General features: G+C 72.9%; 44 protein-coding genes. 25 read left to right on the top strand and 19 right to left on the bottom strand.

The window, feature by feature from the left end; all coding sequences use genetic code 11:
- From VGL20_21775 to VGL20_21790, 4 genes are all read left to right on the top strand, one after another.
- The coding region (locus tag VGL20_21775) for a hypothetical protein (protein ID HEY2706321.1) at positions 1-1,487 on the top strand (1,487 nt) is incomplete at its 5' end.
- Complete coding sequence (locus tag VGL20_21780; protein HEY2706322.1) at positions 1,484-2,374, top strand: ABC transporter ATP-binding protein; 891 nt, start codon at positions 1,484-1,486, stop codon at positions 2,372-2,374. The genes VGL20_21775 and VGL20_21780, both read left to right, overlap by 4 nt.
- Positions 2,371-3,600: an ABC transporter permease gene (locus VGL20_21785; GenBank protein ID HEY2706323.1), complete on the top strand. Its 1,230-nt coding sequence runs from the start codon at positions 2,371-2,373 to the stop codon at positions 3,598-3,600. Before VGL20_21780 ends, VGL20_21785 begins: the two co-directional genes overlap by 4 nt.
- On the top strand, positions 3,597-4,283 hold the full coding sequence (locus VGL20_21790; GenBank protein ID HEY2706324.1) for a hypothetical protein: 687 nt from the start codon (positions 3,597-3,599) through the stop codon (positions 4,281-4,283). The genes VGL20_21785 and VGL20_21790 overlap by 4 nt, the downstream gene beginning before the upstream one ends.
- 7 nt (positions 4,284-4,290) lie before the next feature.
- Here VGL20_21790 and VGL20_21795 read toward each other — a convergent pair whose 3' ends face one another.
- Positions 4,291-5,028: a hypothetical protein gene (locus tag VGL20_21795; protein HEY2706325.1), complete on the bottom strand. Its 738-nt coding sequence runs from the start codon at positions 5,026-5,028 to the stop codon at positions 4,291-4,293.
- Between the two features lie 327 nt (positions 5,029-5,355).
- Between VGL20_21795 and VGL20_21800 the strand changes: the two genes are divergently transcribed.
- Positions 5,356-6,384, top strand: a complete 1,029-nt coding sequence (locus tag VGL20_21800; GenBank protein ID HEY2706326.1) for a CHAP domain-containing protein — start codon at positions 5,356-5,358, stop codon at positions 6,382-6,384.
- Positions 6,385-6,390: 6 nt separating this feature from the next.
- On the opposite strand, the gene VGL20_21805 is transcribed toward VGL20_21800, so the two are convergent.
- Positions 6,391-7,161: an LLM class F420-dependent oxidoreductase gene (locus VGL20_21805; GenBank protein HEY2706327.1), complete on the bottom strand. Its 771-nt coding sequence runs from the start codon at positions 7,159-7,161 to the stop codon at positions 6,391-6,393.
- A gap of 58 nt (positions 7,162-7,219) precedes the next feature.
- On the opposite strand from VGL20_21805, the gene VGL20_21810 reads away from it, so the two are divergent.
- On the top strand, positions 7,220-8,125 hold the full coding sequence (locus VGL20_21810) for a dienelactone hydrolase family protein (GenBank protein ID HEY2706328.1): 906 nt from the start codon (positions 7,220-7,222) through the stop codon (positions 8,123-8,125).
- On the opposite strand, the gene VGL20_21815 is transcribed toward VGL20_21810, so the two are convergent.
- Positions 8,086-8,373 (bottom strand): hypothetical protein, encoded by a 288-nt coding sequence (locus tag VGL20_21815; protein HEY2706329.1) that lies wholly within the window; start codon positions 8,371-8,373, stop codon positions 8,086-8,088. The genes VGL20_21810 and VGL20_21815 overlap by 40 nt on opposite strands.
- 215 nt (positions 8,374-8,588) lie before the next feature.
- Here VGL20_21815 and VGL20_21820 point away from each other — a divergent pair, with 215 nt between their 5' ends.
- On the top strand, positions 8,589-9,353 hold the full coding sequence (locus tag VGL20_21820) for a PhoU domain-containing protein (protein HEY2706330.1): 765 nt from the start codon (positions 8,589-8,591) through the stop codon (positions 9,351-9,353).
- Between the two features lie 32 nt (positions 9,354-9,385).
- Positions 9,386-10,153 (top strand): MerR family transcriptional regulator, encoded by a 768-nt coding sequence (locus VGL20_21825; protein ID HEY2706331.1) that lies wholly within the window; start codon positions 9,386-9,388, stop codon positions 10,151-10,153.
- A gap of 158 nt (positions 10,154-10,311) precedes the next feature.
- On the opposite strand, the gene VGL20_21830 is transcribed toward VGL20_21825, so the two are convergent.
- Together VGL20_21830 and VGL20_21835 are read right to left on the bottom strand one after the other, a co-directional pair.
- The gene (locus VGL20_21830; protein HEY2706332.1) at positions 10,312-10,779 is read right to left on the bottom strand and encodes a phosphoglycerate mutase family protein; all 468 of its coding nucleotides are present in this window, start codon (positions 10,777-10,779) and stop codon (positions 10,312-10,314) included.
- 66 nt (positions 10,780-10,845) lie between these two features.
- A complete protein-coding gene (locus VGL20_21835; GenBank protein ID HEY2706333.1) occupies positions 10,846-13,191 on the bottom strand; it encodes an HAD-IB family hydrolase in 2,346 nt (781 codons plus the stop codon).
- 209 nt (positions 13,192-13,400) lie between these two features.
- On the opposite strand from VGL20_21835, the gene VGL20_21840 reads away from it, so the two are divergent.
- Positions 13,401-14,864 (top strand): CehA/McbA family metallohydrolase, encoded by a 1,464-nt coding sequence (locus tag VGL20_21840; protein ID HEY2706334.1) that lies wholly within the window; start codon positions 13,401-13,403, stop codon positions 14,862-14,864.
- Between the two features lie 7 nt (positions 14,865-14,871).
- Here the strand turns inward: VGL20_21840 and VGL20_21845 are convergent, their stop codons facing one another.
- The 4 genes from VGL20_21845 to acpA all read right to left on the bottom strand — a co-directional run bounded on the left by VGL20_21845 (position 14,872) and on the right by acpA (position 19,303).
- Positions 14,872-16,077, bottom strand: a complete 1,206-nt coding sequence (locus tag VGL20_21845) for a CHAD domain-containing protein (GenBank protein ID HEY2706335.1) — start codon at positions 16,075-16,077, stop codon at positions 14,872-14,874.
- Positions 16,078-16,174: 97 nt separating this feature from the next.
- Positions 16,175-16,522, bottom strand: a complete 348-nt coding sequence (locus VGL20_21850; protein ID HEY2706336.1) for a hypothetical protein — start codon at positions 16,520-16,522, stop codon at positions 16,175-16,177.
- Positions 16,523-16,862: 340 nt separating this feature from the next.
- Complete coding sequence (locus tag VGL20_21855; GenBank protein ID HEY2706337.1) at positions 16,863-17,750, bottom strand: substrate-binding domain-containing protein; 888 nt, start codon at positions 17,748-17,750, stop codon at positions 16,863-16,865.
- Between the two features lie 149 nt (positions 17,751-17,899).
- Positions 17,900-19,303 (bottom strand): acid phosphatase, encoded by a 1,404-nt coding sequence (acpA, locus tag VGL20_21860; GenBank protein ID HEY2706338.1) that lies wholly within the window; start codon positions 19,301-19,303, stop codon positions 17,900-17,902.
- 431 nt (positions 19,304-19,734) lie between these two features.
- On the opposite strand from acpA, the gene VGL20_21865 reads away from it, so the two are divergent.
- Together VGL20_21865 and VGL20_21870 are read left to right on the top strand one after the other, a co-directional pair.
- Positions 19,735-20,475: a DUF4214 domain-containing protein gene (locus tag VGL20_21865; protein ID HEY2706339.1), complete on the top strand. Its 741-nt coding sequence runs from the start codon at positions 19,735-19,737 to the stop codon at positions 20,473-20,475.
- A gap of 314 nt (positions 20,476-20,789) precedes the next feature.
- Positions 20,790-22,181 (top strand): hypothetical protein, encoded by a 1,392-nt coding sequence (locus tag VGL20_21870; protein HEY2706340.1) that lies wholly within the window; start codon positions 20,790-20,792, stop codon positions 22,179-22,181.
- A gap of 198 nt (positions 22,182-22,379) precedes the next feature.
- On the opposite strand, the gene VGL20_21875 is transcribed toward VGL20_21870, so the two are convergent.
- Together VGL20_21875 and VGL20_21880 are read right to left on the bottom strand one after the other, a co-directional pair.
- The gene (locus tag VGL20_21875; GenBank protein HEY2706341.1) at positions 22,380-24,008 is read right to left on the bottom strand and encodes a hypothetical protein; all 1,629 of its coding nucleotides are present in this window, start codon (positions 24,006-24,008) and stop codon (positions 22,380-22,382) included.
- Positions 24,009-24,122: 114 nt separating this feature from the next.
- Positions 24,123-25,460, bottom strand: a complete 1,338-nt coding sequence (locus VGL20_21880; GenBank protein ID HEY2706342.1) for a hypothetical protein — start codon at positions 25,458-25,460, stop codon at positions 24,123-24,125.
- Positions 25,461-25,908: 448 nt separating this feature from the next.
- Here VGL20_21880 and pstC point away from each other — a divergent pair, with 448 nt between their 5' ends.
- The 5 genes from pstC to VGL20_21905 all read left to right on the top strand — a co-directional run bounded on the left by pstC (position 25,909) and on the right by VGL20_21905 (position 30,497).
- A complete protein-coding gene (gene pstC, locus VGL20_21885) occupies positions 25,909-26,913 on the top strand; it encodes a phosphate ABC transporter permease subunit PstC (protein ID HEY2706343.1) in 1,005 nt (334 codons plus the stop codon).
- The gene (gene pstA, locus VGL20_21890; GenBank protein HEY2706344.1) at positions 26,910-27,788 is read left to right on the top strand and encodes a phosphate ABC transporter permease PstA; all 879 of its coding nucleotides are present in this window, start codon (positions 26,910-26,912) and stop codon (positions 27,786-27,788) included. Before pstC ends, pstA begins: the two co-directional genes overlap by 4 nt.
- A 33-nt stretch (positions 27,789-27,821) precedes the next feature.
- Positions 27,822-28,637 (top strand): phosphate ABC transporter ATP-binding protein PstB, encoded by an 816-nt coding sequence (pstB, locus tag VGL20_21895; protein ID HEY2706345.1) that lies wholly within the window; start codon positions 27,822-27,824, stop codon positions 28,635-28,637.
- On the top strand, positions 28,634-29,308 hold the full coding sequence (gene phoU, locus VGL20_21900; GenBank protein ID HEY2706346.1) for a phosphate signaling complex protein PhoU: 675 nt from the start codon (positions 28,634-28,636) through the stop codon (positions 29,306-29,308). The genes pstB and phoU overlap by 4 nt, the downstream gene beginning before the upstream one ends.
- Positions 29,309-29,603: 295 nt before the next feature.
- A complete protein-coding gene (locus VGL20_21905) occupies positions 29,604-30,497 on the top strand; it encodes a phosphate ABC transporter substrate-binding protein (protein HEY2706347.1) in 894 nt (297 codons plus the stop codon).
- Positions 30,498-30,519: 22 nt separating this feature from the next.
- Here VGL20_21905 and VGL20_21910 read toward each other — a convergent pair whose 3' ends face one another.
- The 3 genes from VGL20_21910 to VGL20_21920 form a co-directional block, all read right to left on the bottom strand.
- The gene (locus tag VGL20_21910; GenBank protein ID HEY2706348.1) at positions 30,520-30,813 is read right to left on the bottom strand and encodes a DUF3562 domain-containing protein; all 294 of its coding nucleotides are present in this window, start codon (positions 30,811-30,813) and stop codon (positions 30,520-30,522) included.
- A 161-nt stretch (positions 30,814-30,974) separates the two neighbouring features.
- Complete coding sequence (locus tag VGL20_21915; protein HEY2706349.1) at positions 30,975-32,051, bottom strand: glycerophosphodiester phosphodiesterase; 1,077 nt, start codon at positions 32,049-32,051, stop codon at positions 30,975-30,977.
- A gap of 95 nt (positions 32,052-32,146) precedes the next feature.
- Positions 32,147-32,851 carry a response regulator transcription factor gene (locus tag VGL20_21920; GenBank protein ID HEY2706350.1) on the bottom strand — a complete coding sequence of 235 codons (705 nt, stop codon included), beginning with the start codon at positions 32,849-32,851 and terminating at the stop codon, positions 32,147-32,149.
- 157 nt (positions 32,852-33,008) lie between these two features.
- Here VGL20_21920 and VGL20_21925 point away from each other — a divergent pair, with 157 nt between their 5' ends.
- Complete coding sequence (locus tag VGL20_21925; protein ID HEY2706351.1) at positions 33,009-34,121, top strand: ATP-binding protein; 1,113 nt, start codon at positions 33,009-33,011, stop codon at positions 34,119-34,121.
- Here VGL20_21925 and VGL20_21930 read toward each other — a convergent pair.
- Complete coding sequence (locus tag VGL20_21930; GenBank protein HEY2706352.1) at positions 34,078-34,845, bottom strand: response regulator transcription factor; 768 nt, start codon at positions 34,843-34,845, stop codon at positions 34,078-34,080. The two genes, VGL20_21925 and VGL20_21930, sit on opposite strands and share 44 nt — an antisense overlap.
- A gap of 563 nt (positions 34,846-35,408) precedes the next feature.
- On the opposite strand from VGL20_21930, the gene VGL20_21935 reads away from it, so the two are divergent.
- The 3 genes from VGL20_21935 (at position 35,409) to VGL20_21945 (ending at position 39,566) form a co-directional block, all read left to right on the top strand.
- Positions 35,409-35,864: a hypothetical protein gene (locus VGL20_21935; protein ID HEY2706353.1), complete on the top strand. Its 456-nt coding sequence runs from the start codon at positions 35,409-35,411 to the stop codon at positions 35,862-35,864.
- Between the two features lie 112 nt (positions 35,865-35,976).
- A complete protein-coding gene (gene ppk1, locus VGL20_21940; protein ID HEY2706354.1) occupies positions 35,977-38,064 on the top strand; it encodes a polyphosphate kinase 1 in 2,088 nt (695 codons plus the stop codon).
- A complete protein-coding gene (locus VGL20_21945) occupies positions 38,061-39,566 on the top strand; it encodes a CYTH and CHAD domain-containing protein (protein HEY2706355.1) in 1,506 nt (501 codons plus the stop codon). Before ppk1 ends, VGL20_21945 begins: the two co-directional genes overlap by 4 nt.
- 25 nt (positions 39,567-39,591) lie before the next feature.
- On the opposite strand, the gene VGL20_21950 is transcribed toward VGL20_21945, so the two are convergent.
- From VGL20_21950 to VGL20_21960, 3 genes are all read right to left on the bottom strand, one after another.
- Positions 39,592-40,026, bottom strand: coding sequence for an NUDIX hydrolase (locus VGL20_21950; protein HEY2706356.1), 435 nt, complete (start codon positions 40,024-40,026; stop codon positions 39,592-39,594).
- A gap of 174 nt (positions 40,027-40,200) precedes the next feature.
- Complete coding sequence (locus tag VGL20_21955) at positions 40,201-40,572, bottom strand: hypothetical protein (GenBank protein ID HEY2706357.1); 372 nt, start codon at positions 40,570-40,572, stop codon at positions 40,201-40,203.
- 223 nt (positions 40,573-40,795) lie between these two features.
- On the bottom strand, positions 40,796-41,494 hold the full coding sequence (locus VGL20_21960; protein ID HEY2706358.1) for a hypothetical protein: 699 nt from the start codon (positions 41,492-41,494) through the stop codon (positions 40,796-40,798).
- A 255-nt stretch (positions 41,495-41,749) separates the two neighbouring features.
- On the opposite strand from VGL20_21960, the gene VGL20_21965 reads away from it, so the two are divergent.
- The 5 genes from VGL20_21965 to VGL20_21985 all read left to right on the top strand — a co-directional run bounded on the left by VGL20_21965 (position 41,750) and on the right by VGL20_21985 (position 46,546).
- A complete protein-coding gene (locus VGL20_21965) occupies positions 41,750-43,372 on the top strand; it encodes a radical SAM protein (protein ID HEY2706359.1) in 1,623 nt (540 codons plus the stop codon).
- Positions 43,372-44,178: a methyltransferase domain-containing protein gene (locus tag VGL20_21970; GenBank protein ID HEY2706360.1), complete on the top strand. Its 807-nt coding sequence runs from the start codon at positions 43,372-43,374 to the stop codon at positions 44,176-44,178. The genes VGL20_21965 and VGL20_21970 overlap by 1 nt, the downstream gene beginning before the upstream one ends.
- 124 nt (positions 44,179-44,302) lie before the next feature.
- Positions 44,303-44,779, top strand: coding sequence for a transcription elongation factor GreA (gene greA, locus VGL20_21975; protein ID HEY2706361.1), 477 nt, complete (start codon positions 44,303-44,305; stop codon positions 44,777-44,779).
- A 2-nt stretch (positions 44,780-44,781) separates the two neighbouring features.
- Positions 44,782-45,126, top strand: a complete 345-nt coding sequence (locus VGL20_21980) for a VOC family protein (protein ID HEY2706362.1) — start codon at positions 44,782-44,784, stop codon at positions 45,124-45,126.
- A gap of 55 nt (positions 45,127-45,181) precedes the next feature.
- Positions 45,182-46,546, top strand: coding sequence for a TrpB-like pyridoxal phosphate-dependent enzyme (locus VGL20_21985; protein ID HEY2706363.1), 1,365 nt, complete (start codon positions 45,182-45,184; stop codon positions 46,544-46,546).
- Between the two features lie 7 nt (positions 46,547-46,553).
- Here the strand turns inward: VGL20_21985 and VGL20_21990 are convergent, their stop codons facing one another.
- Positions 46,554-47,273: a Crp/Fnr family transcriptional regulator gene (locus tag VGL20_21990; GenBank protein HEY2706364.1), complete on the bottom strand. Its 720-nt coding sequence runs from the start codon at positions 47,271-47,273 to the stop codon at positions 46,554-46,556.
- Between the last annotated feature and the right edge of the window lie 363 nt (positions 47,274-47,636).

Consider the following 47,636-nt stretch of genomic DNA (forward strand, 5'->3'; position numbering starts at 1 on the left):
AGCGCAACCTCAGCGCCCAGCAGCAGGTCGACCAGGCGGCGATCAACGCCGACCAGGCGACGGTGAACTTCCAGCAGAACGTGGTGAACCAGGACCAGAGCAACCCGGCAACCGACACAGCGGCGGACAACAACGAGGCGACGGCGTGCGCGGGCATGCCCCCGGCTCCCGTAACGGTAGCCTGTACCAACGCCCAGAACGCCGACGAGTCGGCGGACGCGAGCGAGATCCCGAATCAGCAGGCGCAGCTCCAGCACGACCAGGCCCAGCTCCAGATCGACCAGGCGAACCTCCAGGGCGCCCAGGCGAAGGCCCGGCAGAACCAGATCCTCGGCCAGGGCCAGGTCCTGACCGCCCAGGCCACGCTGAACGCCGCGCGCAACGAGGGCAACGCCGCCATCCAGCAGGCGCAGGCCTCGCTCGCCCAGGCCCAGGCCAACGCCCAGCACGACGTCGACATCGCCCAGGGCAACCTCAACAACGGCCTGGTCCAGCTCCAGAACGCGAAGACCTCCTTCGCCTCCGCCCAGCAGACCAACGCCAACGCCATCTCCCAGGAGCAGATCCGGGCGAACCAGGCGGTGCACCAGGCCCAGTCGCAGCTCGACCAGGCCAGCAGCAGCCTCCAGGGCCTGCTCGCCCAGCTGTCCGCCCTCGAGAGCGGCCAGATCCCCCAGCAGGTGGTGCAGGACGCCGCCCAGGTCACCGCCGACCAGCAGGCGGTCACCGCCGCCGAGAACACGGTCGCCGGCACCTCGCTGGTGGCACCGGTCGCCGGCCTCATCGAGCAGGTGAACATCGCCCAGGGGCAGGCGATCGGCGGCGGCGGCGGCAACGCCAACGCGACCGGCAGCGGCACCGGCGCCGGCGCGCTGGCGGCGAGCGCGGCGAGCGGTGGCCCCACCGCCTTCAACAACGCCGCCCAGAACGTCACCCACGCGATCGTGCTGATCACCCCCACCGCCTTCCAGGTCAGCGGACCGGTGAGTGACGCGCAGCTGCCCCAGGTGCGGCCCGCCGACGCGGTCTACGTGGTCCCCGCCGGCGGCGGCAACCAGCTCCAGGGCCATGTCGTCGGGGTGGCGCCGGCGGCGCTGACCGCCTCGGGCGTCGCCACCTTCACGGTCACCGCGGTGGTCGACAGCGTCAGCAGCAGCATCCACCCGGGCAGCACCGCCCAGATGAGCATCGTGGTCCAGCGCGAGGTCGACGTCCTCACCGTGCCGAGCAGCGCGGTGCACACCGTCGGCTCCTCCAGCTATGTGCTGGTGCCGCGCAACGGCCAGTCGGTGACCGTGCCGGTCACCATCGGCGCCAGCGATCCGCAGCGCACCCAGATCACCTCCGGGCTCCACCCCGGCGACGTGGTCGTCCTCGCCGAGATCGGCGTCAAGCCACCCTCCGGCGCCGCGCCGAGCGGCGGGGCCGCACCCGGTGGCGGCGGCGGTGGCAACCGTGCCGGCGGAGGTGGCGCTCGCACCGGATGAGCGACGAGGATGCGGTCCTGACCCTCGAGGGTGTCAGCAAGACCTACGGCGCCGGCGACACCGCGGTGCACGCGCTGCGCTCGGTGTCGCTGGTGGTGCGCCGCGGCGAGTTCGTGGCGGTGATGGGGCCGTCGGGCTCGGGCAAGTCGACGCTGATGAACATCCTCGGGTGCCTCGACGTCCCCAGCTCGGGCCGCTACCTCTTCTCCGGCCAGGACGTCGGACGGATGAGCGACAACGACCTCGCCCGGGTGCGCAACGAGCGCATCGGCTTCGTCTTCCAGCAGTTCCACCTGCTCAAGCGGATGAGCGCCTGGCGCAACGTCGAGCTGCCCCTCCTCTACCGGCGCATCCACGGCCGCCGCGACCGGGCCATGCACGCGCTCGCGATGGTGGGGCTGCAGGACCGCGTCGAGCACGATCCCAACGAGCTCTCCGGCGGCCAGCAGCAGCGCGTCGCCATCGCCCGCGCCCTGGTCACCGACCCCGAGCTGCTGCTCGCCGACGAGCCCACCGGCAACCTCGACAGCGCGTCGACGGCGGAGATCCTTGGGATCCTCACGACCCTGCACCGGAGCGGCCGCACCATCGTGCTGATCACCCACGATCCCGACATCGCCGCCACCGCCCAGCGGGTGGTGACCATCCGTGACGGCGAGCTGACCGAGGGGGTGCACGTGGCGACCACCCTCACCGGCCGCGCCATCGCCCCCGGCGGCGCGGCCGCGCCGAGACGGCGCACCCGGCGCAGCCCGGCGGCCACCGACGCCCCGCCGCCGGCCGCGTCCGACACCCCGGCACCACGGCGCCGCCGGCCCCCGGCCCCGCCCGCCGGCGGGGGCCCGTCCGCACCCACCCCCCGGGCTCGCCGGAGGACCGCGGGATGAGCCTGTTCGAGACCCTGGCCACCGGCCTGCGCGCGGTCACCGCCCAGCGGATGCGGTCGCTGCTCACCGCCCTCGGCATCCTCATCGGCGTCGCCGCGGTGATCCTCACCGTCGGCATCGGCCTGGGGGCGCGCCAGAGCATCACCGGCCGGATCACCGCGCTCGGGACGAACCTGATCACCGTGGTCCCGGGCAGCACCACCACCGGTGGGGTGCGCTCCGGCCTCGGTGCCGCCAGCACCCTCACCGTCGCCGACGCCCAGGCGCTGAACGACCCTGCGGTCGCGCCCGACGTCATCGCCGTCGCCCCGGTGGTGCAGCGCAGCGTGTCGATGATCGCCGGGGCGCAGAACTGGACCGCGCTGGTGACCGGGTCGACCACGGGCTGGGCGACCGCCAGCAACCGCACCGTCGACACCGGCACGTTCTTCACCGACGACGACGTCTCGAGCCGCGCCCAGGTCGCGGTTCTGGGGTCGACCACCGCCCAGCGGCTCTTCCCCGGCGGCACCGCGGTGGGGGCGACGGTGAGCATCGGCCGGCTGCCGTTCAAGGTGATCGGCATCCTCAACACCGTGGGCGGGCAGGGCTTCAACAACCCCGACGACCAGGCGGTGGTGCCGCTGACCACCGCCCAGGCCGAGCTGATCACCGGCGGGTCGATGACCACGGTGCAGCGCATCCTGGCGAGCGCGCCCACCCGCGAGGCGATCGGCACCGCCTACCAGGAGATCAACAACCTCCTGATGCAGACCCACCACATCGGCGACCCGAGCACCGCCGACTTCTCCATCACGACCCAGGAGACGATCCTCAGCACCGTCGACTCGGTCACCGGCGCGCTCACCGCGCTGCTCGCCGGGGTCGCCGGCATCTCCCTGCTGGTCGGCGGTATCGGGGTGATGAACATCATGCTGGTGTCGGTCACCGAGCGCATCGCCGAGATCGGCCTCCGCAAGGCGCTGGGGGCCCGGCGCGGCGACATCCTGCGCCAGTTCCTCATCGAGTCGGCCGCGCTCAGCGCGATGGGCGGCGTCCTCGGCGTGGGCCTGGGCCTGCTCTGCACCTTCCTGCTGACCAGGTTCACCCCGCTGCCCACGCTCTTCTCGCCCTCCGCCGCCGCCGGCGGGGTGATCATCTCCGCCATGCTGGGCGTCGGCTTCGGCGTCTTCCCCGCGGTCCGGGCCGCGCGCCTGGCACCCATCGAGGCGCTGCGCACCGCATGAGGATCCGACACGTCGCTCCGTGGCTGCTCACCCTGGCCGCCCTCTCGGGCTGTGGCACCGCCACCACCCCGGTCACCTCGGCCCCCACGCCCACCCCCGGGCCGCGCACCGTCGTGGCCGGGGAGATCGTGGCGATCAAGGGCAACACCGCCACGGTGACGACCTACGGCGGCACCGACCCCGGCGTCGACTCCAAGTTCAGCGTCGACGCGACCACCACGGTCTCCGAGCAGATCAGCGCCGACATCGGCCTGCTGGTGCCGGGCACCTGCGCCTTCGCCACCGGTGACCGCGACGTCCGCGGCTACGTGGTGGCGGTGCGGGTGGTGGCCACCGCCCACGGGGCCGCCGGCTGCGTCCGGCCCGGGGTGGGGCGCGCCGGCTCGCGCCCCGGGGCCCGCGGCACCCAGACCACGGTCGGCGGCCTGATCACCGGGGTCGAGGCGGGGGTGTTCGCGATCCGCGCCGACGACGGCACCGTCGACCACTTCACCGCCGGCGCGGTGACCCCGGTGACCCGCTACGCCCAGGCCAGCCTGGACTCGGTCCACACCGGCGCCTGCGTGATCGCCCGCGGGCTGCTCGTCGCGGGCGGCGTGCTCCGCGCCCGCAGCGTCGCGGTGATCCCCGCCGCCATCACCGGCTGCGGGGCCGGCGCCGCGTCGGTCGCCGCCGGGCCGTAGCCCCCGCTCAGCCCGCCGCCGGCGGCGGCGAGTAGATGTACTGCTGGAAGGCGTTCAGCTGCGGCGGCACCGTGGCACTGGTGGTCGGTGTGCCCTGCACCGTGGGGATGATCGAGGGCACGGTGGCGTCGACCGAGCTGTCGACCAGCTGCCAGTCGTCGCGGGTGCGCCGGACGGTCACCAGCACCGTGCCCCAGACCGTCGTCGGCGCCACCACCCCCTGCTCGGCGAGCACCGTGCAGGTGTAGATCCGCACCCTGGCGTTGGCGGCGTCGTAGCTCATCACCTGGGTGGTCAGCGGGAAGGTGAGCACCTCGGTGGGGATGCCCTTCGAGGCCGCGGTCACCATCTGGAAGCGCTGCTCGAGGACGTTGCTGGCCACCTGGAACTTGGCGAGCATCACGTCGGTCTTGTCCGGCGCCGCCACCGCGGTGACCGCCTTGCGGAGGTCGTCGGGGTGGAGCAGCAGGTTGCCGAAGAGGTACTGCTGGTAGGCGGTGGCGGCGGCGATGGCGCCGTCCCTGGTCGCCGCGTAGCCCACCGGCACCCCGGCCACGAAGATGGTCGGCCCCGAGCGGGGGGGCACCGAGGGGCCCGGGGTGGCGGTCGGGGCCGGCCGGATGGCGGCGCCCGGGGCGGTGCCACGGCCGACGGCGAAGCCGAGGGCCACCGAGGCGGCCGCGAGCCCCACCGCCGCCGCCACCGTGCCGGCGACCCGGAGCGTGGCCGACGACCCCTCCGACATGGACGCACCCTCCAGCGGCGCGAGCGGTGACCCGGGCCGAACGCCCGTTCACTCCCCGGCACCCTACCACCTCGATGCGGCGCGCGTGCGCGGGCGGCGATCGCGCCGGGTCGCGAAAGTGACAACAATCGACAAAACCTGACCGCGCTGCGGTCGCGCTGAACGCTTCGCACACCAGGCACGCTTCAGAGTGTTCAGGCGTATCTGCAGAACTCGGCAGTATTCGGCGAGCACCCAACACGGACCCCCAACCCGGTGGTTACCCTTCGCGCGGTTCGCGGGTGGCACAGGGGAGGAACGAACGTGCGGAGGGGAGACCGCTTCGGCTTGATCGCGGCCATCGCGGCAACCGTTCTCGCCGGCCTCCTCCTCGGCACCTCGGCCTCCGCCGCCTCCCCTCCCCCCGGCGCGGCCGCGCGCCGCGCCGAGCTGGTCCAGCAGCTCTCCAGCCTGGAGGGCCCGCGCGCCGACGCACGCCGGGAGCTGCTCGCCATCGAGCAGCAGCTGGCGAGCACCCAGCGCCGGCTGCTGGAGGCGCGCCGCCACCTCGCCGCCATCGACTCCCGGCTGCTCGACCTCTCCCGGCACATCGCCGACAACGAGCACGCCCTCGGGCTCGCCCGGCAGCAGCTGGGTGCCCTGCTGCGCTCGACCTACGAGCTCAGCGGCAACGACGGCTTCGCCGGCGCGATCCTCTCCAGCGAGAGCTTCAACGAGGCGATGGACCGGGTGCGCGGCGCCCAGCACGTCACCGACCAGGTCCAGCGGCTCAGCCGCACCGTCGCCGCCAGCGAGGCCGCCCTCCTGCGTGAGCGCAGCGACCTCCGCGATCAGTTCGCTCGCGCCGAGCAGCTGGAGTCGCAGCTCGGCAGCGACACCAACCGCATGGTGGTGCTCGTCGCCGGCCGCGCCGCCACCCTCCGCGACCTCGACGGCCCGGCCCGTGAGATCGCCCGCCGCATCGCCGACCTCGACCAGCAGCTCGCCGGCCCGCCGCCGTCACTGCGCGGCGGCTGCGGCAACCACTTCGCCTACGGCCAGTGCACCTACTACGTCGCCAGCCGCCGCTGCATCCCCTGGTTCGGCAACGCCTGGGAGTGGTGGCACAACGCCGCGGTGCTCGGATACCCCGAGGGCCACGACCCGAAGCTGGGGGCGATCGCCGTCTGGGGGCGCCGCGGCAACGGCGCCAGCAGCGTCGGGCACGTCGCCCTGGTCGAGGCCGTCGGCCCCACCGACGACGTGCCCGCGGGCCACTTCAAGATCTCGGAGATGAACCACAGCGGCTGGAACCGCGTGAACTACCGAGTGGTCCAGAACGACGCGGTGCTCGGCTTCATCTACCTCCCGGTCTGACCGGGGTCAGGAGCCCTCGGCGCGGCCGATCAGCCGTTGCAGCGGCGCCATGTCGAAGGGCTGCATGCCCCGGAGGATGAGGTGCTGCGCCCCCGCGGCGACGAGCGCGTCGAGGTCGCCGTCGACCGTGTCGGGGCCGATCGACATGGTGCGCTCGATCTCGCCGGGATCGCGGCCCAGCTTCCCGCACCACTCGTCGAGGATGGCGTTCTTGCGCGCGTACTGGTCGGCCGGCTCGAAGAAGTTCCACATGTCCGCGTGGCGGGCGACCAGGCGCAGGGTCACCCTCTCGCCGCCGCCTCCGATCATGATCGGGACCCGGTGGGGCGGCGGCGGGGAGAGCTTCTCCAGCCGGGCCCGCATCCGCGGCAGGTCGAGGCCGAGCCGGCGCAGCCGCGACGGCGCGTCGCCGAACTCGTAGCCGTACTCCTGGTAGTCGCGCTCGAACCAGCCGGCGCCGACCCCGAGGATGCAGCGGCCGCCGGAGAGCTGGTCGACGGTCCCCGCCATGTAGGCGAGCAGCTCCGGGTTGCGGTAGCTGTTCGAGCTGACCAGGGCGCCGATCTCGGCGCGGCGGGTCTCGACCGCCATCGCCGCCAGCAGCGTCCAGCACTCGTGGTGGGCGCCGTCGGGCGGTCCGTAGAGCGGGTACATGTGGTCCCACACCCAGACGGTGTCGGCGCCGAGCTCGTCGGCGGTCCGGTATGCGGTGCGGATCTGCTCGACGGTGCAGTGCTGGGGATGGATCTGGTAGCCGACCCGGAAGCGACGTGCCATGGATCACAACAGTACCGATCCGCGACCTGCGGGCGGCGGCGGCGGTAGCATCCGGGGAGTGGACGTCCGGGGGTACCTCGCCGAGGAGATCGTCCTCGACCACGCCGACGGCCTGCTCAGCCGCCGCGACGCGCTCCGCAGCCTGATGCTCATGGGCTTCAGCGTGGCCGCCGCCTCCAGCCTGCTCGCCGCCTGTGGCAGCGGCGGTCCGGCCACCGGGCCGAGCGCGCGGACCGCGCCGGCGACGCCCCCGCCCACGGCCACGCCACACGGCCCCGGGTCGGTGCCGCCGCCACAGGCGATCACCTTCCCCGGCCCCTCGGGGACCCTCCAGGGCGCCTGGGCGCCGGCCGCCTCGTCGCGCGGCGCCGTCCTCGTCATCCACCAGAACACCGGGCTCACCGACCAGATCCGGACCGTGGCCGCCCGGCTCGCCGCCGACGGGTTCTCCGCCCTCGCCCCCGACCTGCTCTCCGAGGAGGGGGGCACCGCCTCGCTCGGCGAGCCCGCCAAGGCGACCGCGGCGCTCGCCAAGGTGCCGCCCGAGCGCTTCGTCGCCGACATGCGCGCCGGGCTCGACGAGCTCGCCCGCCGCGAGCCCAGGGCGAAGCTGGCCGCGATCGGGTTCTGCTTCGGCGGCGGCCAGGTGTGGAGCCTGCTCGCCGCCGGCGAGGCGCGGCTGGCGGCGGCGGTGCCGTTCTACGGCCCCTGCCCCGCGACCCCGGACTTCAGCGGCTCACGCGGCGCCGCCGTGCTCGCCATCTACGCCGGTCTCGACGACCGGGTGCTGGCCACCCGCGACCGCTGCGTGAGCGCGCTCCAGGCCGCGGGCATCACCCACGAGGTCCGGGTCTTCCCCGGGGTGAACCACGCGTTCTTCGACGACTCCGGGCCCCGCTACGACGCCACCGCGGCGGCCGAGGCCTACAGGGCCACCCTCGACTGGCTGGGACGCCAGGCCTGAGCGCGGCGGCGGGGCAGCGGCACGGTGTGGCCAGCGGAGATCGCGACCAGCCGGCGCTGCGCCAGCCGCTCGGCGTCCCGCACCCGCTGCTCGGTGACGATCGCGTCGCCTCCGACCCGCTGGTAGCTGTCGAACAGGCAGCGCACCACCACCTCGGGGCGGTGGTGCTCGAGGTGCCGCACGATCAGCACCGCGGCGACGTCGTGGAGGGACGCCGGGAGGGGGTCGTCACCCGCATTCGCTTCCATCGTCTCAAGTCTCGCCGGAACCGGCCATGCCGGGACGAAGCACCGGTTAAGGAATGGCGGAGAGCGAGGTCGGATCCGCCGGACGCACCAGACGTCCACCGCTTGATCGCCGCCCGATAACCGTCCCGCAAGCCGGGGCTCCCCGACCCTGCGCAACCATGCGGAGGGGCCGAGGTGCCGACCTTGGGTCGGCGGCCGCCGGAGGAACGCGGGCGATGAGCGGACGCATCGGCATTCTGCCGTCTCCGGGACCGCATCCCGAGACGCGGGCGATACCGGTGGGCCGGGCCGGCGTCCATCCCGTCCCCGCGCCGCTGGAGCGCGAGCTCGCCGGCATCCGGCAGCTGGTGGTCCTGATGGGCGAGGAGGCCGACCGGGCGATCACCCGCTCGGTGTGCGGCCTCGTCGACGGTGACGTCGACGTCTGCACCAACGTGGTCGAGCAGCGGGCGCGGCTGCACTCGCTGCAGCGCGAGCTCGGCCAGCTCTGCCACGCCACCGTGCTCGACCGCGACCCCGCCGCCGCCCGGGTGCGCGAGGCGGTGGCGCTGCTGCACATGGCCGCCGAGCTCGGCCGCATCGGCGACCACTGCGCCCGGATCGCGCGCATCGGCGACGAGCTGTCCCGGCTGCCCGAGTCCGGCGGGGACGTCGGCCTCACCCGGATGGCGGAGTTCTGCAGCGAGGAGGTGCGCGAGGTGCTCGCCGCGGTGGGCGACCGCGACCTCCTCCGAGCCCGCGGGCGGACGCTGCGCGACGACCGCCTCGAGCGCCTCAGCCGCCGGCTCCTCGAGGAGCTCGCCGCCCGGGTGCGCACCGAGCCGGTCTCCGCCGCACGCGCCGGCGGCGTGCTCGCCGTCGCCCGGCTCCTGGAGCGCATCGCCGACCGCGTCGTGACCATCGCCGAGGACCTGGTGCTCGTCGACGGCGGCGCGCTGGAGCTGACCGGCCTGCCCGCGGAGGCCGCGACGGGCCGCTGACAACGCCACCCAGGTCAGGAGCCTCTCCGCCCATGGACATGCGCCGCGACCCGAAGACCGCCCCTCCGCTGCCCTGGCGGGTGGGCGAGCTCGCCCGCCGCAGCGGGCTGTCGGTGCGCACCCTGCACCACTGGGGCGACCTCGGTCTGCTGGTGCCCTCGCACCGCAGCGCCGCCGGTCACCGTCTCTACACCGCCGGCGACATCGCCCAGCTGCAGCAGATCGTGGCGCTGCGGGGGCTGGGCCTGGCGCTCACCGAGGTGCGCGACCTGCTCGCCGACCCGCGCACCACACCGCGCGGCGTCATCCAGCGCCGGCTCGTCCGCGCCCGCGCCCAGCTCGAGCTCGAGCAGCTGCTCTGCACCCAGCTCGAGCGCGCCGCCGCGGCGGTCGACTCGGGCGCGCCGGAGCCCCCGGTGGACGAGCTGATCAACACCATCGAGGTCATGACCATGATCGACCGCCACTACTCCCCCGAGCAGCGCGAGCAGCTGATCCGCCGGCGCGAGCTGCTCGGTGAGCGGCGCATCCAGGACGCGCAGGCGGAGTGGGCGGAGCTGATCGACGAGGTGCGCTCCGCGATGGCCCGCGGCACCGACCCGCAGAGCAGCACCGGGCAGCGGCTGGCGCAGCGCTGGAACGGCCTGGTGGGCGAGTTCACCGGCGGTGACCCCGGCATCGAGCGCTCGCTGCGCAGCATCTACCAGGAGGAGCCGCAGCCCACGGTCGCCTCCATCGGCGTCGACCACCGCGACCTCTACCGCTTCATCGCGCGCGCCTCCTCGGTTCCCGCGGAGTAATCCGCACGGTCGGTCGGAACCTGATTGCGTGAAACACCGTTGTGTCAGCAGGCGTCCCTGACGGTCGACGCCATCAGCGCTGACGTTCCCCCCTCTCGGGGGCCGGCCTCCGGGCCGGCCCCTTCGGGGAGCGGGCCCGGCGTGAGGACGGCCGGGGCTCAGGCCGGAGGCGGCAGGTAGCGGGCGGCGACGACCTCACCGTGGACCACGTCGAGCACCCAGGTCGAGCCCTTGGCGAGGCCCCCGTCGACGGCGACGCCGCGATGGTGCATCCACTCGACGAACTCCTGGATGACGTCGCCGTGGCTGCAGAGCGCGGCGCTCCCGACCTCGGCGAGCAGCCGCCGCAGCGGGCCGATCCCGGCGCCCTCGGCGAGGTCGTCGGTGGGCTCGACCCGCAGGCCGCGGGCGGCGGCCAGCGGCTCGACGGTCTGGATGCAGCGGACGTACGGGCTGGAGAGGATCCGCTCCACGGGCTGGTCACGCAGCTGCTCGACCAGCGCCTCGGCCTGGCGCCGGCCGGACCTGGTCAGCGGGCGCAGGCGGTCGTCGCCCTCCCAGCGCTGGCGGTCACCGGCCTTGGCGTGGCGGATCAGCAGGATGCGGGCGCGGCCGTCGATGGTCACCGGCCGAGTGTGGCGGGTACGCTGGCGCGATGGCCAGTCCCACCGAGGGCGAGCCGCTGACCAGACCTACGAGGCGACCAGCGAGGGCACCAGCCCGAGCTGGTCGAGCAGGTCGAGGCGGTCGAGGATCAGCCGCTGCCGCGCCACCTTGCCGCGCTCGACGGTGATGACATTGATGTACTCCGCCTGCACCCGGCGGCCGGTCGGCGAGATATCGCCCATCGGCGTCCGGAACACCCCGCGGTGGGTGCCGGTGAAGCTCCCCTCCTCGATCACCGTCGAGCCGTCGACGTGGAGGCTGTGGGCGGTCACCCGGCAGTCGGGGAAGGCGTTCCACCAGGTGGCGTAGTAGGCGCGGTTCTCGTCGACGCCGTGGTACACCGCGTTGGCGAAGGTGATGCACTCGATGTCGTCGGCCATGAGCCCGGCGACCACCGGCCAGTCCTTCGCGTTGAAGGCGGCGTTGAGGCGCTCGGCGACGTCCGTGGGTGTGGGCATGGGGGTGGTGCCTCCGGGCTGTGCCCTGGTCGCCGCCGGCTCGACGGTGCGCAGGCGCGGTGGGGCCGCGGTGGTGGCGGGCCCCGTCTCCACGAGGTCGAAGCGGCGCACCTCCCAGCGGCGGCGGCGTGCCTCGGCGCGCAACCGTGAGTCCGGGTTGACGCACACCGCCCGGCCGACCAGTCGCAGCATCCCCAGGTCGGAGCTGCTGTCCGAGTACGCGGTCGAGCTCGCCAGGTCGATACCGTGGCAGCGGGCCAGCTCCTGGATGGCGTCGACCTTGCCCTCGCCGTGGCAGACGCGGAGCAGGCGACCGGTGTAGCGGCCCCGCGCCGCCTCCGCCCGGGTGCCGGCGTAGCCGTCGACCTGGAGCAGGGTGGCGAGCTCGCCGACCAGCTCCTCGGGCGCGGCCGAGACCAGGAAGACGAGGTCGCCGGCGCGCCGGTGGGCCTCGATGGCGACCCGGGCGCCGGGATGCACCCGGGGCAGGACGTGGGTTGCGAGGGCGCGGCGCCCGACCCGTCGCACCTCCGCCACCTCGACGCCGGCGATCACCGACGCGGCCCGGCGCGTCGAGCGTCCCAGCCGGCGGTCGGAGCTGCCCCGGGCCGAGAACCACAGCTGGTGCACGCCGGCGCGGATCACGCTGCGCAGCGAGATGATCCCCGCGCGCCAGGCCGGGCGGGCGAGGGCGAGGAAGCAGGACCCGCTCACCACGGTGCGGTCGACGTCGAAGAACGCGGCGGCGCGGCCGGTGGCCCGGGACGGTGCCGGCGAGGCCAGCACCACCACCTGCGGGACCGGCCGGGTCGAGGCCTCGATCAGCTCCTCGTAGCGCTCCAGGAGGGTGTCGAACACCACCGCCCAGTCGCGGCCCTCGACGGCGCGGCGGGCCGCGGCGCCGAGCCTGCGGCACCGCTCCGGGTCGCTCGCCAGACCGGCGACGGCGCGGGGCAGGCCGAGTCCCGGGGCCTCGACGAGCACGCCGGTGGCGCCGTCGTCGACCAGCTCGGCGACCCCGCCGGCGCGGACCCCGACCACGGGCACCCCCGAGGCCATCGCCTCCTGCACCACCTGCCCGAAGGTCTCGGTGGTGGACGGGAAGGCGAAGAGGTCCGCGGCGGAGTAGACGTCGGCGAGGTCGTCGCCCTCGAGCGCGCCGGCGAGCGCGAGGTTGGGCGGCGCGGCCCCGGCGAGCAGCTCGCGGCAGGGTCCGTCGCCGACCAGGAGGACGCGCAGCCCCGGCTCGCGCATCGCCAGGTCGACGAGGCGGTCGAGCCGCTTCTCCCGCGCCAGGCGGGCGACGCAGAGCACCCGCGGACCCTCGCCCGCGGGCCAGCGTGCCGCCGCCGCCGCGGCGCCGCTGCGGCCGGGACGGAAGCGCGCGATGTCGACGCCGCGACCGCTGACCCCGACCCGCTCGAAGCCGCGGCGGCGCAGCTCTGCGGCCATCACCTCGGTGGGGGCGAAGGTCGCGGCGCAGCGGTTGTGGAAGTCGCGCTCGACCCGCCGCACCGCGGCGGCGAGCAGGGCGCCGCCGTAGTCCTGCGCATAGGCGACCAGGTCGGTCTGGTAGTGCGCGGCGACGGGAATGCGGGCGCGGCGGGCGACGTACCGCCCGTACACGCCGAGCGCTGCGGGCGACGCGAGGTGCACGATGTCGGGCGCGAAGCGGTGCAGCGTCCGCCGCATCCCCGGCGCCACCGGCGCGACGGTGAGCCCCGGATAGAGCAGACCGCTGACCCCCATCACCCGCACCACGGAGTGGCCCGCATACTCGAACGGGCCGTCGCCGGGTGCGTAGACCAGCGCCTCGTGACCGCGTCGCTGGAGATGCTCCAGGAAGGCCGTCACCGTGCGGGTGACGCCGTTCACCTGAGGGAGAAAGCTCTCGGTGACGATCGCCAGACGCATCGGAACCCATATTCGCGCGACTCCCACCACCGCGCGATGAAGAGCTCAGGATCATCCGGCCATCGCCCGATGAGCAGCGGTTATGGAACGGTGAGGAGCCGCGCCCGGACGCACCAGATGCTGTCCAGCGGTTAACCGGCCGCCAGGGGGAACGTCCGTATGCTCGTTTTGACAGGAACCTGCGCCGAGTTGAGAGGCGATACACCGAGATGGCCGACACGACCTCCTCCATCGCGCCGATGACACCATTGCCCGCCGACGGCATGGTCGCCGGCACTCCGGGGGCGCGGCTCGACGTCAGCGCCACCACCACCATCCGTGGCGGGCGCTTCGCCGCCGGCTGTCTCGACGACTACACGTACCTCCCCCTGGTCGTGCCCCCGGGCGTCGGCGAGCTGCAGATCGCGTGCGACTACGGTCCCGGCAACGGGAACTTCCTCAACATCGGCATCTTCGGCCCCGAGGGCTTCGAGCTCGGCAACGACGCCGGCTTCCGCGGCTGGAGCCACGGCGGCCGCCCCGGGCGCCGCCGCTTCGTGATCTCGGAGTCGCGGGCCACCCCCGGATACCTTCCCGGCCCGATCAGCCCGGGCACGTGGCACATCGCCCTCAATCCCCACAACATCGGCGACCAGGGACTCGACTGGACGCTGGTCGTGACCATGCTCAGCCTTCCCCCGGGACGCAGGTTCGTGCCACGGCTGGCAGCATCACTGGTCAACGAGACCCCGGGCTGGTATCGCGGCGACCTGCACCTGCACACCGAGCACTCCGACGGTGAGCAGACGCCCGCGGACGTGAGCGCCCGCGCCGTGCTCGGTGGGCTCGACTTCATCGTGCCCACGGACCACAACACCATCTCGGCCCAGCAGCACTGGGGCGAGGTCGAACGCCCCGGTCTGCTGGTGCTCTGCGGCGAGGAGGTCACCACGCCGGCGGGACACTGGGGCGCCATCGGCGTCGGCCCCGGCGTGTGGATCGACTTTCGCTACCGGCCCGGCGACAACCAGCTGCGCCGCTTCGTCGACCGGGTGCGCGGCGCCGGCGGCATCGCCATCGCCAACCACCCCCAGCGCCGCTCCCACAAGGGCTGCGGCTGGGACTTCGACGCCTCCGAGATGGACGCGGTCGAGGTGTGGAACGGCGCCTGGGCGGCGAGCGACGACGAGGCGGTGCGGTTGTGGGACGGGCTGCTCCGGACCGGGCGCCGCCTGGTCGCGGTCGGCGGCAGCGACTCGCACAACCAGGACCAGCCCATCGGTCACCCCCAGACCGTGGTCGGCGCCGCCGGGCTCAACCGCGACGCCGTGGTCGCGGCGCTGCGCTCCGGGCACGCCTACGTCGCCGCCGACAGCCGGGTCAACCTCGACCTCGGCGTCGAGAGCGACGGCGCCGCGGCGGGCATGGGCGGCCGCCTGGTCGCCCGCGCCGACCAGACCGTCGCCGTGACCCTGCGGGTGAGCGGCGCGCTGGGCAGCCGGGTCACCCTGCACACCGACCTGGGCATCGTCCACGAGGTGGTCCTCGCCCAGCCGGTGGCCGCGGTGCTCTGGGAGACGGTGAGCGACGCCACCCGGTACGTGCGCGCCGAGGTCCGCAGCCTGCGGGGCGAGATGCTGGCGCTCAGCAACCCGGTCTGGATCGAGACCGCCTGCGGCGGAGACGCAGCCTAGCCGGAGGTCACATCCAGGAGCGCAGCCGCCGCCTGCGGGCGCGCTTCCAGGCCGCGGGCCAGTCCGCCCGGGCGCTCGCTGCGCGCGCCTGCTCGACCCCCCAGAGCTGCCCGGCGACGAACGCCGCCTCGCCACCGCCGGTGGCCTGCACCCGCAGCCGCTCGGCGGCGACCACGGCGTCGTGGTGGGTGCCGAGGACCTCCTGGACGCCGGCCACGGCCTTCGCGAAGGCGCTGGCCCGCTTCCCGAGCACCGGGGCGCCCGCCTCGGCGGCGTAGCGGGCCCGCTTGGCGCGGATGCGGAGCCGGTGCAGCTCGACGTCGGTGGCGCCGTCGCGCCGGAGCCGCCGGGCGTCGCGGCGCAGCTTCCGCCATGGCCGCCGCACCAGCCCGGGGAGCACCCCGCCGGCGGGCTGATCGGCCTCGGGCAGCAGCATCGGGCTGTACGAGGCCTCGACGAGGCGCTCGAGCAGCTCCAGGTAGCGGGGCGAGCGCATCGCCTCGACCAGCTGCTCACGCGCCCGCAGGATCTCCGCACGGAAGCCCGCGGCCAGCTCGGCGCCCCGCTCCAGGTCGGCCTCGGGCAGAGCTGCCACCACCCGCTCCATCTCCTCGGCGAGCACCTCGGCGTCGCGCACCCGGCCCAGCTCGCCGCCGATCCAGCGCAGCTCCTCCCCCAGGGGGTCGCTCCAGCCGGCGATCAGGAGCGGTGCGAAGGTGCGCAGGTCGGAGCGGAGCCGGCGCACCGCAACCCGGGCCTGGTGCACCGCCTCGGGGTCGCCGCCGAGGCGCACCCCGGCGTCGTGTCCGACGAGGCGGAGCGTGGCCGTGGCGATGGAGCGACGCACCACCGCGGCGGCGGTCGACCGGCGTCCCACCTCCTCCACCTCGACCTCGGGCGGCGGCGCCTCGCCACGCTCGAGCCGCGGCAGCAGCTCGGCGGTGCGCGCGTAGGCGGCGACGAGATCGCGGGCCACGTCGGGGACGGCGTCGCCGTCTCCCTCCACCCGGCGCAGCCGGTCCGCCGGCCCCTCGCCCTCAGCGGGCAGCTCCACCGTCCAGCCCTCGCCCTCCTGGTGCGAGAGCCGGACCCCCCAGCGCGCCAGCCGGAGGTCGGGCGTGTCCCAGACCACCGGGGTGACCACGCGGTCCGGGCTCGGGGGGGCGCTCAGCATGACCGCCGGCGCCGCTCCAGCGGTGATCGTCTCCTGCATCGCCCACCCTCCCGGCGGCGGGCCGGTCCCGCCACCCCAACGCACCCGAATAGGTGACAGCGATGCTACCAGATGATCACCGGTCGTTGCCCGTGACTTAACCGGTCTTGCGCAGCTCCGCAGGGTCCTCGAGGTGCTCGCCGAGGGGACCCTGGCACATCGACCACCACCCCACCGCGGGGGCCGGGAGGTCGTCGTCGCCGCTGGTGGCGGGGGCCCGGCCGAGCAGGTCGGCGGCGGCGCCGGCGGAGCGGAGCTGGTGGGCCCGCGCCACCACCCGGGCGACCCCGTGGAGGATCCGGGCGTCGTCGCCCAGCTCCTGGAGGAGGCGGACCGCCAGCTCGTCGACGGTGAGCGCGCCGCCCCGCCCGAGCAGCTCCACCGCTCCCTGCCGTGCCGCGAGCAGCGGCCCGTACATGGGGAGGATGCGTGCCGGTTCGTTCATCGTCGTCTCTCCCGGTTGCCAGGTGCCAGGTGCATGCCCTCAGCCTAGCCATGGGCGCACCTCGGGACATTGGGCAGCCGGTTAACATCTGGGCGCCGGCCGGTTGTGCACTGCGTCGTGGCATCGCGGCCTGAGGCCGGCGCGGACGGCACTGGTGGAACCTGCCCGCGAGAGCGCGGCGGCGCCGGTTTTCGCCGCGCTCGTCAGCAACCTGAGACTGGGCGGTGCGCACAGGATGCGCGATCGCGGCCTCGAGAGCCCCCGAACGCTGCGACCGGCGGGATCCCCCCACGCCCGGCGCGGTGCGCGGGCGTGGGGGGCGCCGGTCTCTCCGCGGAGACTACTTGTCGGCAGCCGACTGCCGGTTGGTGGTGCTCAGGGGAAGGAACCCGGCGGAGGTGACGCCGGAGCTCTGATAACCGGGGGCGAGAATGAAATTGATGTAGTCATTCGCAAGCGGCGGCGGAGCCGGGCTCTTCCGCGTGTACATGTGCTCATGGGAGAAGAAGTTGTAGGCGCCGGAGGCGACGCTGGGCCCGTCCGGGGTCGCGCCGTTCAGCTTCACCGCGGTGACGTTGGACGCACCGGCGAGCGAGGCGGTTCCGACGTAGGAGACCGCGCCCGGCTGGCTGGAGACCGCCTGCATGACCAGCTGGGTCGAGTCCTCCTGGGCCGCGGGGGTGGTCGACTCGGGCACGCTGCCCATCACGCACTTGTCGAAGCTGAAGCGGGTGCCCGATCCGGGCTTGCGCTCGATCAGGGTGATCGCCACGCTCTTGCCGCCGACCTGGCTCCAGTTGTTGACCTTCCCGGAGAAGACGTCCTGGACCTGCTGGGTGCTCAGGTTGCCGACGCCGGCGCCGGTGTTGGCCACCACGGCGAAGACCACGATCGCCACCTGGTGATCCTGGAGGTTGGCGCCGTTGACGCCCGGGGCCGCGGTGGCGGGCACGTCGGAGTCGCCGATGTCCGAGGTGCCGCTGTTGACGTTCGACAGGCCCGCGGACGAGCCGCCGCCGGACACGGTGATCGTCGCCCCGGCGCACTGGGCGTGGTAATCGGTCGATGCCTTCTGGGCCAGCGGCTGGAGCGCCGTCGACCCGCTGGCGGTGATGCTGCCACCCACACAGCCGGCGAAGGCCGTGGGCCCGGCGACATAGCTCATGGAGCTCCAGCCCGCGATGGCCAGTCCCGCTGCGACCATGGTCAGGGCACGATGAGATCTCATATTCGTTCCTTCCTCCTCTCTCGACGTGCCGGCGACACAGGCCGGCACACAACCGAAATCTCTCACCCGTATCCTGCAGCGTGCCAGGTTGTCGGCGCTATTGCACTTCGGTTAAGTGGCGGTTAAGGACCGCCGCGTGGACGCGGCCCTCAGGAGCCGAGGTCGAAGGCGGCGGTGAGGTCGTTGGCCTCGGCGTCGCGCTCGCCCAGCGGCTCGAGCCGCCAGCGGCGCTCGATGAGGCGGAGGATCGACACCGTCTCGTAGCGGGTGTGGTCGACGAGGTGGCGCCGCGCGAAGGGCGAGACCACGATCGCGGGCACCCGCACGCCGGGCCCCCAGCGGTCGCCCGGAGGGGGCGCCACGTGGTCGTAGCGGCCGCCGTTCTCGTCGTAGGTGATGATCACCGCCGTGCTCCGCCACTCCGGGCTGGCCTGGATCGCCGCCACCAGCGAGGCGACGTGGTCCTGCCCCTTCAGCAGGGTGGCGTACCCGGGATGCTCGTTGTCGACGCCAAGCGGCTTGATGAACGAGACCCCGGGGAGCCGGTGGGCGTGCAGGTCGTCGAGGAACGCGCTCTCGTCGGCGAGGTGACGCCGCTTCGCCTCGGTGCCGTCGGCGTACCGGCGGAAGAAGGCGAAGGGCTGGTGATGGAACTGGAAGGTGCTGTCGGCCCGCCCCTGCAGCGCCGCGTCCCAGCCGCCCGCGTACCAGCGCCAGGGGACGCCGGCGTCGCTGAGGCGATCGCCGATGGTGGGTTCGTCGAGGTTGGGCACCAGCAGCCCCCTCTGGTCGGGGGCGTCGAAGGACGCCGGGTGGGGGTGGTTGACGGTGAAGCTGGTGTTGACGACGTGCCCGTCGGGGGTGATGTACCCGTCCCGGAGCAGCGAGCCGTCGGGCCCGAGCTGGGCCACCTTCGACGCGGGGACCGGCGCCTGGTGGGTGTCCCAGCGCGGGGTGCAGGCGCAGACCAGCCACATGTGGTTGAGGAAGGAGCCGCCGAACGCCGAGTGGAAGAAGTTGTCGGCGAGGACGTGGTCGCGGGCCAGGCGTCCCTCCGGCATCGCGGTGGCGTCGTAGTGGCTGAGCACCAGCCCGCCGTTGTCGCTGGCGCTGACGAAGCGATCGTTCCTGCCCCGATCGATCTGGACCTGCTCCTGGTAGTACCGGTGCACCAGGTCGCCGGTGACGCCGTCGGGAGGGACGAAGCGGCTGAGGTCGTACGGCTGCACCGGCAGGCCCGCGGGGATCCGCGGGTCGGGAGTCTTCCCGTCCTCCCCCACCGGCTGGGGCAGGGAGGTGAGCGGCGCCCCCCGGCCGTCGACCTGGGTGATGCGGCCGGCGTCGGCCCAGCCGCGGGCGCCCGGGAAGCGGCCGTACAGCGAGTCGAAGCTCCAGTTCTCCTGGTAGATCACCACCACGTGCTGGATGTCCGACAGCTGCCCCCGGAGGTGCAGGTCCGCGGCGGCGACCGGCGAGCTGCCGGTGGCGACCGTCCCCCAGGCGCCGGACGCCAGCAGTGCTCCGGCCACGATCCCCGCTGCGGCCCGAGGCATCATCCCGCCCTCCCGTCACCCGACCCGAATGCGGAGGCCCATGGTCACGCGACCGCGATGAGCGACGGGTTAACCGGCGGAGAAGGAATGGAACACCCCCGGGTCGAGGCGCGGGGGACGGATGGGGCCCGCGCCCCGACGGTCGGGGAGGTGTGTCGGAGGGCAGCGCGTTCACTCACTGCCCGTCCCAGAGCTACAGACGCTGGACCACCGTGAAAACCTGCAGTTTCCGCGACTTGTTAAGGCGAGGACTCAGTCAGGGTTAAGCACTCGGTCCGAAGCGTGACGAAAGCCACGAACGGGTCCACTCCGGACTGTTCCGACGCAAGTTCCTCCAGATGTACCCGTTGCGCATCTGTCAGCGAATGAGTCGACCGGTGGCACCGCCGCCGGACGGCCTGAAGGAAGGGAGAAACAGGGACATGATTCGTATGCGAGCAGGCGCTGTCGCGCTGCTCCTCACCGCCGGCACCGGGCTGGCCGGGTTGATGAGCTCGGCCTCGGCCGCGGTCACCCCCCCGGCGCCGGTCGTCACCTCGGTGTCGCCCGCCGAGAGCTTCGTCAGCCATGCGTACTACGACCTGATCAACCACCCGGCCGACGCCGCCGGCAAGGCCTACTGGGTCGGCCAGGTGAACGCGGGCAAGAGCCACGCCATGGTGGCCGCGGCGATGATCAACACCGACGCCTACCGCCAGCGGGTGGTCGCGGACGCCTACCTCGCCACCATCGGGCGCTATCCCGACGCCCCCGGGATGCAGTACTGGACCGGCCGGCTCGCCGCCGGTGTCGGCCTCGAGCAGCTGACCGGGTCGCTCGCCGGCTCGCCCGAGTACGCCGCCGGGTTCGGCACCAACTACGACGCCTACGTCAGGGCGATCTACCAGACGCTCCTGGGACGCCTTCCCGAGCCCGCCGGCCAGGCCTTCTGGGTCGGCCGCCTGGCGACCGGCATTCCGATGTGGAACGTCGCCGCCAGCATCTCCCACACCGCCGAGTGGTACGGAAACGAGGCGATCTTCGACTTCGTCCACTACCACAACGGCTTCCCCGACGGTCCGGGCCTCAGCTACTGGACCCATGCGCTCCAGACCGGCACCAACGACTCGACCGTGGTCGCCGCCCTGGTGGGCAGCCCCGCCTACGCGGCCTGGGCCGCCACCCACCCCTGATCTCCGCGGGGAGGGGGCCGGGCCCCCTCCCCTCTCGGGGGCGGCCGGCTCCCTCTCCGCACGGTCGCCACAAACCCGACGAAAGCCACTCCCACTGCAATCGCCACCGCCACGAAGACTGCAAAAGCCACCAGTTGTTAACTGACAGGGCCGCTGCAGTTAACCTGTGTTGGTGATCGTTCGCCGCCGGCCCTCCATCTGCAAGGTGTCGGCCGGCCCGGACGTCAGACAACGCAGGAGAGGCGTGCTACGCACCCCGTCCCAGTCGCACGCGCAGCGTGCCGGGGCCGAGGCACGCTCTGAGGAGGTATGGCATGAGATTGCCGGGTCCCTATGCGTTCACGGGCTGGCGGCGCGTGGTGCTGCCCGTGGCGATGCTGAGCGTCGCCGCGGCGGTGTCGACGGGGCTGGCGTCGATCTCCGCCTCTGGCGGCGGCCAGAGCGGATCGAGACCGGTGCTCGTCGACACCAACGCGCCCGACCCCGAGGTCGAGAACCAGGCCGCAACCCTGGTCCTGGCGCCCGCGAACGACGACAACTTCACCCCGCCGGGCGCGTGCGGCGGGACCAACGTGGCCCCCTCGCGCTGTACCGCCGCGGTGTGGGTGGTGACCAGCTCGACGCACACGCTGTCGTATTCGGCGACCGCGTGCTCGACGAGCCCCAGCCTCCAGGTGCTGGTGCTGACCGGGAACAACATCCCGGAGTGCACCGCATCCTCGTTCCTGCCGGCCGCGCCGCCGGCGGCGGCCCCCGGAGCTCCGGCCCCGGCACCGGCTCCTCTGCAGACGGCGCTCACCGGGTTCCCGGGCTCGCGCTGCATCCCGTCGGAATGCCGCCTCTTCCTCGTCCTCGCCCAGGCTGACGGCGACTTCAACGCCCCGGGCCTCTGCGGCGGCACGGCGGACATCATCGCGCCGTGCATGGTGGCGTCCTTCGACACCGTGGGCAGGGTCGGTGGTGCCACCATCGCCCAGCCGAACACCGCGTGCCCGGCGAGCGGTGACGCCACCGTCGCGTGCACCGCGAACCCCGCCTTCTTCCCCGCGGGCATGAACCTCACCCTGCCGGCCAAGGCCACCGCGGCCCCGGCGACCCCGCCGGTCCACGGTCCCGAGGTGCTCGCCCAGGCGGCCACCGTCGTGATCGCACCGGTGGGTGACAACAGCTTCGATCCGCCGAACACCTGCGGCACCTGGGGCGTGAACCCGGTGGGCCGCTGCACCGCGGCGGTGATGAGCCTCGCGATGGCGGACACCAGCGCCACCTACGCGAGCGCCTCGTGCCCGATCGACCTCGCCGCGGACGTCGCCCCGTGCACCTCCGCCGCCTTCCAGCCGTCGGTCGGCAAGGCCGCCCTCACCAGCCTTCCGGGCTCGCTGTGCTATGGCGCCGCGCCCGCCGCGACGGCGGCGGTGCCGAACCCCCAGGCGCCGGTCGTGAACTGCCACATGTTCGTCGTCCTCACCCCGAAGGACGGTGACTTCAACGCCCCGGGCATCTGCCTCGGGTACTTCCTCGTCAGCTCGGCCTGCACGATGGCGGTGGTCGACACCTCCACCGGCGACCAGGCGGGCGGCGCGAGCGCGGCGCTGAGCAGCACCAGCCTCTGCGTCGAGCCCCCGGGCGACCCCGACATCAACGTCGCGTGCACCGCGGCGAGCTTTGCGCCCAAGGGGGTCATCCTCACCCTGCCGAAGTCCTGATCCAGGACTGAGGCGCTCACCACGCAAACGACGGCGGCCGGCCGGGGGACACCCCGACCGGCCGCCGGTCCGGTTAAAAGCACTCGAGACCCGGGGGGACGGATGGATGGATCCCCGGGCCTCGAGCAGGAGGTTCTGTGGTGGAGTGGGTGGGGCGGGCTCTCGGTCCCGCCCCACCCGGCGGGGGGGATCGGTGCGCTACTGGTTGGTGCCGAGGACCGGATCCTCGGGGATGTGGATGGTCACGGAACCGTGGGTGGCGAGAAGTGCACCGAAGGTGCCCGCGGCCGGAGGCGACGGCGGGACAACCGCGCCGCCCGCCACACAGGTGTCGGTCACGTCGGCGTCGAAGCCCGGCTGGTTGGTCACGGGCGTGATCACCGGCGCGGCGCCGCTCGGGCAGACCGGGGTGGAGCTGTTGACCGTGATGTCGTCGCCCTCGTGTCGGCCCTCGGTATTCACCGAGAAGAGCAGGCAGGGGCTGCTGACGCTGGTGGTCGCATTGCTGAGCGTCCCGCAGGGGTTGTTGGAGTTGAAGTCGCCATCGACCCGGGTGAGCACGACGTAGATGCGGCAGGCGACCACAGGGAGCACGCCGGCGACCGGCGCGGCCGGCTCAGGGGCGTGGCAGGTCATCGGCGGAAGGTTCTTGATCGCCGTCTGACCCTTGGAAGGGCTGAACGGCTGCGCGAAGCAGGGGTCGCCCTGGTTGTTGCCGTGGCTGTGGCCGGGGGTCGAGACGTCGAAGGTGCAGCGGGTGTCGGGGAAGTTGACGTCACCGCCGGTGAAGCCGACGGGGATGTTGATGATGTCCGCAGTGCAGCGGTTCACCGGCTTGATGCCGTCGATCGAGCACGCGTTCGGCGGGTCGAAGGAGAACTGGCCCACGGGGGCGAGCTCATAGCTGATGGCCTGGTCGGCCACCTCGGTGCTGTGCTGCGGGAGCGCCGCGACGGGCGTCTGCAGCTCAGGGTTCGGGGTCATCGCCGGCGGCAGGGTCATCGACATGTCCGCCGGCTTGAAGGGCAGGTTGGTGCACGACTCGCCGATGTCACCGATCGGCGGCAGGCTGAGGTTGGAGTCGGTCGGGCACTTGTTGTCGCTGAACTGCAGCGTCTGCCCGCCGGGGTTGGCGGCGACGCCGCTGGTGGTGATCACTGCCACCGTGCACGGGCCGGTGAGGTAGAAGGCGGCGGAGCAGAGGCCGGGGGTGTTGAGGTCACCGTCCCTGTTGGTCAGCAGCATGAAGAGCCGGCAGAGCCCCGGCTTGCAGCTGGTGCCCGCCCAATCGAAGACCGCGGTCCGCCCGGCGGCATCGGTCGCCTTGGTGAGCGCGGTGTTCACCGAGGCCAGGAATGCGGGAGCGGTGCACGCGCTGACCTTGTCCGGCGACTTCAGCGAGAGGACCTGCAGGCCGGGCGAGGTCGGTGTCGGGAAGCCGGTCACCGGGCAGGGGGTCGACGAGTACTTCAGGTTCTTCCCCTGCGTCGAGTTCGGCGTGAAGACCGCCAGTGTGCAGCGGGTCTGCGACACGCTCAGCTTGGTGGCGGAGAAGGTGCCGGTCGCGGCGCCCGGGGCCGTCAGCGTCGTCGGCGCGCCGCCGCAGGTGTTGTTCGGCTGGAAGTTGTCGTCGCCCTTGGGCGCGAGGACGAACGAGATGGACTGCGCCGTGATCTCCGGATCGGGCGCGTTAGGGTCGGAGGCGACGGTGCCACCCCCGCTGGAGGCGAGGCTCTGGCCCCCCCCCACGGTGAGCGCGGCGCCGAGGCTGACCACTGCCAGCGGCAGGGCCAGGCGGCGCAGCGTCTTGGATCCCCAGATGTTCATTGTCCCTTCCCCTAGTGTGCGGAAATTCGGTTGTTCGGGTCGGGGCGGGATCGGTATCGATCCCGCCCCACGTGGTTCGTGTGGGTGCCCGTGGGCGGCGGTGCCGCCGGCGGGTCAGTTGCCGAGGGTCGGATCCTCGGGCAGGGTCACCTGGATGTCCGGGATCGGCAGGTACGCGGGCGAGGTGCAGTCGCCGTTGATGTCGATGCCGGAGGTCGGGCACATATCGGTGCTGAGGCCGACGGTGTCGCCCTCGTGACGGCCCGAGGTGTCCACCACGCCCAGCGCGCACGGGCTGGAGAGGTTGGTGAAGCTGCTGCAGAGGCCACCGGGGTTGAGGTCGCCGTCCTGGCGGGTGAGCATCACGTAGATGCGGCAGCCGACCTCGGTGCTGTTCGGCTGGGTCTCGGGCAGCGGCGCGAGGCAGAGCGTGCCCGCGGGGTAGTTGTGGATCGCGGTCTTGCCCGGCGACACGGTGAAGGGGGCGGCGACGCAGGCGTCCTGGGGACCGGAGAGGTCCAGGGTGCACTTGGTGTTCGAGTAGCTGATGTCACCACCGCCCTCGGGGACGTCGAGGATCGCCGCGGTGCAGCGGTTCACGGGCTTGAGGCCGACGATGCTGCAGGCGTTGGGGGGGTCGAAGGTCCACTGGCCGTTGGGGGTGATCACCATGGTCAGGGCCTGGTTGGCCACCTCGGGGCTGTGCACCGGGTTGCTCGGCGGCGCCGGCGTGCCGTTGTCCGGCAGGTGCAGGGTCATGTCCGCCGGCTTGAAGGGCAGGTTGGTGCACGACCCGCTGATGTCGCCGATCGGCGGCAGGCTCAGGTTTGAGTTCTCGGGGCAGCTGCTGCCGCTGAAGTCGATGACGTCGGTGCTGCCATGGCCCTCGGTGTCGACCACGGCCACCGTGCAGGGCGAGGTCAGGTAGAACGCCGCCGAGCACAGACCGGGGGCGTTGAAGTCACCGTCGTGCTGGTGGATGACCATGAACAGAAGGCACGGGCCCGGGAAGCAGCTCGCCCCCGGGAAGTCCTTGATGGCGAGCTGGCCGCCGCTCGACGGCAGGTAGGCCGCCGCGGTGCAGGGGCTGAGCTGGCTGGCGCTCTTCAGCGAGATGCCCTGGAGACCGAGCTGGTCGTTGGTCTGCGCGGGACACGGGTCGCTGGAGTAGCTGATGTCGGCCGGCTGCTTGTCGGTCGCGAAGATGGCGGCGGTGCAGCGGTTCTGGCCGAGGCTGGTGGCAGCGCAGGCGTTGCCCGGCTGGAAGTTGTCGTCGCCGGAGGGCGCCAGCACGAAGGTCACGCCCTGGGCGCTGACCTCGGGGTCACCGACGCCCGCGGCGCTGCCCGCGGCGTGCGAGCCGCCGAGTCCGAAGCCGATCGCGCTGACCAGGCTGACCACTGCCAGCGGCAGGGCAGCTCGGCGCCACGACGTGAATCCCCAGTTTGTCATCATCCCTTCCCTTAGCTGAGGATGCGGTCCCCGGCGCGATTGGTCGCGCAGCTGACTGACAGGGTTTCCGCACCGCTCCTACAGCCGGTTCAGACGGGACCTTCGGACAAATCTTGCATGGGCCCGGAACTTGTTAAGGAGCAGGTCGGGGCACGCTTAACGAGTTGCAGGGCAGTGTCATTGTCGCCATTGTTGCTTTCCTGGCGATTGAGACGGTGCTAAATCATCCGGAGTGGCCTGTGGCGATCTGCCCCGCCCGGTGGCACCTGTCCACAGGGCGGCGCCTCACCTCACGACTTAACTCATCCTTAATGAGCGGGTAACCCGCCCATCCCTGGGCTGGGCCCAGCATTGTCGGGGGCCTCCGGGGCGGGTCGGTCGCGCCCGGCGGCCGTACCAGCAGAGAAAGGGGGAACCGCGTGCGTCTGCGCAGAGGTGGAGCCCGAGGATGAGTCAGGACGTGCTCGCCCCGCCACCACGGGTGGGTCCGGCGCCCCCACCGGGCCCCGCGCGGGCGGTGTGCCGGGTCGGCCTCCGGGCCGCTCGGGTCGACGCGGTGATGCGCTGGGTGGTGCTCGGCGCCGCCGCGGTCAGCGTGCTCGTCGTCGTCCTGGTGGTCGTCTTCCTCGCCAGCAAGGCGGCCCCGGTGCTGCACAAGCCCGGTCTGAGGGAGTTCCTCACCAGCGCCGACTGGCAGCCCGACGGCACCGGCGGCGGCTTCGGGGGGGTCTCCTCCTTCGGCGCGCTCCTTCCCATCGCCGGCTCCGCGATGGTGGTGGCCCTGGCGCTCGTCCTCGCGGTGCCGCTGGCCATCTCGGCCGCGCTCATCCTCGAGGAGCTCAACCCGGTGGTGGGCGGCCGGGTGCTCCGGCCCGCCGTCGAGCTGTTCGTGGGCATCCCGTCGGTGGTCTACGGCTACCTCGGCTTCATCGCGCTCCTGCCCATCCTCGAGCGGGTGGCGCCGCCCGGGCGTCAGGGCTCGGGGGTGCTCGCCGCCGGTGTGGTGCTCGCGATCATGGTCACCCCCACCATCGCAACCATCAGCGCCGACGGCCTGAGCTCCGTGCCCCGGGCACTCAAGGAGGCGTCCCTGGCCCTCGGCGCCACCCGCTGGCAGACCATCTGGCGGGTGCAGATCCCGGCGGCGCGGGCCACGATCATCAGCGGCGTGGTGCTGGGGCTGGCCCGGGCGATGGGCGAGGCCCTGGCGGTCGCCCTGGTGATCGGCGACGTCAACGCCCTCCCCCCCTTCAAGGAGTACGGGCTCAGGGCGCTCCTCTTCCCCACCACGACGATGACCGTGACCATCACCGACGGCGTCAACCAGCTGGCGATCAACCCGGACGGCACCGCCGCCCGGTACGCACTGGCCCTGGTGCTGCTGCTCATCACCTTCGGCTGCATCGCCGTGGTGCGCTTCGTGAACCGGGGCAGCGTCAGGAGCGTGGTGTGAACCGCCGGGCCCGGGTCACCGACCAGGCGGCGGTGCTGATCATCCGCGGCCTCGGGGTGATCCTGGTGGCGCTGCTCGCCTGGATCATCGTCTTCCTCATCATCAACGGCTGGCAGGAGCTGCACCGGCTCGGCTTCTACACCCAGGCACCGAACATCGGCGGCCCCGGCAGCGGGGTGGGCCCGCAGCTCTTCAACACCTTCTACGTCCTGGTCCTCTCGATGCTGCTCACCGTGCCGGTGGCCCTGCTGGCGGGGATCTACTTCGCCGAGTACGCCGGCACCGGGGCGCTCACCAACGCGGTGCGCCGGGCCACCGAGACCCTGGCCACGCTGCCCTCGATCATCGTCGGCCTGTTCGGGTTCGCCCTCTTCGTCGAGGCCACCCACTCCCATCCCAGCCGGCTTGCCGCCGCCCTCGCCCTGCTGGTGATCAACCTGCCGTACGGCATCCGGATCACCGAGGACGCGCTCCGGTCGATTCCCAGCAACCTGCGCGAGGGCAGCCTGGCGCTCGGTGCCACCCGCTGGCAGACGGTCACCCGGGTGCTGCTCCCGGCGGCGCTTCCCAGCCTGATCACCGGGGTCATCCTCATGGCCGGGCGCGCCTTCGGCGAGGCCGCGGCCATCCTCTTCACCGGATCCGCAGGAGCGATCACGGCGGCGGGCAACTACAGCCTGAGCCCGTTTCTCGCCGGCGACACCCTCGCCGTCGACCTCTACCAGTTCCGCACCCAGGCCGAGCCGGGCACGGTGACCGACGCCCGGCAGTACGCTGACGGCGTGGCCGCCCTGCTCATCCTGCTGGTGCTGGTCTTCAACGCGTCCGCCCGCCTGATCGGCCGTGTGGCCGTCCGCCGCCTGCAGGGAGGCTGAGGGAGAGAGATGGGGATGTCCGCCGCCGAGCCCATGGACGGGTCGCAACCCGCGGAGACAGCGAGCCCCAGCGCGGAGCCCGACCGGAAGATCTCGACCCGCGACCTCAACCTGTACTACGGCACGACCCACGCGGTCCGCGACGTCAACTTCTGGGCCACGCCCGGCGACATCACCGCGATCATCGGCCCCAGCGGCTGCGGCAAGAGCACCCTGCTGCGCAGCCTCAACCGGATCAACGACGTGATCCCCGGCTTCCGGATGGAGGGGTCGATCCTGCTCGACGGCGAGGACCTGCTCGTCCCCGGGGTGGACGTGATCAATCTCCGGCGCCGGATGGGCATGCTCTTCCAGCGGCCCAACCCCTTCCCCGCCTCCATCTACGACAACGTCGCCTACGGCCTGCGCCTCGCCGGCCGGGTTCCCCGGTCGGTCGCCGACGGCATCGTGGAGAGCTCGCTGCAGCGCGTCGCGCTCTGGGACGAGGTCAAGGACCGGCTGGGCAGCTCCGGCCTCGGTCTCAGCGGAGGCCAGCAGCAGCGCCTCTGCCTGGCCCGGGCGCTGGCGGTCGAGCCGGACGTGATCCTGATGGACGAGCCCTGCTCGGCCCTCGACCCGATCGCCACCCTGCGCATCGAGGAGCTGCTCCACGAGCTCCGAGGATCGGTCACCATGGTGATCGTCACCCACAACATGCAGCAGGCGACCCGGGTCAGCGACCGGACCGCCTTCATGCTCGTCGGTGAGGGACGTGTCGGTGAGCTGGTGGAGATGGGCCCGACGATCGAGCTCTTCAGCAATCCCAGGGACCGGCGCACCGAGGACTACATCACCGGGAGGTTCGGATGAGCGAGATCGTCTCCCATCCCCAGCGGAGCGTCTTCGACGAGGAGCTGCGCTCGGTCCGCTCCGCGGTCACCGAGATGGGCGAGCTGGTCGACCGGGCCATCTCCGGCGCGATGGTGGGGCTCATGGAGCGCGACGTCGACGCCTGCGCGGTGGTGATCGCCGAGGACGCGCGGATCAACGAGCTGCAGCGGGATGTCCGCGAGCAGAGCTTCACGATGATCCTCACCCAGGCCCCGGTGGCCCGCGACCTGCGCGAGATCATGGGGCTGCTCCACATGTCCGCGGAGCTGGAGCGGATGGGCGACCACTGCGTCAGCATCGCCAAGATCGCGCGCTCGCTCGCCGACTTCCCCCAGCTGGCCACCCACATCGACCTCCCCAAGATGGCCCAATTCTGCCGGGAGCAGGTGCGCGACATCCTCGCCGGCGTGGTCGCGCGGGACGTCGCCCGGGCCCGGCTGGTGGCGGCGCGCGACGACCGCATCGACCGGGTCTACCACCGCCTCTTCGACGAGCTCGTCCAGCTGATGTCGGACGACGGGCAGAGCGCCTACCGGGCCACCCACCTCGTCTTCGTCGCCCACCACCTGGAGCGCATCGCCGACCGGGTGACCAACATCGCCGAGGATCTCGTCTACCTGGAGACCGGGGTCATCGAGGAGCTCGGCTGACGCAGTGACGGCCATCCGGTGGCCCGGACCGCGACGGCGATCCGGGCCGGACGGATGGTTGGCGACGGAGGCGAGAGCTCGTGTGAGTATGTGCCACGACTGACGAAGACCGGGCAACCCGCTGTTCAAGGGACGGTGATCGAATGGAGTGCCCGGGGCGGCCAGCCACTCCTTAATGTGCGCCTAACCCGTCCTTGACGTCCGCCCCGGCAGCATAGGGCTGTTTCGTCATCCGTGACAGGGCGGATGACTGTCGACCAACGGGGGGTCCGACGTGCACCGACATCTGAATCTCATGGCCGCGCCCATGCTCCTCGGCGTCCTCGCCCTGGCGGCGTGCGGCAGCGACACCAGCGGCACCGGGTCGACCTCGAGCAGCAGCAGCACCACCAGCTCGAAGGCCGCGGCGGCCTGCGCCACCGGCACCGCCACCGCCAGCGGCTCCACCGCGCTGCTGCCGCTGGCGCAGAAGGCAGCCGAGCTCTACGCGGCGAAGTGCCCCGGCGCCACCATCACCGTCAGCGGCGGCGGCTCCTCCACCGGCCTCGCCAACGTCGCCGCGGGCACCTCGGACATCGGCGACTCCGACGTCCCCGTGAGCGACGCGCCGACAATCAACGCCAGCGCGCTCACCGACCACCAGGTCGCCATCGTCGTCTTCGCGATCATCGTGAACCCCAAGACCACGGTGACCAACCTGACCCTGAAGCAGGCCCAGGACGTCTTCAGCGGCAAGGTCACCAACTGGAAGGACGTGGGCGGCGCCGACCTGCCGGTCACCCTGATCGAGCGCAAGCCGGGCTCAGGCACCCGCCTCGCCTTCGACAAGACGGTGATGCGGGGCACCCCGGAGTCGACCACGCCGGCCTCCACCCAGGACTCGACCCAGCTCGTGGTCCAGGGCGTGACCGGCGCCGACGGAGGCGTCTCCTACGTCAGCCTCGCCTCGGCGAACGCCACCGTGACGGCGCTGAGCCTGGACGGCGTCAAGCCGGGCGCCGACACCGTCAAGGCCGGTCAGTACCCCGCCTTCTCCCACGAGCACATGTACACCAAGGGGCAGGGCTCGGCGCTCGCCCAGTCCTTCATCGCCTACATCCTGACCGACACCTTCCAGACCGGGACGGTGACCACCCTCGGGTTCCTGCCGCTCTCGACCACCGACGCTCAGTCGCTGGCCGACAGGTAGCGGCGGCGGGGCCGCCGCCGGCTCACTCGGAGCCGGCGGCGGCGGCCCTCCGGCGGCTGGACGCGGCGCGGCGGCGCGCCGCCGGCTGAGCCTGGCCCTCGAGCACGGCGTCGCCGCCCGACTCGAGCGTCTGGCGGGCGGTGCGCTCGGCGAAGATGGGCACGAAGTCCTGCACCTTCGCGTTGGCCGCCAGCCGCTGGTAGGCGTCGAGCAGGGTGTTCTCCACGACATCGGCGGGATGCCGGTCGGCGTAGCGGGAGCGGAGCGAGGCCGCGGCGGCCTCCAGCGCAGGCGGGATGCGGTGCGGCGTGGTCATGCCACGCCCGCCCGGGCACGAATGGGCACGCTTGGTTTCCCCCCAAGGACGCGATGCCGGTGCTGCTCCCCCAGTCTGTCACCCCCCCTCCGATCGCGGGGCCAAGCAGAAAAGAACAAATGGTTAAGAAGGGGGGACCCGCGACACCACTGCCCGGCGGGTCAGGAGCGGGACGCGGCCGCCAGCGCGCGGCGGAGCGGCACCACCCGGTCGCTGATGATGATCTGCACCCCGCAGCGGAGCACCTGGCGGGCGAGGCCGACCCGGTTGACCGTCCAGGCGGCCATCAGCAGCCCGAGCCGCTCGGCGGCGGCGCACAGCGCCGGGGTGATCGCCCCGTGGGCGACCGCCAGCCCGGCCGGGGCCACCTCGGCGGCGAGCCGCGGCAGCTGGCCGGGCAGCCAGCGACGGGTGGGGATGGCGGCGAGGTGGAGCAGGTCCTCACGGCAGAGCGGACGGTCACGGGCGAGGCTGCCGAGATCGGTGAGCGGCGGCACCAGGCCGCGCAGGCCGCGCCGCTGGGCGAGCACCTCGACCACCGCGCCCGCCCACTCCGGCGAGGTGGCGGGGATGGCCGGCAGGCTCCACCAGCGCGGCACCGCCGGCGCCCCCCGGCGCAGCTCGATCAGCACCGCCCGCTCGTCGCTGCACACCCCGAGCACGTCGAGGCCGCGGTGACGCTGCAGCCACCGGGCCAGGGGGGTGGCCACCTCGCGGGTCTTCACGTCGATGAGCAGGGGCACCCGCCCGGCCACCATCTCGACGGCCTCGTCGAGGGTGAGCAGGTCGTGGCCGCGCCGGCGGAGCTCGTCGAGCGTCACCGTCGACAGCCGGCGGCCGCTGGCGAGCCGCGCGTCGTGGCGCAGCACCAGGGCGCCGTCGGCGGTCGCGCAGACGTCGAGCTCGACACAGTCGACGTCGGCGCGCAGCACCTCGTCGATGGTCTCGCGGGTGGGGGCTCCGCCGGGACGCGCGGCGGCGAGGCCGGCGTGCGCCACCCAGCGCGTCGCCGCCACCGCCTCGGTGCAGCCGCGCCCGGGCGCACCGCGCTCGGTCTCGAGGACGCGGCGGTGCTCGGCCCCGCATCGGAGGCAGCTCTCGCGCATGCGCCCGCCGGCGCGCTCGTCGAGCGCGCGCCGCCGGCTTCCGCACCAGGTGCACGCGGCGAGCCGCAGCCCGGTCTCCTCCACGGTGTGCCCCGGCCGCTCGTCGAGCCGGGCCGCGAGCGTGGAGGTCACGCTGTCCATGCTAGGCGCGGCGCGCATCCAGAGGGGGGAAGGGGGCTTTAAGATCGTGCGGGGGTGTGCTGAAACGCCCTCACGCGGCGGGCGAATCAGCTCCGCGGCAACTGGTCGAGTCGGTAGCCGACCGCGAACACCGTGGTGATCCGGAACGGGATGGCCTCGAAGCGCTCGAACTTCTCGCGCAGCCAGCGCACGTGCACGTCAACGGTCTTGCGGTCGCCGTAGAAGTTGCTCCCCCAGACCTGCTGGATCAGGCTCTCGCGCGAGTGCACGCGGTTGGGATGCGCGAGCATGAACGACAGCAGGTCGAACTCCTTCGGCGCCAGCCGCACCTCCTCCTCGCCGACGTGCACGGTGCGCGCGCCGCGGTCGAGCTTGAAACCGTCGAGCTGCTCGACGTCGGAGGGCTGGCCGCCCTTCTGACCGCTGAGCTCCACCCGGCGCAGCAGCGCGTTGATGCGCGCCATCAGCTCGGTCAGCGAGAACGGCTTGGTGACGTAGTCGTCGGCGCCGACGTGGAGGCCGACCACCTTGTCGATCTCCGCGCCCTTGGCGGTGAGCATGAGGATCGGCGTGGCCATCTCCTGGCGGAGGATGCGGCAGACCTCGAGCCCGCTGAGCTCGGGCAGCATGAGGTCGAGCAGGATGAGGTCGGGACGGATGCGGCGCGCCTCGTTGAGCGCCTCCGGGCCGGTGCCCGCCTCGCTGACCTCGTACCCCTCCTTGACGAGGTTGTACCGCAGCGTCTGGCGGATGTTCGCCTCGTCCTCCACGACGAGGATGCGCTTCGGCATCAGCGTGTGCGCGCCTGGGAATCTGCGATGCCGGTGACCACTTCCTGCATGGTGCGGTGCGCCGGGGGCGGGGCGGGTTATCGGCCACTTAAGGGTCCGTTAACCGTGCTCAGCCGGGCGGGGTGGTGAAGGACCGGCGCCCCTATACTCGGGGTCGATGAGCACGCCGCATGGCGGGACGGAGATCTCCACGATGCCCCCGCTGCTGCTGGAGCGGCTGGTCGAGAGCCTCCGCGACGGCGTGCTGGTCGTCGACGCGCAGCACCTCATCCGCAGCGCCAACCCTCCCGCGTGCCTGCTGCTGCAGCTGCCCGAGCACCCCGAGGGGCTGCGCCTCGAGGAGTGCGTCGGCGACTACCGGGTCTGCCTGCTGGTGGACGGATGCCTGTCGTCGGGCACCGCGGTCGAGCGCGAGCTCAGCGATCCCCTCGACGTGCGCCACGTCCTCGCCCACGCCGTCCCCGTCGTCGACCAGGCCACCGGCACCACCGTCGAGGTCGCGGTGATCCTCCGCGACGAGACCAGGGTCCGCCGGCTGGAGACGGTGCGGCGTGACTTCGTCGCCAACGTGTCCCACGAGCTCCGCACCCCGGTCGCGGCCATCCAGCTGCTGGTCGAGACCCTGCTCGGCGGCGCCCTCGACGATCCCGGGGTGGCCCACGAGTTCGTGTCGAAGATCGGCCTCGAGGTGGCGCACATGGGCCAGATGGTCGCCGAGCTCATCGAGCTCAGCACCATCGAGTCGGGCCGGCTGCCGATGCGCATGGAGCCGACCCCGGTGACCGAGCTGGTGGCCGCAGCCGAGCGGCTGCGCCCGCTTGCCGACGAGCGCCGCCTGCAGCTGCGCTACGAGGTCGACCCCAGCACGCCGCACGTCTACGGTGACGGACCGCGGCTGGGCCAGGTGGTGCGCAACCTGGTCCACAACGCCATCAAGTTCACCCCGGAGGGCGGCTCGATCACGGTGTCGGCGCGCCGCGCCGTCGAGACCGACGCCGACATGGTCGAGATCCAGGTCACCGACACCGGCTGCGGGATCGCTCCCGACGACCTCCGCCGGGTCTTCGAGCGCTTCTACAAGGCCGACCGTTCGCGCCGCCGCGAGGGCGAGGGCAGCGGCCTGGGACTGGCGATCGCCCGGCACACCGTCGAGGCCCACGGCGGCCGGATCGCGGTGCAGTCGACGCCCGGCCGGGGCGCCACCTTCGTGGTGCTCCTCCCCTCCTTCAGGGGCGCGGGGACGACGTCGCTGCGGCGCCGGAGGGGCTGACCCCGGCACCGGCGGCGGCGACCGCGCGGTCGTCGAGCCGGTCGAGGCGGTAGCCCGCACGGGTGACGGTGGTGATGCGCAGCGGCATGGTGTCGAACCGGTTCAGCTTCTCGCGGAGCCAGCGGACGTGGACGTTGACGGTGCGGCGGTCGCCCAGCGCGTTCCCCCAGACCTGCTCGAGGATGCGCTCGCGCGACTGGACCCGGCCGGCGTGGGCGAGAAGGAAGGAGAGCAGGTCGAACTCCTTGAGGGTCAGCTCCACCTCGGTGCCGGCGACGTGGACGGTCCGCGCCGCCCGGTCGAGGCGGAAGTCGCCGAGGTGCTCGACCTCCGCGCCCCCGCCGGGGCGGCCGTTGCTGAGGTCGACGCGGCGGATCATCGCCAGCACCCGCGCCTGCACCTCGCGGATCGAGTAGGGCTTGGGCACGCAGACGTCGGCCCCGGCGCGCAGGCAGCCGATCTGCTCGGCGGCGTCGTCCTCGCCGGTGAGCACCAGGATGGGGGCGTTGGTCTCCTCGCGCACCGCCGCGACCACGGCGGCACCGGTCATGTCGGCGAAGCGCCCGTCCAGGACCAGCGCGTCGGGCTGGAGCCGGCGGGCGGCGACCACCGCCTCCGAGCCGGTCGCCGCCTCGGCGACGGCGTAGCCCTCCTCGCCGAGGGCGCGCCCCAGGGCGGCGCGGCCCTCCGGCTCGCCGACGGCGACGAGCACCCGCTTGGCCATCGCACCCCGCCTCCCCTGCCACCGACAACGACCTGTCAACGGTCCACGGCGTATCGTGCGGTGCTGCCGGTGAACGGCGGTCGATCGAGATGTTAAGGATCGGTGAGGAGGCAGGGGGGACCGCCGATTCACCCCGGATCTTAAGCCTGCGGTTGCCCGCCGTTCGCCGCCGATGGGGCACTCTGGTGCGGTGGCGCCCACCCCTCGGGTGCCGATCCCGGGTGAAGAACCAGGGTGCCCGGGAGTGGCCGGCCTCGCCACGTCCGTCGCCGTTCCCGAACCCTCCCCCCTGGGCCCGGACCGCTCGCAGGTCCGGGCCTTCTCGGGGGGGACCACCACGCGGTGTCCGACAGGGGGGGTTCGGAACCGCGGCGCGCGCACGTGCTGCTATTTGTGTGTGTGTTGGATTGACAGATTTGTTCTGTATACTCGCGGCCCCGCGTCGGCGGTACGGCCCGGGTGCGAGATCGACCAGATGGGGCGGCGCACACCCAGGGCCGAGGCGAGAGGGCGCCCCCGGCGGACTCCAGGAGCCGGCGCCCCGGACACCCCGAGGACAGCACGTGGCGAAGCTCAAGAAGACCATCGAGGCGCTCGAGCGGCGCGTGGAGCGGAAGCGAGCCGCCCACGGGAAGCTGGTCGCGCGCGCCGAGCGGACCCAGCGTCGCATCGGCGAGCTCGCGACCGCCCTGCAGGAGGCGGAGATGGCGCTCGCCGCCGCTGTTGCAGCCCGCCAGGCGGGCAAGACCTCCGGCAAGCGGCCCGACGCGGCGGCCAACGGCGCCGGCCCGGCGGCGGCGACGTCCGCGCCGGAGACCACCGCCCTGACCGCCGCCCCCGCGACCACCGCCATCATCCCCGCACCGGCACCCGCCACCGCTGCCCCCGCGACCGCGCCCGCGCCGGTGCGGGCTCGCGCCACCCCGATCCGCCGGGGCACGCCGTCCCCCGCCGCCCCCGCCGCCGCGGCCCCGGCGGCGCCGCGGTCGCCGTCGCAGCGCCGCGGCCGCCCCGGATGAGGGTCGACCGCAGCCGGTGACCGACGGGAACGACGGAACCGATTCGCTGAGCGTGGTCCACGGAGCGTCGCAGGGCCCCGGTGCCGCGGAGGCGTCCGAGCACGGGCCGGCGCTGACCCTGGTCGCCGCCCAGAGCCTGCGCTATCTCAACCGCCACCTCAGCTGGCTCGACTTCAACTCCCGGGTGCTCGCCCTCGCCGAGGACGCGGCCCTGCCGCTGCTGGAGCGCGCCAAGTTTCTGGCCATCTTCAGCAGCAACCTGGACGAGTTCTTCCAGGTGCGCGTCGGCGGCCTCACCGAGCAGCGGAACGCCGGCCTGCTCACGCTGTCCCCCGACGGGCTCACCGTCGGCCTCCAGCTCGAGGCGATCCGCGAGCGTGCGCTCGAGCTGGTCGCCCGTCAGACCTCCGTCTTCCGCGAGGTCGCCGCCCAGCTGGAGGCCGCCGGGCTGCGCTTCTCCGACTACCGCTCGCTCGACGACGACGACCGCGCCCACCTCGACCGCGTCTTCGAGGAGCAGGTCTTCCCCGTCCTCACCCCGCTCGCCGTCGACCCCGCGCACCCGTTCCCGTACATCAGCAATCTCTCGCTCAACCTCGCGGTGGTGGTGGGCGATCCCGACAGCCCGGCCACCCGGATCGCGCGGGTGAAGGTGCCGCAGCTGCTGCCGCGCTTCGTGGTGATGCCCGACGGTGAGCGCTTCGTGCCCCTGGAGCAGCTCATCGCCGCGCACCTCGAGCAGCTCTTCCCGGGGATGCGCATCCTCGGCCAGCACCCCTTCCGGGTGACCCGCAACGCCGACTTCGCCCTCGAGGAGGAGGAGGCGGAGGACCTGCTCACCGCCGTCGAGGCGATCCTGCGGATGCGCCGCCGCTCGCCCCGGGTGGTGCGGCTCGAGCTCGACACCACGATGGACGCCGGGGTGCTGAGCCTGCTGATGCGCGAGCTCGAGATCGGCGAGGAGGCGGTGTACCGGATCGACGGCCCGCTCGACCTCGCCGGCCTCTGGGCGCTGCACCGGCTCGACCGCCCCGAGCTCCACGATCCGCCGCTCAAGCCCGCCACCCAGCCGCGGCTGGCGGCAGCCCCCGACGGGCCGCCCGACCTGTTCAAGGTCATCGCCGGCGGGGACGTGCTCGTGCACTTCCCCTACGAGAGCTTCAGCACCTCGGTGGAGGCCTTCATCGAGCAGGCCGCCCGCGATCCCGACGTGCTCGCCATCAAGCAGACGCTCTACCGCACCTCGGGCCCCGACAGCCCGATCGTCCGCGCCCTGGTGGCCGCCGCCGAGGCGGGCAAGCAGGTGGTCGCGCTGGTGGAGCTGACAGCGCGCTTCGACGAAGCCACGAACATCGCCTGGGCGCGGGTGCTGGAGCAGTCGGGCGTGCACGTGGTGTACGGGCTGGTGGGCCTGAAGACGCACGCCAAGACCGCGCTGGTGGTGCGCCGTGAGGCGGGCGGCATCCGCCGCTACTGCCACGTCGGCACCGGGAACTACAACCAGCAGACCGCGCGCCTCTACGAGGACCTCGGGCTGCTCAGCTGCGACCCCGAGCTCGGCGCCGACCTCACCGACCTCTTCAACTACCTGACCGGCTACAGCCGGCAGCGCCGCTTCCGCCGGCTGCTGGTGGCTCCCACCACGCTCCGTCCCCGGCTGCTGGAGCTGATCCACCGCGAGACCCGCCGCCGAGGCCGCATCTTCATGAAGCTCAACCATCTCGTCGACCCCGCGATCGTCGAGGCCCTGTACGCCGCATCCTCCGCCGGAGCGGAGGTCGACCTGATCGTGCGCAGCGCCTGCGGGGTGCGACCGGGGGTGCCGGGGATGTCGGAGCGGGTCCGGGTCCGCTCCATCGCGGGACGCTGGCTCGAACACTCGCGGATCTTCCGATTCGGCGCCGACACCGTCGCCGACTGGTACATCGGCTCCGCGGACATGATGAGCCGCAACCTCGACGGCCGCGTCGAGGCGCTGGTGCCGGTCACGGACACCGGCCTGCAGGCGCGCCTCGGTGAGATCGTCGATGTGCTGCTCGCCGACGACTGCCTCTCCTGGACGCTGGACGCGGACGGGGGCTGGCACCGGGTCCCGCGCCGCAGCGGCGTGAACGCGCAGGAACGGCTGGCGGAGCTGGCCCGCGGCCGCGCCGACGGGCGCGACAGCGACGGCGCCCGCGCACTGGGGGCCGAGGCATGAGCACCACCACGCCACCCGCGGTGCACCGCGAGCGCGAGCTGAAGCTGGCGGCCCCGCCCGACTTCCGTCTCCTCGATCTCGGCTCGGTGGCCGAGGACGTGGTGATCACCGCGGCCGACGAGCGCCGGCTCACCACCGTGTACTGGGACACCCCCGACCTGCGGCTGATCCGCTGGGGCTGCACCCTCCGCCACCGCGCCGGCGAGGGCTGGACGGTGAAGCTCCCCAAGGTCGAGCACTCCGCGCTGCTGGTGCGCGACGAGCACAACTTCCCGGGGCCGCCGTCCGCGCCCCCGGAGGCGGCCGTCGACCTGGTGCGCGCCTACGTGCGCACCGCGTCGCTCTCCACGGTGGTCCGGATGCGCACGGTGCGCCGGGCGGTGTCGGTGCTCAGCGCCGACGGCCGGCTGCTCGCCGAGATCGACGACGACGACGTCTACGTGCAGCAGGGACGCAAGGTCACCGGCCGCTTCCGCGAGCTCGAGGTGGAGATGGCGGCGGACGGCAGCGACGCCCTCCTCGACGCCATCGTCGAGCGCCTCCGGGCCGGGGGCGCGGGCGCCGCCGATCCCACCCCCAAGCTGGTGCGCGCCCTCGGCACCACCGCTGTCGGCCCCCCCGAGGTGGTCGCCGAGTCGCTCGACGGCGCCGCCACCGCCGGCGCCGTGGTACGCCGCGCCATCGCCGCATCGGTGGCCCGGCTGCTCCGCCACGATCCCGGGGTGCGGCTCGGCGGCGAGCCCGAGGACGTGCACCAGGCGCGGGTCGCCACCCGGCGGCTGCGCTCCGACCTGCGCACCTTCGCCCCCCTCGTCGACGAGGCCTGGGCGACGTCACTGAGCGAGGAGCTGCGCTGGCTGGCCGCCGAGCTGGGCACGGTGCGTGACGCCGAGGTGCTCGCCGAGCGGATCCACGCCACCGCCTCGCGCCTCCCCGCCCAGGACGTCGAGGCCGGACGCCACGTCGCCGACCAGCTCGTCACCGGCGTCGCCGGCGCCCGCGACGGCCTGCTCGCGGCCCTCCACGACCCGCGCTACGTCGCCCTCCTCGACCGCCTGGTCCTGGCCGCGCACAGCCCGATGCTCACCACCGAGGCCGACGGCCCCGCCCGCAAGGTGCTGCCCGGCCTCGTCGACATCCCCTGGTCGAAGCTCTGGCGCGACGGCCGCCGCCTCGACGCCACCAGCCCCGACGCCGAGCTGCACGCGCTCCGGATCCGCGCCAAGCGGGTGCGCTACGCCGCCGAGGCGGTCGCCCCGGTGATGGGCCCGCGGGCCACCCGCTTCGCCGCCGCGGTGACCAACCTGCAGACTGTCCTCGGCGAGCACCAGGACGCGGTGATCGCTGGCGACTGGCTGCACCAACACGGCCCGCAGTCCGGCCAGCCCTTCGCCGCCGGCCAGCTCTGGGCGCTGGAGCGGGCCGCCGCCGACGAGGCGCGCCGCCAGTGGCCCGCAGCCTGGAAGCGCACCACCGACCGCAGTTTGCGAACCTGGTTCTGAGGCGGCTGACCGGGCCGGCCGGCTGCTAGCGGGCGACCTCGAGCCGCTCCGGATGGAGCGCGCCGAGGAGGGTGCGGTCGCGCGCGTAGGTGAGCAGCGCGAGCACCTCGCCCAGGGGCAGCCAGCGCACCTCGTCGACCTCGTCGCTGGGCTCGAAGGTGCCGCCGGTGGCCTGCATCAGCCAGTACACGACCACCTTCGAGCGACCCTTGCGGTCGATGTAGCTGGTGGTGCCGAGGGGGCGGTCGACACGGCAGCTCATGCCGGTCTCCTCCTCCACCTCGCGCAGCGCTCCCTCGATCTCGGTCTCGCCGGTGGCGAGCTTGCCCTTGGGAAGCGACCAGTCGTCGTAGGCGGGACGGTGGACCACGGCGAAGGCGCGGTCGCCGCCGGTGGTCGGCCTCCAGACCACGCCTCCGGCGGCGCGCACCGACACGGCGGTGGTGGGTCTCAGCTGCACGATCTCCCCTCTCTGCGGCGCGGATCCGGCCCGCGCCTGGGGTGCCCTTCCGGTTCCCATGTCAACTCAGTGTGCGCGCGCCCCCCGATCCGGGGGCTAACGCCCGATTAAGGTCCAGGGGGGAGACGGACGTTCCGGCAGGCATCCGCGGCGTGCGGCGCGGATGGCGCGTTCTCAGCGATGCGGGGCGGAGACGATCCCCAGCCGGGGCGCGCCCGGGCGCAGCGGCGCGGCGGCGCGACGGCCGGCGAGCAGGGCGCGCTGGGCCCCGGGACCGGCCGCCGCACGGGGCTCGACCTCGTCGGAGTCGGTGAGCCGGTCGTCCTCGAGCGTCGCCAGCCGCGGGGCCGGCAGCCGCATCCCGATCAGGTACATGAGCACGTCGACGCTGCGGATCTCACGCACCCGGGTGCCGAAGCGGGCAAGCTCCTGCTCCACCGGCTCCTCACCGGCGAGCAGCCGCGCGTAGAAGGTCTGGCGCTGGGGGTCCCAGCCATACTCCCAGATGCAGCCCGGCTCCTCCGCCGTCAGGTGACGCCGGCTCATGTGCTCGTTCCTCCGCCAGGGTCGGATCGCACGGGCCAGCCGGAGTTTCCCCCCCGGACGCCCCCGGTCTCCCGACGTGGGAAAAGTGTGCGGAGTCTGTTGAAAACACGTGGACAGAGTGGTTAAGACCTGCTTAACCACCGGCAAAATGTTCACCGATCCTACGCCGGAGACGGGGACGGGCGCCCCCTCCGCGCCCGCCCCGTCCCCGGCCGGGGATCCGCTACCGGCCCAGGCAGCCGAGCAGGGGCAGGCACGCGGGCGCCGGGGAGGCGGCGCCGAGCGCGCCGCCGACCGAGGTCACGGCGCCGTCGAGCGTCCCGGTGAGTGAGCTGACCGGCGGCAGCCCGGGCAGGGTCACCGCCGCGGCCGGGGTGGTGACGGCGGCCGAGCCGCCGCCGGCCTGCGCCGATCCGCCCGAGGCATGGGCGCCGGCGCCGGTGAGACCCGACACCACCCCGGTGGCGGCTCCGAGCACCGGTGCGACCGCCGAGCCGGCGGTGGAGACGACGCCGTGCACGCCGGTGCCGACCAGGGCGATGAGCGCGGGCACGCTGGCGACGGTGAGGGCCGGGCCCGGGGACGCGCCGCTGGCCGGGGTGGTGCCGGACAGGGGTGCGGTACCGGCGGCGGTCGCGGCGGTCGCGGCCGCGGTCAGCGACGGGAGCGCCGGCAGCAGGGCCGAGGCCGAGGCCGAGGGCAGGTCCGGGGACGCGCCGAGCAGCAGGCCGGCGCCGCCGGCCGCGGAGCCGCCGCCGCCGCCGTCGCCACCACTGTCCCCGGCAGCCGCCACCGAGGGAGGCGAGGAGGAGTTGGCGACCACGCCGCTCGAGCTCGAGGTGAACAGGAGGGCGCTGGATGCGCCGCAGGCGGCGGCGGCGGCGACGACGACGACCATCCGGGTGGGGGACATCTGAGCCATGGGGGGTGTCCTTCGGTGGGCGACACCCCACCTGGGTCTGCCGGGGAGAGGGGAGACCCCGACATCGACAGGAAACGATGCCGGTGGGCGATTCCCTGCGGCCTTCCCGCACTCGTGACAGGGCGGCACGGTGGCGTCACAGGCGCGACAGCGCCGAGACGCGCCAAATGTGACGGATGTCACGGACGGGTGGAACGGGCCCGGATAGGCTTGCGGCGAGAGCCGCCGCCAGCGTCGACGAGGGGTGTGACTGTGATCACTGAGCCGAGCCCGCCCGCCTCGGTGCGGAAGAAGGTCGACCGCGACGAGGTCTTCGTCGAGTTCACGAAGAGTATCTGCCCGGTCTGCAAGGCGGTGATCGACGCCCAGGTCAACGTCCGCGACGACAAGGTGTACCTCCGCAAGCGCTGCCGGGAGCACGGCGAGTTCGAGGCGCTGGTCTACGGCGACGCCAGGATGTACTTCGACTCGGTGCGCTTCAACAAGCCGGGCACCATCCCCCTCGAGTTCCAGACCGAGGTGGTCGACGGCTGCCCGCTCGACTGCGGCCTCTGCCCCGAGCACAAGCAGCACGCCTGCCTGGGGATCATCGAGGTCAACACCAACTGCAACCTCGACTGTCCCATCTGCTTCGCCGACTCCGGCCACCAGCCGGACGGCTACTCGCTGAGCCTCGAGCAGGTCGACCGCATGCTCGACGTCTTCGTGGCCAGCGAGGGCGAGGCCGAGGTGATCATGCTCAGCGGCGGCGAGCCCACCATCCACCCGCAGATCCTCGAGATCATCGAGCTCTGCAAGACCAAGCGGATCAAGACGGTGAACCTCAACACCAACGGCATCCGCCTGGCCAGCGACGTGAACTTCGTGAACCGCCTCGGCGAGCTGAAGGTCAACGTCTACATGCAGTTCGACGGCTTCAAGGTCGGCACCCACCGCGCCATCCGCGGCAAGGACCTCCGCGAGCGCAAGAAGCGGGCCCTCGACAACTGCGCCAACGCCGGGCTGACCGTCACCCTGGTCGCCGCCGTCGAGCGGGGCATGAATGAGGACGAGGTGGGCGACATCATCCGCTACGGCATCGAGCACCCCGCGGTGCGGTCGATCGCCTTCCAGCCGGTGACCCACTCCGGGCGCCACGTCGAGTTCGACCCGATGACCCGGCTGACGAACTCCGACATCATCCACCTGGTCGCCGATCAGCTCCCCGAGTGGTTCCGCACCGACGACTTCTTCCCGGTGCCGTGCTGCTTCCCCACCTGCCGCTCGATCAGCTACTGCCTGGTCGACGACGGCAACGTGCTGCCGATCACCCGGATGGTCAACCCCGAGGACTACCTCGACTACGTCTCCAACCGGGTGATGCCCGACATGCAGGTGCGCACCGCGCTGGAGAAGCTCTACAGCGCGTCGGCGATGCCCGGCACCGCGCAGATGACCGACCAGCTGGAATGCGCCACCTGCGGCATCGACCTGCCCGAGGCGCTGCGCGACCTCGCCTCGAAGGCGTTCATGATCGTGATCCAGGACTTCCAGGACCCCTACACCCTCAACGTCAAGCAGCTGATGAAGTGCTGCGTCGAGGAGATCACCCCGGACGGCAGGCTGATCCCCTTCTGCGCCTACAACTCGGTGGGCTATCGCGAGCAGGTGCGCGAGCAGATGAGCGGGGTCGGCATCCCCACCCTGGTGCCCAACGCCCAGCCCCTGCAGGCGATGCTCGAGGTCACCCGCTACGGCTCCAAGACGGTGCGCACCAACGGCGGCGGCAGCGGCGACGCCCCCGCCGACGGCAGCGGCCACGCCCCCCGCGACAGCACCAACACCGGGAAGGGGCTGCGGTCGGGGGGGAGCGGGGGAGTCCCCCCGCAGCGACAGTGATGGCCGGGAGCCTGCCCTCGGAGACCCCCGAGCTCACCAAGAGCTGCTGCGCGGCCGCGTACTCCGGCGACGTGGTCGCGATGGTGCTCGGCGAGAGCTATCACCCCGGCGGCCTCACCCTCACCCGCGGGCTGCTCGGCCACCTCGGCCTCGGCTCCGGCGGCCGCGTCCTCGACGTCGCCAGCGGGCCGGGGGCGACCGCCCTGGTCGCCGCCACCGAGCACCCCGTCGAGGTGGACGGCGTCGACCTCTCCGAGAGCAACGTGGCCCGGGCCACCGAGGCCGCCCGCGAGGGCGGCCTCGCGGGGCGGGTGCGCTTCCACGTCGGCGACGCCGAACGCCTGCCCTTCCCCGGCGCCAGCTTCGACGCGGTGGTGTGCGAGTGCGCCTTCTGCACCTTCCCCGACAAGGCCACCGCGGCGCGAGAGCTCGCCCGGGTGCTGCGTCCCGGAGGGCGGCTGGGCATCACCGACGTGACCATCGCCCCCCCGGGACTGACCGGGGAGCTCGCCGGCCTCGCCGGCTGGGTCGCCTGCCTCGCCGACGCCCGGCCGCTCGAGGAGTACTCCACGATCCTCGCCGCCGCGGGGCTGCGCACCGTGCACACCGAGCGCCACGACGCCGCGCTGGCCCGGATGGTCGAGCAGATCGACGCCCGGCTGCGAGCGCTGCGGATGATGCGCTCCACCATGCCGGCGCTCGCCGGGGTCGACTTCGAGCGCGCCGCCGAGCTCACCGGCCAGGCCGCCGCCGCGGTCCGGGACGGGGTCGCCGGCTACGCGATGCTGGTGGCGCAGAGGGAGTAGCCGTCAACCGGGGGATCGCCGAGCCGGGCTGACAAACCCCGACGGTGGGCGCGCCGACCTTCACAGGAATGTAAGGTGTATGCGGCCGGACCAGAGGCCGCAACCCCAGCTCGGAGAATCGCACTTGGCCGTCCACCCCGACATCCCCATCACCGCCGAGGGGCGGAAGGCGCTCGAGGAGGAGCTCGACCAGCTCGTCCGGGTGAAGCGCCCCGCGGTGGTCGCGCTCATCGCCCAGACCCGCGAGCAGGGCGACCTGCGCGAGAACGCCGGGTACCACCAGGCCCGCGAGGACCAGAGCATCATGGAGGGCCGCATCGCCGAGATCGAGGAGACGCTGCGCCGCGCCGTGATCATCGACGTCCCCAGGAACGCCAAGGTGGTCGAGCTGGGATGCACGGTGACCGTGCACGACGAGTTCGGCGAGACCACCCTCCAGCTGGTCGGCCCCACCGAGACCGATCCCGCCGCCGGCCGCATCTCGGCGGGCTCGCCGGTGGGCAAGGCCCTGCTCGGCCACAGGGCCGGCGACAGGGTCAAGCTCAACACCCCCGGGGGCGCCCGCGAGATCGAGATCCTCACCGTCACCGGGCGCTCCTGACCGTGGCCGTCACCGGGGTCCACGGGCTGCTCTACAGCTCCAAGCCCGAGGAGCTGCGGGACGTGCTCCGGGACGTCCTGGGCTGGAGCCACGTCGACGCCGGCGGCGGCTGGCTGATCTTCGCCCTGCCCCCGGCGGAGCTCGCCGTCCACCCCGACGGGACCCCGCACCACGAGATCAGCCTGATGTGCGACGACCTCGACGCCACCGTGGCCGAGCTGCGTGCCAAGGGCATCGCCTTTCGCGACGATCGCGGGGAGCAGCGCTGGGGACTGACCATCACCATGCTGCTCCCCGGCGACCTCCCCGTCCTCCTCTACGAGCCCCGGCACCCCACCGCGATCTGAGGCGTATCCTCGTCGGCCGGATCGTGCGACGAGAACGAGCAGCCCGGAGAGCGCCATGAAGAAGATCCTTCTCGACGAGGACCAGCTTCCCGACCGCTGGTACAACATCCTCCCGGACCTGCCCGAGCCGCTCGGTCCGTTCCTCCATCCCGGCACTCTCGAGCCGATGGGCCCGGCCGACCTCGCCCCCCTCTTCCCGATGGCGATCATCCAGCAGGAGGTGTCGGCGGAGCGCTGGATCGAGATCCCCGACCAGGTCCGCGACGTCTACCGGATGTGGCGGCCGACCCCGCTCTACCGCGCCGACCGGCTCGAGAAGGCGCTCGACACCCCGGCGCGGATCTACTACAAGTACGAGGGGGTGTCCCCCGCGGGATCGCACAAGCCCAACACCGCGGTGCCGCAGGCGTACTACAACGCCGCCGAGGGCATCCGCCGGCTCGCCACCGAGACCGGCGCCGGACAGTGGGGTTCGGCGCTCGCGTTCGCCGGCGCGCTGTTCGACATCGAGGTGTTCGTCTACATGGTGCGCATCTCCTACGACCAGAAGCCCTATCGGAGGGCGCTGATGGAGACGTGGGGAGCGCAGGTGGCGGCCTCGCCCACCGACCGCACCAGCTTCGGGCGCTCGGTGCTGGAGCGCGATCCGCAGTCGCCCGGCAGCCTCGGCATCGCCATCTCCGAGGCGGTCGAGGAGGCGGCGACCCGTGACGACACCCACTACGCGCTGGGCTCGGTGGTCAACCACGTGCTCCTCCACCAGACCGTGATCGGGCTGGAGGCGATCAAGCAGATGGAGATCGCCGGTGCCTATCCGGACGTGGTGGTCGGCTGCGTCGGCGGGGGCTCCAACTACGCGGGGCTCGCCTATCCCTTCATCGCCGAGCGGCTGAGCGGGCGGCAGCCCGCCACCCGGTTCGTCGCCGCCGAGCCCGCCGCCTGCCCCACCCTCACCCGCGGCGTCTACGCCTACGACTTCGGCGACACCGCGGGCATGGGCCCGGTGGTGCCGATGCACACCCTCGGCCACAACTTCGTCCCCGACCCGATCCATGCCGGCGGGCTGCGCTACCACGGCGACGCCCCCTCGCTCTGCGCGCTGGTGCGCCACGGCATCGTCGAGCCTCGCGCCTACACCCAGAACGAGTGCTTCGCCGAGGCGGTGCGCTTCGCCCGCACCGAGGGCATCCTGCCCGGCCCGGAGCCCTCCCACGCGCTCCGTGCCGTCGCCGAGGAGGCGCTGGCCGCCCGTGAGGCGGGCGAGGCGCGGACCATCCTCGTCAACCTCTCCGGCCACGGCCACTTCGACATGTCCGCCTACGACGCCTACTTCGCCGGCCGCCTCGAGGACGTCGAGCTGCCCCAGGCCCGCATCGACAGCGCCCTGACGGAGCTCCCGCCGGTGCCCGCGCTGAGCTGAGCGGGCCTCACTCGGGCGTGCACATGCCGGGAGGCATGCGCTCGTCCTCGGCGCCGCCGTAGCAGGGCACGCCGTTGCTGGGGGAGGCGAGCCGGCGCAGCGCCTCCTCGTCGCGCAGCCGCACCCGCCGGCCGGTGATCTCGAGCACACCCTGGCCGGCGAGGCGCTGGAGGGTGCGGGAGACCGACTCGCGGCTCGCCGCGGCGCGGCTGGCGAGGTGCTCGCGGGAGGTGGGGGCGCCCTCCGGCGGGATTCCCGCCTCGAGCAGGGCCGCGGCCACCCGCCGCTCCACCGACGACTGGGAGAGGCGGCGGGCGAACTCCTCGGCGTCGTGCAGCTGGCGCAGCGCCTCGCGGAGGAGGACGAGCCCGAGCCGGGGCACGCAGCCCATCAGGGTCACCACCTCGCGGGCGGGCGCTCGGAGCAGCACCCCGTCGGTCTCGGCGAAGGCGTCGACCGCCGGGGGCAGCGCCGAGACCAGGTTGGCGAGGCCGAGCACGCTCCCCGAGCAGAAGCGGTGCAGGGTCACCTCCCGGCCGCTGGAGGTGACCGAGCACACCCGCAGCCGCCCCTCGGTGAGCACGAAGACGTGGGAGCGGCCGTCGCCGGCGGTGATCACGCGCTCCGACCGGCGGAAGCTCTGCGTGGACATCAGCGCCACCAGGCGGTCGACGTCGGCGCGGTCGAGCTCGCTGAAGAGGGGCAGGGTGGTCAGGGCGGAGGGCATCGGGACATGTTCTCCCACGGTCGAGGTGGCGTCATCCCCTGTACGTGGGAACGTCGGCGTCGGACGTCTCCCCGGTGATCGGTGGCAATGTCCGGGCCGCCCGCACCGTCTTACCTGATACGGGAGTCCGGAGGACGGGGAGGGCGGGTCGATGCGGCGAGGTCGTGTGGTCGGGATCGGGGGCGCCGGGCTGGCCGCCGCCATGCTGGGGGCGGCCCCGCTGCCCGCCGCTCTCCGGCAGCTTCCAGATCGGCGCCTGACCCCCACGCGAACTGGTGACCGGCGCCGGTCGGGTGCGCCGGGCGACAATATCCCCTCACGTCCGGGCAGGAGGGGAACCGCATGTACTCGGTCAGCAGGACG

This window comes from Candidatus Dormiibacterota bacterium (assembly GCA_036495095.1).
GTDB lineage: Bacteria > Chloroflexota > Dormibacteria > Aeolococcales > Aeolococcaceae > CF-96.

Bases quoted from the DNA above. Each gene is read 5' to 3' on its own strand.
- VGL20_21970 (HEY2706360.1), top strand. From the start codon at position 43,372: ATGGCCGGGAGCCTGCCCTCGGAGACCCCCGAGCTCACCAAGAGCTGC.
- VGL20_21985 (HEY2706363.1), top strand. From the start codon at position 45,182: ATGAAGAAGATCCTTCTCGACGAGGACCAGCTTCCCGACCGCTGGTAC.
- VGL20_21840 (HEY2706334.1), top strand. From the start codon at position 13,401: ATGGCCGACACGACCTCCTCCATCGCGCCGATGACACCATTGCCCGCC.
- VGL20_21925 (HEY2706351.1), top strand. From the start codon at position 33,009: ATGAGCACGCCGCATGGCGGGACGGAGATCTCCACGATGCCCCCGCTG.
- VGL20_21785 (HEY2706323.1), top strand. From the start codon at position 2,371: ATGAGCCTGTTCGAGACCCTGGCCACCGGCCTGCGCGCGGTCACCGCC.
- VGL20_21990 (HEY2706364.1), bottom strand. From the start codon at position 47,273: ATGCCCTCCGCCCTGACCACCCTGCCCCTCTTCAGCGAGCTCGACCGC.
- VGL20_21960 (HEY2706358.1), bottom strand. From the start codon at position 41,494: ATGGCTCAGATGTCCCCCACCCGGATGGTCGTCGTCGTCGCCGCCGCC.
- VGL20_21780 (HEY2706322.1), top strand. From the start codon at position 1,484: ATGAGCGACGAGGATGCGGTCCTGACCCTCGAGGGTGTCAGCAAGACC.
- pstC (HEY2706343.1), top strand. From the start codon at position 25,909: ATGAGTCAGGACGTGCTCGCCCCGCCACCACGGGTGGGTCCGGCGCCC.
- VGL20_21805 (HEY2706327.1), bottom strand. From the start codon at position 7,161: ATGGCACGTCGCTTCCGGGTCGGCTACCAGATCCATCCCCAGCACTGC.
- VGL20_21945 (HEY2706355.1), top strand. From the start codon at position 38,061: ATGAGCACCACCACGCCACCCGCGGTGCACCGCGAGCGCGAGCTGAAG.
- VGL20_21825 (HEY2706331.1), top strand. From the start codon at position 9,386: ATGGACATGCGCCGCGACCCGAAGACCGCCCCTCCGCTGCCCTGGCGG.
- VGL20_21820 (HEY2706330.1), top strand. From the start codon at position 8,589: ATGAGCGGACGCATCGGCATTCTGCCGTCTCCGGGACCGCATCCCGAG.
- acpA (HEY2706338.1), bottom strand. From the start codon at position 19,303: ATGCCTCGGGCCGCAGCGGGGATCGTGGCCGGAGCACTGCTGGCGTCC.
- VGL20_21845 (HEY2706335.1), bottom strand. From the start codon at position 16,077: ATGCAGGAGACGATCACCGCTGGAGCGGCGCCGGCGGTCATGCTGAGC.
- VGL20_21870 (HEY2706340.1), top strand. From the start codon at position 20,790: ATGAGATTGCCGGGTCCCTATGCGTTCACGGGCTGGCGGCGCGTGGTG.
- phoU (HEY2706346.1), top strand. From the start codon at position 28,634: ATGAGCGAGATCGTCTCCCATCCCCAGCGGAGCGTCTTCGACGAGGAG.
- VGL20_21910 (HEY2706348.1), bottom strand. From the start codon at position 30,813: ATGACCACGCCGCACCGCATCCCGCCTGCGCTGGAGGCCGCCGCGGCC.
- VGL20_21835 (HEY2706333.1), bottom strand. From the start codon at position 13,191: ATGCGTCTGGCGATCGTCACCGAGAGCTTTCTCCCTCAGGTGAACGGC.
- VGL20_21955 (HEY2706357.1), bottom strand. From the start codon at position 40,572: ATGAGCCGGCGTCACCTGACGGCGGAGGAGCCGGGCTGCATCTGGGAG.
- VGL20_21880 (HEY2706342.1), bottom strand. From the start codon at position 25,460: ATGACAAACTGGGGATTCACGTCGTGGCGCCGAGCTGCCCTGCCGCTG.
- VGL20_21930 (HEY2706352.1), bottom strand. From the start codon at position 34,845: ATGGCCAAGCGGGTGCTCGTCGCCGTCGGCGAGCCGGAGGGCCGCGCC.
- pstB (HEY2706345.1), top strand. From the start codon at position 27,822: ATGGACGGGTCGCAACCCGCGGAGACAGCGAGCCCCAGCGCGGAGCCC.
- VGL20_21855 (HEY2706337.1), bottom strand. From the start codon at position 17,750: ATGAGATCTCATCGTGCCCTGACCATGGTCGCAGCGGGACTGGCCATC.
- VGL20_21795 (HEY2706325.1), bottom strand. From the start codon at position 5,028: ATGTCGGAGGGGTCGTCGGCCACGCTCCGGGTCGCCGGCACGGTGGCG.
- VGL20_21920 (HEY2706350.1), bottom strand. From the start codon at position 32,851: ATGCCGAAGCGCATCCTCGTCGTGGAGGACGAGGCGAACATCCGCCAG.
- VGL20_21875 (HEY2706341.1), bottom strand. From the start codon at position 24,008: ATGAACATCTGGGGATCCAAGACGCTGCGCCGCCTGGCCCTGCCGCTG.
- VGL20_21905 (HEY2706347.1), top strand. From the start codon at position 29,604: ATGGCCGCGCCCATGCTCCTCGGCGTCCTCGCCCTGGCGGCGTGCGGC.
- VGL20_21790 (HEY2706324.1), top strand. From the start codon at position 3,597: ATGAGGATCCGACACGTCGCTCCGTGGCTGCTCACCCTGGCCGCCCTC.
- VGL20_21815 (HEY2706329.1), bottom strand. From the start codon at position 8,373: ATGGAAGCGAATGCGGGTGACGACCCCCTCCCGGCGTCCCTCCACGAC.
- VGL20_21865 (HEY2706339.1), top strand. From the start codon at position 19,735: ATGCGAGCAGGCGCTGTCGCGCTGCTCCTCACCGCCGGCACCGGGCTG.
- VGL20_21850 (HEY2706336.1), bottom strand. From the start codon at position 16,522: ATGAACGAACCGGCACGCATCCTCCCCATGTACGGGCCGCTGCTCGCG.